The 57,671-nt window shown below is 39.7% G+C and carries 45 protein-coding genes (2 of these 45 cut by a window edge); 18 read left to right on the top strand and 27 right to left on the bottom strand.

What is annotated here, in order from left to right; all coding sequences use genetic code 11:
- The 3 genes in view from menD to MWU82_RS16080 are tightly spaced (at most 56 nt apart) and all read right to left on the bottom strand, a layout consistent with a single transcriptional unit that may run on beyond the window.
- Positions 1–1,179, bottom strand: partial view of a 2-succinyl-5-enolpyruvyl-6-hydroxy-3-cyclohexene-1-carboxylic-acid synthase gene (menD, locus tag MWU82_RS16090; RefSeq protein ID WP_247097159.1) — the 5' portion only. It extends 576 nt beyond the left edge of the window; 1,179 of the gene's 1,755 nt are visible here — the first part of the coding sequence; the start codon lies at positions 1,177–1,179; its stop codon lies beyond the left edge, outside the window.
- Positions 1,180–1,235: 56 nt separating this feature from the next.
- On the bottom strand, positions 1,236–2,345 hold the full coding sequence (locus MWU82_RS16085; RefSeq protein WP_247097158.1) for a chorismate-binding protein: 1,110 nt from the start codon (positions 2,343–2,345) through the stop codon (positions 1,236–1,238).
- A gap of 1 nt (position 2,346) precedes the next feature.
- The gene (locus tag MWU82_RS16080; protein ID WP_247097157.1) at positions 2,347–2,769 is read right to left on the bottom strand and encodes a PaaI family thioesterase; all 423 of its coding nucleotides are present in this window, start codon (positions 2,767–2,769) and stop codon (positions 2,347–2,349) included.
- A 107-nt stretch (positions 2,770–2,876) separates the two neighbouring features.
- On the opposite strand from MWU82_RS16080, the gene MWU82_RS16075 reads away from it, so the two are divergent.
- Complete coding sequence (locus tag MWU82_RS16075) at positions 2,877–3,488, top strand: serine hydrolase family protein (protein WP_247097156.1); 612 nt, start codon at positions 2,877–2,879, stop codon at positions 3,486–3,488.
- A complete protein-coding gene (locus MWU82_RS16070) occupies positions 3,485–4,033 on the top strand; it encodes a GNAT family protein (protein WP_247097155.1) in 549 nt (182 codons plus the stop codon). Before MWU82_RS16075 ends, MWU82_RS16070 begins: the two co-directional genes overlap by 4 nt.
- Positions 4,034–4,094: 61 nt before the next feature.
- Here MWU82_RS16070 and MWU82_RS16065 read toward each other — a convergent pair whose 3' ends face one another.
- Positions 4,095–5,042, bottom strand: coding sequence for a hypothetical protein (locus MWU82_RS16065; protein ID WP_247097154.1), 948 nt, complete (start codon positions 5,040–5,042; stop codon positions 4,095–4,097).
- Between the two features lie 269 nt (positions 5,043–5,311).
- Positions 5,312–5,695: a DUF1801 domain-containing protein gene (locus MWU82_RS16060; protein ID WP_247097153.1), complete on the bottom strand. Its 384-nt coding sequence runs from the start codon at positions 5,693–5,695 to the stop codon at positions 5,312–5,314.
- Between the two features lie 627 nt (positions 5,696–6,322).
- On the opposite strand from MWU82_RS16060, the gene MWU82_RS16055 reads away from it, so the two are divergent.
- The 4 genes from MWU82_RS16055 to MWU82_RS16040 all read left to right on the top strand — a co-directional run bounded on the left by MWU82_RS16055 (position 6,323) and on the right by MWU82_RS16040 (position 13,206).
- Entirely contained in the window at positions 6,323–7,027 is a 705-nt protein-coding gene (locus MWU82_RS16055) for a LytTR family DNA-binding domain-containing protein (RefSeq protein WP_247097152.1), read from the top strand.
- A 194-nt stretch (positions 7,028–7,221) separates the two neighbouring features.
- A complete protein-coding gene (locus tag MWU82_RS16050) occupies positions 7,222–7,620 on the top strand; it encodes a hypothetical protein (protein ID WP_247097151.1) in 399 nt (132 codons plus the stop codon).
- A 71-nt stretch (positions 7,621–7,691) separates the two neighbouring features.
- Positions 7,692–12,029 carry a CusA/CzcA family heavy metal efflux RND transporter gene (locus MWU82_RS16045; protein WP_247097150.1) on the top strand — a complete coding sequence of 1,446 codons (4,338 nt, stop codon included), beginning with the start codon at positions 7,692–7,694 and terminating at the stop codon, positions 12,027–12,029.
- Between the two features lie 10 nt (positions 12,030–12,039).
- Positions 12,040–13,206 (top strand): efflux RND transporter periplasmic adaptor subunit, encoded by a 1,167-nt coding sequence (locus MWU82_RS16040; RefSeq protein WP_247097149.1) that lies wholly within the window; start codon positions 12,040–12,042, stop codon positions 13,204–13,206.
- 137 nt (positions 13,207–13,343) lie between these two features.
- On the opposite strand, the gene MWU82_RS16035 is transcribed toward MWU82_RS16040, so the two are convergent.
- From MWU82_RS16035 to MWU82_RS16020, 4 genes are all read right to left on the bottom strand, one after another.
- On the bottom strand, positions 13,344–14,594 hold the full coding sequence (locus tag MWU82_RS16035; protein ID WP_215948320.1) for an FAD-dependent oxidoreductase: 1,251 nt from the start codon (positions 14,592–14,594) through the stop codon (positions 13,344–13,346).
- Between the two features lie 4 nt (positions 14,595–14,598).
- Positions 14,599–15,606 carry a 4-hydroxyproline epimerase gene (locus MWU82_RS16030; protein ID WP_215948321.1) on the bottom strand — a complete coding sequence of 336 codons (1,008 nt, stop codon included), beginning with the start codon at positions 15,604–15,606 and terminating at the stop codon, positions 14,599–14,601.
- A 4-nt stretch (positions 15,607–15,610) separates the two neighbouring features.
- Positions 15,611–17,194 (bottom strand): aldehyde dehydrogenase (NADP(+)), encoded by a 1,584-nt coding sequence (locus MWU82_RS16025; RefSeq protein WP_247097148.1) that lies wholly within the window; start codon positions 17,192–17,194, stop codon positions 15,611–15,613.
- 89 nt (positions 17,195–17,283) lie between these two features.
- On the bottom strand, positions 17,284–18,204 hold the full coding sequence (locus tag MWU82_RS16020) for a dihydrodipicolinate synthase family protein (RefSeq protein ID WP_215948323.1): 921 nt from the start codon (positions 18,202–18,204) through the stop codon (positions 17,284–17,286).
- 318 nt (positions 18,205–18,522) lie between these two features.
- Here MWU82_RS16020 and MWU82_RS16015 point away from each other — a divergent pair, with 318 nt between their 5' ends.
- The 5 genes from MWU82_RS16015 to leuB all read left to right on the top strand — a co-directional run bounded on the left by MWU82_RS16015 (position 18,523) and on the right by leuB (position 25,356).
- Entirely contained in the window at positions 18,523–20,085 is a 1,563-nt protein-coding gene (locus MWU82_RS16015; protein WP_247097147.1) for a M28 family peptidase, read from the top strand.
- A gap of 324 nt (positions 20,086–20,409) precedes the next feature.
- The gene (leuC, locus tag MWU82_RS16010) at positions 20,410–21,819 is read left to right on the top strand and encodes a 3-isopropylmalate dehydratase large subunit (RefSeq protein WP_215948325.1); all 1,410 of its coding nucleotides are present in this window, start codon (positions 20,410–20,412) and stop codon (positions 21,817–21,819) included.
- Between the two features lie 176 nt (positions 21,820–21,995).
- Positions 21,996–22,592, top strand: coding sequence for a 3-isopropylmalate dehydratase small subunit (gene leuD / locus MWU82_RS16005; protein WP_215948326.1), 597 nt, complete (start codon positions 21,996–21,998; stop codon positions 22,590–22,592).
- Between the two features lie 129 nt (positions 22,593–22,721).
- Positions 22,722–24,239 carry an alpha-isopropylmalate synthase regulatory domain-containing protein gene (locus MWU82_RS16000; protein ID WP_247097146.1) on the top strand — a complete coding sequence of 506 codons (1,518 nt, stop codon included), beginning with the start codon at positions 22,722–22,724 and terminating at the stop codon, positions 24,237–24,239.
- Between the two features lie 61 nt (positions 24,240–24,300).
- On the top strand, positions 24,301–25,356 hold the full coding sequence (gene leuB, locus MWU82_RS15995; protein ID WP_072861269.1) for a 3-isopropylmalate dehydrogenase: 1,056 nt from the start codon (positions 24,301–24,303) through the stop codon (positions 25,354–25,356).
- 99 nt (positions 25,357–25,455) lie between these two features.
- Here the strand turns inward: leuB and MWU82_RS15990 are convergent, their stop codons facing one another.
- Complete coding sequence (locus MWU82_RS15990; protein WP_247097145.1) at positions 25,456–26,658, bottom strand: MFS transporter; 1,203 nt, start codon at positions 26,656–26,658, stop codon at positions 25,456–25,458.
- A gap of 409 nt (positions 26,659–27,067) precedes the next feature.
- On the opposite strand from MWU82_RS15990, the gene MWU82_RS15985 reads away from it, so the two are divergent.
- Positions 27,068–28,195 (top strand): FIST N-terminal domain-containing protein, encoded by a 1,128-nt coding sequence (locus MWU82_RS15985; RefSeq protein ID WP_215948328.1) that lies wholly within the window; start codon positions 27,068–27,070, stop codon positions 28,193–28,195.
- The gene (locus tag MWU82_RS15980; RefSeq protein WP_247097144.1) at positions 28,192–29,958 is read left to right on the top strand and encodes an ATP-binding protein; all 1,767 of its coding nucleotides are present in this window, start codon (positions 28,192–28,194) and stop codon (positions 29,956–29,958) included. Before MWU82_RS15985 ends, MWU82_RS15980 begins: the two co-directional genes overlap by 4 nt.
- 171 nt (positions 29,959–30,129) lie before the next feature.
- Here the strand turns inward: MWU82_RS15980 and MWU82_RS15975 are convergent, their stop codons facing one another.
- From MWU82_RS15975 to MWU82_RS15925, 11 genes are all read right to left on the bottom strand, one after another.
- The gene (locus MWU82_RS15975) at positions 30,130–31,716 is read right to left on the bottom strand and encodes an NADP-dependent glyceraldehyde-3-phosphate dehydrogenase (RefSeq protein WP_215948330.1); all 1,587 of its coding nucleotides are present in this window, start codon (positions 31,714–31,716) and stop codon (positions 30,130–30,132) included.
- Between the two features lie 165 nt (positions 31,717–31,881).
- Positions 31,882–33,135 carry a threonine ammonia-lyase IlvA gene (gene ilvA / locus MWU82_RS15970; protein ID WP_215948331.1) on the bottom strand — a complete coding sequence of 418 codons (1,254 nt, stop codon included), beginning with the start codon at positions 33,133–33,135 and terminating at the stop codon, positions 31,882–31,884.
- 70 nt (positions 33,136–33,205) lie between these two features.
- Positions 33,206–34,681, bottom strand: coding sequence for a ketol-acid reductoisomerase (gene ilvC / locus MWU82_RS15965; RefSeq protein ID WP_247097143.1), 1,476 nt, complete (start codon positions 34,679–34,681; stop codon positions 33,206–33,208).
- 46 nt (positions 34,682–34,727) lie between these two features.
- A complete protein-coding gene (gene ilvN, locus MWU82_RS15960) occupies positions 34,728–35,252 on the bottom strand; it encodes an acetolactate synthase small subunit (RefSeq protein WP_031444068.1) in 525 nt (174 codons plus the stop codon).
- A 62-nt stretch (positions 35,253–35,314) separates the two neighbouring features.
- The gene (ilvB, locus tag MWU82_RS15955) at positions 35,315–37,048 is read right to left on the bottom strand and encodes a biosynthetic-type acetolactate synthase large subunit (protein WP_247097142.1); all 1,734 of its coding nucleotides are present in this window, start codon (positions 37,046–37,048) and stop codon (positions 35,315–35,317) included.
- 87 nt (positions 37,049–37,135) lie between these two features.
- Positions 37,136–38,812: a dihydroxy-acid dehydratase gene (gene ilvD / locus MWU82_RS15950; RefSeq protein WP_247097141.1), complete on the bottom strand. Its 1,677-nt coding sequence runs from the start codon at positions 38,810–38,812 to the stop codon at positions 37,136–37,138.
- A gap of 426 nt (positions 38,813–39,238) precedes the next feature.
- Positions 39,239–40,078: a biotin-dependent carboxyltransferase family protein gene (locus MWU82_RS15945; RefSeq protein ID WP_247097140.1), complete on the bottom strand. Its 840-nt coding sequence runs from the start codon at positions 40,076–40,078 to the stop codon at positions 39,239–39,241.
- Complete coding sequence (pxpB, locus tag MWU82_RS15940; protein WP_247097139.1) at positions 40,071–40,808, bottom strand: 5-oxoprolinase subunit PxpB; 738 nt, start codon at positions 40,806–40,808, stop codon at positions 40,071–40,073. The genes MWU82_RS15945 and pxpB overlap by 8 nt, the downstream gene beginning before the upstream one ends.
- Entirely contained in the window at positions 40,805–41,542 is a 738-nt protein-coding gene (gene pxpA / locus MWU82_RS15935; protein ID WP_247097138.1) for a 5-oxoprolinase subunit PxpA, read from the bottom strand. The genes pxpB and pxpA overlap by 4 nt, the downstream gene beginning before the upstream one ends.
- A gap of 4 nt (positions 41,543–41,546) precedes the next feature.
- On the bottom strand, positions 41,547–42,740 hold the full coding sequence (locus tag MWU82_RS15930; RefSeq protein WP_247097137.1) for an Nramp family divalent metal transporter: 1,194 nt from the start codon (positions 42,738–42,740) through the stop codon (positions 41,547–41,549).
- A gap of 1 nt (position 42,741) precedes the next feature.
- Complete coding sequence (locus MWU82_RS15925; RefSeq protein WP_247097136.1) at positions 42,742–43,857, bottom strand: DUF2891 domain-containing protein; 1,116 nt, start codon at positions 43,855–43,857, stop codon at positions 42,742–42,744.
- 216 nt (positions 43,858–44,073) lie between these two features.
- Between MWU82_RS15925 and MWU82_RS15920 the strand changes: the two genes are divergently transcribed.
- The 3 genes from MWU82_RS15920 (at position 44,074) to MWU82_RS15910 (ending at position 46,458) form a co-directional block, all read left to right on the top strand.
- The gene (locus MWU82_RS15920) at positions 44,074–44,517 is read left to right on the top strand and encodes a hypothetical protein (RefSeq protein WP_215948339.1); all 444 of its coding nucleotides are present in this window, start codon (positions 44,074–44,076) and stop codon (positions 44,515–44,517) included.
- Between the two features lie 94 nt (positions 44,518–44,611).
- On the top strand, positions 44,612–45,151 hold the full coding sequence (locus MWU82_RS15915) for a hypothetical protein (protein ID WP_247097135.1): 540 nt from the start codon (positions 44,612–44,614) through the stop codon (positions 45,149–45,151).
- 218 nt (positions 45,152–45,369) lie between these two features.
- Entirely contained in the window at positions 45,370–46,458 is a 1,089-nt protein-coding gene (locus MWU82_RS15910) for a Gfo/Idh/MocA family oxidoreductase (protein WP_215948341.1), read from the top strand.
- 457 nt (positions 46,459–46,915) lie between these two features.
- On the opposite strand, the gene MWU82_RS15905 is transcribed toward MWU82_RS15910, so the two are convergent.
- Positions 46,916–47,743, bottom strand: a complete 828-nt coding sequence (locus tag MWU82_RS15905; RefSeq protein ID WP_247097134.1) for a sialate O-acetylesterase — start codon at positions 47,741–47,743, stop codon at positions 46,916–46,918.
- Positions 47,744–48,142: 399 nt separating this feature from the next.
- Here MWU82_RS15905 and MWU82_RS15900 point away from each other — a divergent pair, with 399 nt between their 5' ends.
- On the top strand, positions 48,143–49,453 hold the full coding sequence (locus MWU82_RS15900; protein WP_247097133.1) for a serine hydrolase domain-containing protein: 1,311 nt from the start codon (positions 48,143–48,145) through the stop codon (positions 49,451–49,453).
- A gap of 136 nt (positions 49,454–49,589) precedes the next feature.
- Here MWU82_RS15900 and MWU82_RS15895 read toward each other — a convergent pair whose 3' ends face one another.
- The 3 genes from MWU82_RS15895 to MWU82_RS15885 form a co-directional block, all read right to left on the bottom strand.
- A complete protein-coding gene (locus tag MWU82_RS15895; RefSeq protein ID WP_247097132.1) occupies positions 49,590–49,829 on the bottom strand; it encodes a hypothetical protein in 240 nt (79 codons plus the stop codon).
- 261 nt (positions 49,830–50,090) lie between these two features.
- A complete protein-coding gene (locus MWU82_RS15890; RefSeq protein ID WP_247097131.1) occupies positions 50,091–52,166 on the bottom strand; it encodes a S9 family peptidase in 2,076 nt (691 codons plus the stop codon).
- A gap of 216 nt (positions 52,167–52,382) precedes the next feature.
- Positions 52,383–53,666: an agmatine deiminase family protein gene (locus MWU82_RS15885; protein WP_247097130.1), complete on the bottom strand. Its 1,284-nt coding sequence runs from the start codon at positions 53,664–53,666 to the stop codon at positions 52,383–52,385.
- Positions 53,667–53,893: 227 nt separating this feature from the next.
- Here MWU82_RS15885 and MWU82_RS15880 point away from each other — a divergent pair, with 227 nt between their 5' ends.
- A complete protein-coding gene (locus tag MWU82_RS15880; RefSeq protein WP_215948347.1) occupies positions 53,894–55,045 on the top strand; it encodes a hypothetical protein in 1,152 nt (383 codons plus the stop codon).
- Positions 55,046–55,439: 394 nt separating this feature from the next.
- Here the strand turns inward: MWU82_RS15880 and MWU82_RS15875 are convergent, their stop codons facing one another.
- Positions 55,440–56,870 carry a M20/M25/M40 family metallo-hydrolase gene (locus tag MWU82_RS15875; protein WP_247097129.1) on the bottom strand — a complete coding sequence of 477 codons (1,431 nt, stop codon included), beginning with the start codon at positions 56,868–56,870 and terminating at the stop codon, positions 55,440–55,442.
- A 176-nt stretch (positions 56,871–57,046) separates the two neighbouring features.
- A protein-coding gene (locus MWU82_RS15870; RefSeq protein WP_247097128.1) for a YifB family Mg chelatase-like AAA ATPase crosses the window boundary here: on the bottom strand, positions 57,047–57,671 show its final stretch. The gene runs 911 nt beyond the window's last position; only the last 625 of its 1,536 coding nucleotides appear in the window; its start codon lies beyond the right edge, outside the window — the gene reads right to left on this strand; it ends in the stop codon at positions 57,047–57,049.

Genomic DNA, 57,671 nt, shown 5'->3' with positions numbered 1-57,671 from the left:
TTCCAGCAAGTACTGTTCTCTCCTTAACTTGTAATGATCTTTCCTTTTTGCCCAAAAGTCGTAATAGTCACTTTCTTGAACCGAGGTGTTTGCCAAAAGGTTCTTAAATAGTTCATTGGGACTTGTTTTAAAATGTTTTGATAGACAAAAAAAGGTATTGTACGCCTTTTTAGGATTTACATGCCAATGCATTAAGGGAGGATGATCCCTTAAAAATGCTTTTATTTTTTTGGAAACAATAAGTCCCCCAAACGTTAGGACAATTTCTGGCCGTAGCATTTTAAACAATTCTTCCTTATCAGCGGATTTCTCAATCGGAGCTATGATACTGTCTATACTGGGGAAAAAGTTGGGATGAAATAAGTTGGAGGTACATTCTGTCATTACCACGACCGTTGGATCTTTTGCAAGAATTTCCAAATACATTTGTTCTATCCCGTTAGGCGGATTTACACCCACCAACACCATTTTTCGGGAAGCATTTTGCCAGCTATGAACATATTCCTGCCATTCTTCCTGGCTATTTTCCCCTTGGTCCTTCAACAAACTAATTTGTGGCATAAGTGTGGATTCCTCCACTGTTTCATACAAAGGCTCTTCGAAAGGAATATTTATATGTACCGGAGCATTATTGGCAGAGGCTATATTTAAGGCCTTGTTAAGTATTTTGTCATTATACTTTTGAACCAGGGTTTGAGATTGGTCAACAGTATCTTCCGCCAATTGATCCGGGTCATATTTCCTAACTTTATGGGTTGAATGACCAACATCCAGCTTTAGGTTTGCAGAATGACCAATGTGCCTCTCAAACACATTTTCCTGCCTTATGGTTTGTCCGTCCCCAATATCCACTTTATAGGATGGCCTATCAGCAGATAGGACAATAAGGGGTATATCACTATAGAAAGCTTCCGCAATAGCTGGATAATAATTTAACAATGCGCTACCGGAGGTACACAAAACTACTGTAGGTTCCTTTAGTTGTTGTGCTATGCCCAAAGCAAAAAAGGCAGCGCAGCGTTCGTCCACGATACTAAAACAATTAAAATACGGATCTTCCGAAAAACTTATGGTCAAGGGCGCATTTCTAGACCCTGGAGAAATAATTATATTTCTTATGCCCCTTGCTTTGCAATGATAGACAACAGACTGTGCGGAGGGAATAGTGGAATATTTCATTATTACAAAAATACAACTCAGGTATTTCTAAAACCAATACAATGCTGCTTTTTGGTTTACTTTAAAACTATGTTTAACATGGTACTACTTTTATCCATTGTTTCTTGCCATTCCTCTTCGGGGACCGACCTACTGGTTATGCCACCACCAACATACACCCTGACCTTATTTTCCAATAGCTCCATACATCTTAAATTCACAAACAATGAGGTTTTGTTCTTTATGGTTCTATAGGCCTTATTTTCTTGATTTCTTCTGGATGACGTCCTGCTAATATCTTCCTTAAAATTTAATTCGCCCAAAAATCCGGTATAGAATTGTCTGTCATAATTCTCATTATTTAATATAAACTCCTTGGCCACCATTTTTGGTAGCCCGCAAACAGCGGGTGTTGGGTGTAGGGCACCTATAATTTCTTCAAGGCCTGAATTATTTATGTTCCCGGATACAGATGTTTTTATATGCCAAAGATTTCCCGCCCTTGTGGATAAGGCCTCAGATACCACTAGTGAAGAAACCTTGTCTTTTAGTGAATCGCGGATAAATTGAGTTACCATCCCCTGTTCTTCAAGTTCTTTTTCTTCCCAATTTGGTTCTTCCCCTACCCTATATAATTGAGTCCCTGCCAAGGACATAGTCCTAAATTTATTGTTCTGCGATTCTAGAAATATTTCGGGGGTTGCCCCCAACCATAAGCCAATTTTTGGGTGGAACCAGATATAACAAAAAGCTGTAAGGTATTGATTCAATAGGTCGTTGAACATTACAAAAGGTGTCTTGGAGGTCTCCACATCAATACTTCGGGAAAGAACTACTTTATTTATGGCGCCCGCAGCAATTTTATCTATGGCTTTTTTAATTGTTTCTAGGTAAAATTCCTTATCCGATTCTTGGTTGAATGACTCAATTGCATTACTCTCTAGATGTATTGGATTGGGCTCAAAACTTTCAACAAATACTTTCTCGTTTTTTATCAAAATTGCTGGACTATCCCCATCGAAAGGCGCAAAAACAAAGCCACTCTCGGTAAAGTCGTTCACATAATGTAATTCTTGGTCTTTTTGAAAAATCACCTTTACTTCTACCTCATTGGGTTTCCTATAGGCAACAAAGGGAAGATTTTTACGGAACTGCTCATTAATTTTATCCAAAAAACTTAAAGACATACTATTTTTTAGGTAAGGCAATGGTAGTAAGTTTGCAAATTGAAATTAGGTTCCCATCTTTATCCGTGACTTTAATATCCCAAATCTGTGTTGTACGACCTTTATGAATTACTTCAGCCCTGGCATAGACATCTCCTTCTCGAATACTCTTTACATGATTGGCAGAGATTTCCAAACCACGAACAAAAAATTCCTTTGTATCCAAAAAAATATGGGAAGCCACACTTCCTACACTTTCGGCCAATGCCACTGTTGCTCCTCCATGTAAAACCCCATCTGGTTGATGAACCTTTGAGGTAACAGGCATTTTTGCTACCAAATAATTCTCTCCCACATCAATATATTCTATATTCAAGGTTTCCATTAAGGTATCCTTGTTGGACTCATTACAAATCTTTAATATTTTCTCCTTGTATTCGTTCATGAATTATTTTTTTGTAAAATTAAGCATTAGAAATTCAACTATTGCCTTACTTTAACTGATATCTACAATTTATGGAATCACAGGAAAAACAAATATCATATCATTCAATGAACACATATAGTACCTTGAATACCTTAAACAAAAACACCAAGAATGTTTGGATAGTATTTCATGGAATTGGGTTTTTGAGCAGATATTTCATTAAAAATTTCAACGAATTACCAAAGGAAGAGAATTATATTATTGCTCCACAGGCACCGTCAAAGTATTATCTGAATAGGGATTATAGGCACGTTGGTGCCAGTTGGCTTACCAAAGAAAACACGGTTTTGGAAACGAAGAATGTTCTGAATTATATGGATAATATGTTTGCCGTTGAAAATATTCCAGGGGATTGCCAGTTAATTGTATTGGGATTTTCCCAAGGGGTTTCCATAGCCGCCCGTTGGGTGGCAAAAAGTAAAATCAATTTGGATCAATTGATATTATATGCCGGTGGTATTCCAGAAGAACTAACCCCAGACGATTTTAAATTTTTACTTGCCGGAAATGCCAAGATTAAAATGGTGTTGGGCAATAAGGATGAATTTATAACGGAAGCCCGTCTCATAAAAGAGACGAAAAAAATGGACTCACTATTTAGCGGAAAAGCTGAATTGATTAAATTTGATGGCGGACATGAAATAAGAAAGGATATTTTAATCAGTCTAATGGAATGAAAAGTTTTACCCCTATTCTGGAAAACGATTTTGTGAAATTGGCGCCACTCTCATTAAGCAACTACCATTATTTGCTGCCTATTGCCAGTCAGGAAAAACTCATTCAATTTTCCCCCTCGGATATTGAGACTCCCGAAGCTCTAAAAAAGTATGTGGAACAAGCTTTGGAGAAAGAAAGAATTTTTTTGGCCATGCCCTTCATCATCTATGATAAAAGGAGCAAAAAGTATGCGGGCAGTACCCGATATATGAACATAGACCGCAAAAATAAGGTATTGGAAATAGGTTCTACCTGGATAGGTAGGGAATTTCAAGGCACTGGTCTAAACGGGCAGGTAAAACTTCTAATGCTTAATTATGCTTTTAAGAATATGCATTTTGAAAAGGTCGAATTTAGAATTGATGAACGTAATGTCCGATCGCGCAAAGCAGTTGAAAAATTGGGGGCTAAATTGGAAGGCATTTTGCGCAAAAACGTTTACCTCCTTGATGGTTTTAAAAGGAATACCTGCTGCTATGGCATTTTAAATGAGGAATGGAGCTAATTACCGGGAAACCTTGGAAACAGGTTAAATATTTTCCTCGCACAATTGCATGGATGAAAAATTACGACTTGACTTCTTGTGCCGGTTCCTTTTCGTAATATTTTATTTTCCTTGTTTTATAGGTGTTGTCCGGGGTAATAATCTGTTTTATCCAATTGCCGGATTCATGGCTGTCATATTGATAGATATATTCTTGGACGCTTACAGACTTGCCATTGACTGTTTTTAAGGAGCTAAGCATCCCATTGGAATTGTAAGTGTAGGTGATGCTCCCAGAGGGAATAAATGTTTTTTGATCTTCGTTGTAAACAAACTTTATTTCCGATACCAATTTATTATCGCTATCATAGGTTTGTTCCAATGCCTTCTGTGGTTGCCCTTCCAAAAATTCTTTGGTGAGCACTACCTTTTGCACCGAATTGTCTTTGCCCTTTACTTTTGAAGTTCTTATGGATTTGAATATAATATCGTTCAAATAATAGGTTTCTGTAAGCTCACCTTTGTATACCTCATATTTTACAGCAGTTTCATCAATACCGCTGTCGTTGGTGCGTTTTATGGTGGAGAGTTTTCCATCATCTCCATAGCTGTACTCATACTGGTCCAGAAATTCCTTGTTGTACGAAATTATTTTTTCAGTAATTTTTTTACCTTCCGTGGTGTCCAATTCATAAAAATTGGCAATGGAGGTATTTTTTACAAATTCGCCATCCCTATAATTCTCTAACCGTTTTTCCAATAGATCCGATCCATCCAACCTATAATGGGTTATATCGTAATCCGTATCGTTGTAACGCGTAACGGCCTTTGTTAGGTAACCCTCTTCATTGAAATCATACTCTTCCTTTCCATAATCGGTAGCAACCAAACAGGATTTGACCGGACCGGTCAAATCAAAATCTTGAACCGTAAAAACCTTTATTTCTTGGGCAGAGAGATTGTTAAGGAAAGCAATGCTTAAAATAAAGAAAATACAATTGGGAAATTGAACTAAGTAGTTTTTCATCATATGCCAAAATTAGTCTTTAAAAAGTCATAATAAAAACAAAATAGAACATAACGAAACGTTCGCATAGCGTGTAATGGATTTTATTGACACTATTCAATACCTAATTTTCTGTAAAAAGATGCAGGAACTAAGGTAGTAAATAGAACATTTATGCTGAAATTAGAGTCAGTTGAAATTCTTGATTTAACTATTCTTTGATGTTTCCAAACTTTCGTTTCCGACCCCATTATATGCCGTAGACATCACATTTTTTTATCCCGCTCTTTAGTTTACCCCTTATTTTGGAAGTTTTCCAAGTTCTCTTTGGCTCTAAACTGTACGATCTTGGTAATTATGGGCCAAGGCATGGGTTGATTCAATGGAAATTGTACAGATCCCTTTCCTTGTTTATAGGGCGCCAAATCCCTTTCAAATTCCTTGTGGCCAGTTGGTGTTGCATAGAACCCAATATGATTTTTATAGGCCGCGAAATACACCAAAATACCGTAGTATTTATAAGCTGGCATCTTGTAACTTATCAACTCCTCCGCTTCCGGTGCAGCATTCTGGATGGTAGTTCGCAGTTCTTCCAAAACCTTCTGAACTTCAATAGGGAAGTTGGCGATATATTCCGTGACCTCTTGGGAGCGACTATTTGATTTTGTATCCAGCATAAAAATTTATTTAGATTTCAAATCAATATTTTAGTATCAAGTATATCATTTTCAATAAACTATGAATATAAATTAAAAGAGTTGATTACTTACAGAAATTAAAACTACTTCCACTTGGCATTCAAAACATAATACAAGTGAGTACTCTTGTGACCTAGGGGTTAAAGGTTTCCATTGTGTCTATAATTTCACAATATTTTCCTTATTTCAAATGTAAATGATATAGTTGGTAGCCTAAGGACATTTTTCAAAATACTTTTAAAAAGGCTGTTCAAGCCGTTTTTATGTAATAAGATAAACACACTAAAGCCCAACAAGGAAAAAAGGTATTGGTAGTACTGTTGCTGTTTTTTCCACACCAAAAATGGTGGTTGTAAAATTAGCCACTTTAATCATGTAATTGAGCTTGGCCCTATTTTATTGAGGTTGGCAGATTTATAATAATTTAGAATTATTTTATTATAACATACTGTATATTTGCTCCTTATAAAATGCCAAACACTAACCCTGGGCATTAAAGTTGTTGATTTTCCCATTGTAAAGAACAGGGGGGAGATTTTGACCGTTCCTGATTATTGGGTATGGGCCAGCTTTAATACTTTATGGTAGTTTGTTTAAAATCCGACCATGAAAAGCACTAAATTGAAATGCATTTTAATAGATGACTCCACTGTACAGCGGCGCGCCGTTGCCAAAATAATAAAGGAACATTCCAAACTGGATCTTATAAATGAATATGATAATGGCGTGGATGCCAAGAATGATATTGGCAGCAATGCTGTGGATTTAATATTTCTTGATATAGAAATGCCAGGTTTTAACGGGTTTGATTTTCTGGAATCCATGGAACACAAACCACAGGTGATCCTTGTCTCCGGTAACCCTGAATATGCTATGAAAGCGTTCGACTACGATGTTACGGACTATTTACAGAAACCTTTGGACAAAAAGCGTTTTGATCTTGCTATTAGAAAAGCTATACATAGATTTGATCTTCAAAATGCTGAAGAGATAGAGCCAGAGTATATTTACGTAAATAGTAATCTCAAGAAAACCAAGTTGTTTTTGAACGAGATTTTGTGGATCGAGGCTTATGGAGATTATGTAAAAGTGATCTCGTATGAGAAGAAAACTTTGATTCTCTCTACTATGAAGGCATTTGCAAAACAATTGCCAAAGGATAAATTTCTTAGAATCCATAAGTCCTATACCGTTAATCTAGAAAAAATCGAAAATTTTAACGGATCCACAGTGGAAATAAACGAACAGATTATTCCCTTGAGTAGGCATAAGAAAGAGGCTTTGATCAAAGCCTTGGTAGTTATAGAATAAATTGTGATCTACCTGAAAATAGCACTAAAATTACCTTCATATTTGATATTACGGCCTTAACAAGGTATAATTCCCTAGTTTTGTATAGGACCTGAAGAGGTATATATCTTTAGATATTATTTTTAATAAGTCTGAAGCTTAATAAAATATATATTTATTATTGAGCTGAAATATTTTTTATCTTTATCGGATAAATGAGTAAATTGTTTTCCATAACGCTTTCGCTATTATTGCTGTTCCAAAGTTTTAACTTGGATATGATAGACGTGGCCCAATTGGATGATTTTTTGATCCACGCCCAATTTCATAAGCAGAAATACGGAGATAATTTGTTTGTGTTTATTTCCAAACATTACGGAGAACTTAAAACCCAGCACGATTTGGAGCATAGGGAAGAACAGAAAGATCACGAAGAATTACCTTTCAATCATCAAACTTGTTCCCATTTCAGCGCTGCCTTCGTGTTGAGTGGAGCTGATTTTACCATTCCCAAAACACCACAACTAGCGGATACTTTGTCAAACTTTTTTTACCAAGAGTCTTACTGCCATATGGAAAATTCCGATATTTTCCAGCCTCCCAAGGTTGCATAATTCATCACTGATTTAAATCATTATTTAACAGGCCATTTAATTATAGCTTGTAATCTTTTTATCTATGAATTATGTTATCGAATATTATACTATTCAGTGTAAGGAATAAATTAATTGTTCTTTTACTCACTTTATTTATTATAGGTTTTGGATTGTATTCCTTAACGCAAATACCAATTGGTGCCGTTCCAGACGTTACCAACAATCAGGTCCAGGTTATTACCACCTCCCAAAATTTATCCACCCAAGATATGGAGCAATTTATAACCTATCCTGTGGAACTGGAAATGGCCAATTTGCCGGGGGTTATCGAAATTCGATCTGTGTCAAAATTCGGGCTTTCGGTGGTTACAATAGTCTTTGAAGACAAGATGGGAACATTTCTCCCCCGGCAGTTAATTTCTGAAAAACTAATTTCGGCATCAGAGAAGATTCCCGAGGGTTTCGGAACTCCACAAATGGGGCCGATTACCACTGGTCTGGGTGAAATTTATCAATACATTCTGGATACCAAGCCAGGTTATGAGGACAAGTATTCTGCCATGGACCTACGTACCATTCAGGATTGGGTGGTTAAGAGGCAACTTTCAGGAATCCCTGGTGTAGTGGAAGTAAATACTTGGGGTGGTTTTTTAAAGCAATATGAAGTGGCTATAAATACTCAAAAGTTGAATGCCATGAATGTTACTACCGCTGATATATTCACGGCTTTGGAGAAGAATAACAGTGTTTCCGGGGGTGGTTATATAGAAAAAGTGAATCAGGCATATTTTATAAGGGGTGAGGGTCTTATTTCTTCGATTAACGATATTGAAAATATTGTGGTTAAAACAGCCAATAATCTTCCTATTTATATAAGGGATGTGGCCAAGGTAGGTTTTGGCAGTGCAACCCGATTTGGGGCCATTACGGGCAATGGAGAAGGAGAAAAGGTTTTGGGACAGGTAATGATGCTTAAGGATGCCAATTCCAAAAAGGTTATTGATGCCGTTCATGAACGAATTGACGTTATTTCCAAATCCTTGCCCGAAGGAGTTTTTATCAATGGATTTTTGGATCGTAGCGAGCTTATTGGCAAAACAACTTTTACCGTTGCGGAAAACCTGATTCTAGGTTGCTTGATCGTTATTTTTGTAGTCGTCTTACTGCTTGGAAATCTACGATCCGGTTTGGTAGTAGCTTCGGTAATTCCTCTTTGCTTGCTATTCGCCCTCTCCCTAATGTATATTTTTGGGGTAGATGCCAACCTTATGAGCCTAGGGGCAATAGATTTTGGTATCATTATAGATGGAGCAGTTATTATTGTGGAGTTTATTGCCTTTCAAATAACTTCTAAGAAGGGAGAATTGCAATTGCTGGGGGCCGAGGCACAACAGGCCCTAAAAAATGAGATCACTTTTAATGGGGCTTCCAAAATGATGAACTCGGCCATCTTCGGGCAGCTGATCATACTCATCGTTTTTATCCCGATACTATCATTAAGTGGTGTAGAGGGCAAGATGTTTAAACCCATGGCGCTTACCTTTAGTTTTGCTTTAATTGGCGCCATGATCTTTTGTTTTACCTATGTTCCGGTGGCGGCCTCCATATTTATTAAACCCTCCACCTTGTCCCCAAAAAACATCTCGGTGCGGCTAATGGATTTTTTGAACAGATCCTATGATCCCATTATTCGTTGGGCTCTTGATAAGAAGAAATTGGTGTTAACTCTTTCTGTATTGCTATTGGGTGGTTCCATATTTCTTTTTACCACTATGGGCGGGGAGTTTGTACCCACATTGGACGAGGGGGATTTTGTAATACAGCCCGTTTTGAAGACAGGGACCTCCTTGAGCGAAACCATTGAAATTACGACCAAGATAGAACAGGTTCTTTTGGATAATTTTCCGGAGGTAAAACAGGTGGTTACTAGAATTGGAGCCGCAGAGGTTCCTACAGACCCCATGTCTATGGAAGAGAGTGATGTTATGATCATCCTCAAGTCCAAAAAGGATTGGGTTTCTGCGGAAAGCAAGGATGAACTGGCCGATAAATTCAAGGAGGCTTTGGAAGTGATTCCAGGAATGGGGGTAGAATTTACACAGCCCATAGAAATGCGCTTTAACGAGCTGATTACCGGAGTCCGTGCGGATATTGCCATTAAAGTTTTCGGGGAAGACCTGGAAATCTTGAACAATAAAGGAAATGAAATTAGAAACCTTATACAAAATGTGGAGGGTGCTGCAGACATAACGGTCGAGAAAATTGCTGGTCTTCCGCAAATGAACGTAAAATTTGATAGGGCAAAGATTGCTAGGTATGGTCTTAACATCGCGGATTTAAACAATCTTATTTCTATGGGGTTTGCCGGGACCAATCTAGGGAGTGTCTTTGAAGGGGAAAAGCGATTTGACCTTACGCTAAGGTTGGATCAAAAAAGTAGACAGGACATTTCCAATCTAAAGAATTTGTATGTGGACACCCCGAATGCTGGTAAGATTCCTTTGGGAGAGTTGGCCCAAATTTCCTATACCACTGGAGCGGCCAAAATCTCTAGGGACGATACTAAACGCAGGATCGTAGTGGGGATCAATGTTAGGAATAGGGACCTTCAATCGGTAGTGGATGACGTTCAAAAGCTGATAGAAACTAATGTAAAACTACCTACCGGCTACACCATCACTTATGGGGGGCAGTTCGAAAATTTACAAAGTGCCAAAGACCGCCTGAAAATTGCAGTGCCAGTGGCGTTGGTCCTTATTTTGATACTGCTCTATTTTGCATTTGGTTCCATAAGGGAGGCATTGATTATTTATTCGGCCATTCCTTTGGCGGCCGTTGGCGGAATACTTCTGTTGTTTGTCAGGGACATGCCATTTAGTATCTCTGCCGGAGTGGGTTTTATAGCCCTTTTCGGGATTGCCGTGCTTAATGGAATTGTTTTGATAGAACATTTTAAAGAATTAAAACATGAAGGTATGGAAGATTCGGACGAACTTATTATACAAGGATCAAAAGATCGGTTGAGGGCAGTATTGCTAACCGCATCCGCTGCCGCACTGGGATTCCTTCCTATGGCTATTTCCACTAACGTGGGCGCAGAGGTACAGAGACCACTTGCTACAGTGGTTATTGGAGGGCTTATTACCGCCACCATATTAACGTTGGTGGTATTGCCCATACTCTACTCTATTTTTCATTTGAAAGCAAGAAAAGAGACGGTCAACTCTAAGAGCAGTGTCAAGGTCCTAAGTTTGGCAATACTATTCTTCGTTGGTGTGAGTGGTGTTGAGGCACAGGAAGTGGGACTCAATTTTGATGAAATACATGCTTTGGCCTTAAGTAACAATTCCGGCCTAAGGGCATCAAAACTTAAGGTGGATGAATCCAAAGCACTTATAGGCAGTGCCTTCAATTTTGATAAGACAGACCTGTACTATCATTACGATCAAAATAACATCGCCTTCAACAATAAGCCCTTGGAGGTATTTGGCATACAACAGAACTTCCTTTTTCCAACCGTTTATTTTGCGGAAAAAGGGGTGAATAAGGCCAATTATCTTATTGAAACAAGTGGTTATGAGCGGAAAAAGAGAATCCTTGAACAGGAATTGGCTTCCAATTATCACGGATTGCAATACGCAAGGCAAAAGGAAAAGACCTATAGTGAACTAAACGCTTTGTATGAACGCTTTTCCTATTCCGCCCAACGCAGGTTTGAACTTGGAGAAAGTAATTATTTGGAAAAAATAACGGCTCAGGCCAAACAAAGGGAGCTACAGACACTTTACAAAAAAGCGGTTGAAGATGCCAACTTGGCGTATCAAGAACTCATTAAAACGGTGCAGCCAGATTCTACTCTTTTGGTTAGGACGATGCCTATGGAAAAACTTCAGATAACGGATGTGAATATTGAAAACAATGCGGGGATGTCGTTTTTTGAAAATAGAACAAAAATGTTCGAAGCCAAAAGTACTCTTGAGCAACAACATTTATTGCCGGATCTGAACTTCAATTATTTCCAAGGAACCAATTCCACTTTGGGAGAGAACCTTTATGGTTTTCAAGTGGGGATTAAGATTCCGTTATTTTTTAGTGGTAATGCCTCCAAAATTAAGGCAGCCAAAATAGCCAAGGAGGTTTCCCGGGCAGAAGCAGAGGATTATACGGTTCAGTTAAGGACTAAATACGAATCACTAAAGGGGCAATTAAAAAAGTATCAAGAGGTGCTTGCCTATTACGAGACGGAAGGTCAGGGTCTTGCTGATGAAATTATAAAAACCGCGACCCTCAGCTATCAGAGTGGGGAAATAGACTTTTTTCAATATATACAGAGCATGGAAAATGGGTATGATATTACCCTTACATATCTGGAGAATCTAAATGCCTATAATCAAACGGTCATTGCTATCAATTATTTAAACTTATAAAATAAATACTATGTCACGATTACTATATATAATTCCTGTAACAATTCTTTTTCTTCAAATGTCGGCTTGCGGGGATTCAAGCGAAAAAAATAACGGTACTGGCAATAGTGCGGAAAGTGAACTATCGGCCAATAAAATAAACATTTCTAAAGCCCAATTTAAAGGAGAGAACATGGAATTGGGTCGCCTTAGTCAACAAAACTTTCCTGTGGAGGTAGAGGTTACGGGAACCATAGACGTACCTCCCCAAAACAAAGCGATAGTAAGTGCCTTTGTTGGGGGCTATATAAAGAGAACACCTCTTTTGGTTGGAAATAAAGTAAGGAAAGGCCAGCCCCTACTTACATTGGAAAATCCCGAATTTGTTCAAATGCAACAGGATTATCAGGAAAGCTTTGAACAGCTTAGTTTTCTTAAATCAGAATTTGAACGTCAAAAAAGTCTTGTTGCCGAGCAGATAACTTCACAAAAGAATTTCTTGAAGGCAGAGAGCGAATACAAACGCAATCTTGCTAGATACAACGGATTACGACAAAAATTAAAAATGTTAAATATATCTCCCGAAAATGTTGAAAAGGGAATTTTGGCATCAGAGGCAACCATTTTTGCCCCAATAGATGGCAGTATAACCAAAGTGAATGTTAGTAAGGGTATGTATGTTTCCCCTGCCGATGAAATTATGGAAATAGTAAACACAGACCATATCCACTTGGAATTGTCCGTCTTTGAAAAGGATATTATGAATGTCAAAAAAGATCAAAAAATACGTTTTAAGATTTCGGAGGCTTCAGAGGAATATTATGACGCCGAGGTATATTTGGTGGGGACCTCCATTGATGCGGACAGTAGAACGGTAAAAGTACACGGGCACTTGCACGATGATGAAAACCACAATTTTGCCGTTGGTATGTTTGTGGAAGCAGCTATTATTACCTCTAATCAGAGCATTAATGCGTTGCCCAATGAGAGTTTTATTGTTCAGGATAATAACCAATTTGTTTTATCCTTGGTCTCGGAAGGGAATGAAGGATATGTTTTTGAGAACAAAGCTGTTGGTATAGGGGATAGCTATAATGGATATACCGCCATTACGGAAATGGGCGACTTAAAGGATAGCGATCAGGTTATTGTTAAAGGAGGATTTAATTTGCTGGGTGAGACTGGTGAAAGTGATTAGTATATAATAGTCAACCTTTTGAAAGTTGAAGTTTTATATCTCAATTAGCTATCTAAAACTTTAAAATACAAACCATGAAAACGAGCATGTTTATGTCCGTTTTCATGGTTTGGATTTTTTTTTTTTGGCTCTCATGACTAGAAGCGTCTATTTGGGGAAAATCCGTTTATATCCATAGAGGTTTTCTTGTCCGATATTATTTCGGAAACCAATTTTCCGGTCACAGGGCCAAGACTCCAACCCATCATGGCGTGCCCAGTTGCTACCGTTAAATTTTTAAGGGCGCTACTTTTACCAATATAGGGCAAGCCATCCGGTGAAACGGGGCGCAGACCACTTTTGGCATCGGCTTTTTCTGATTCATTTATTTTTATTTCCGGATAGAATTCAGTGGCAGCTCTTGCTATGGCTTCAACCCGTTGTTTTCTAATAATATCGTTGATTCCCGAAAATTCCATGGTGCCTGCAAAACGAGTATATTCTGTCATTGGTGTTACCGCTACCTTGGCTTCCATTAAAATGGCCGGAATGGTAATCCCGGTGGGTCTAGGTACATTTATCCGATACCCTTTGCCCGCCTGTATGGGAAGTTTTATTTTCATTTTCTTGGACAAGCTATCGCTCCAAGAGCCTGCTGCCAAAACAACCTCTTCAGGGGAATATTCCTTCTTATTGCTAGTTACCTTGGTTATACGGCCATTTTCTGTAGATAAATCAATAACCTCTTCATTGGTCTTAATAACTACCCCGTTCTTCTTTAGGTAATCCAGCATTTTCTTCATGAACTCTGTCGGAGTGGTGTGTCCATCACACTCATAATGAACGGCCCCTTTGACGTCCATAGTAACGTTTGGTTGAAGTAAATCCAGTTCTTTTTTGTTCAATGAGCTAACCTCCAAGCCTAAGAACGAAGCCTTTTGAGCTACTTGCATTTCATGTTCACCTTCCTTTTCTGTTTTATATAACATTAAAAGACCTTTTCGTTCCAGTTGAAAATCACCTAGATCCCCAGTATTCTTTATAGAGGTAAAAAGTTCCCTACTAATTATATTTATTTCCTTGATCAAGGGTATTGCCAAGGCTACTTTTTCTTTAGTAGAGGATTTGTGGAAATACCATGACCATTTAAAAAAATCCGTATCCCAGCGGGGCTGCATATAAAATGGACTGGACGAATTGAACATCCATTTAATTCCTTTAGATATCATTCCAGGAGAGGCCAAGGGAATAATATGGCTTGGGGTAATATACCCAGCGTTGACAAAAGAGGCACCGGAAGTAATATCCGATCTGTCCAGTATGGTAACCTTATGACCCTCTTTTTGTAAAAAGTAGGCAGAACAGAGTCCAACAATTCCCCCACCTATGATCAATACATCTTTTTCCATTCTATTAAATTACTTGAAAACCGTGGGCATAGGGATCGTCATCATCGATAATAATATTGTTGTAGCCATAAACCTGTGCCCATCCTTTTATACTTGGGACGATGGCCTTTATTCCGGCCAAAGAAGTTTCTTCCTCCACTTTCCCAACAAATTGGGACCCAATAAAACTTTCATGGATAAACTCATCCCCCACTTTTAGCTTTCCTTTGGCATGCCATTGTGCCATTCGGGCAGAAGTGCCTGTGCCACAGGGAGACCTGTCTATTGCCTTATCCCCATAGAAAACAGCATTTCTTGCCGTGGCCTCCGGTGATATGGTGTTGCCAGTCCATTCTATATGGCTGACACTATTGATAGTCGGGTTCTCTGGGTGGATAAACTTGTTGGGATATTTAAGATTTATTTTCTCCCTTATCTCTTGACTGTATTGGACCAACTTGCCTGCGGAGTAATCCTGAATGCCTTTAAAATTCTTTTGGGGGTCAATAATAGCATAATAGTTGCCCCCGTAAGAGACGTCAAAAACAAGTTCCCCTAAATCTGAACAATTAACAGTAAGTTCGGATGCAGCCAGGTACGATTTAACATTCGTTAATTTTACCCAATCTACCTTTTTGCCGGTTTGTTGATATTGAATATTCACCAGGCCCGCAGGAGTTTCCATTCTTATTTTTCCGGGTTCCTTTGGAGAAAGTAGCCCTTCCTCTATCCCTATGGTAATTGCCCCTATGGTACCATGTCCGCACATGGGGAGACAGCCACTGGTTTCTATAAACAGTATACCAAAATCGTTGGCCGGATCTGAAGGCGGGTAAAAAATACTTCCGCTCATCATGTCATGGCCACGAGGTTCGAACATTAGTCCTTTTCGGATCCAATCGAATTCCTTTAAAAAATGCTGGCGTTTTTCGCTCATGTCCACGCCAAATAGATTAGGCCCTCCTCCGGCAACAACTCTAACAGGATTCCCGCATGTATGGGCATCCACACAAAAAAAAGTTTTTCTACCCATTTTGCTAGAGCTGCTGTTTGGTATGTTCACCGTTCACTAGTCTCATGATATCCAAAGGATTGTTGTTCTTTAAGGCATCCGGTAATAATTCTTCCGGCCAACTTTGGAAAGACACTGGTCTTACCCATCGTCTTATGGCCGAAGTTCCTACGGAGGTAAACCTACTATCTGTAGTAGACGGAAATGGCCCTCCATGCATCATGGATGGACAAACTTCCACTCCTGTGGGCACTCCATTGAAGATGATACGCCCTACCCTATTTACCAAAGCATTTACTACCTCTGGACTAGTTTTGATCTCGGTTTCCGTCCCTAAAATAGTTCCGGTCAACTGTCCTTCCAAATGTTGGATTACAGTAACTAATTCCGCTTTGTCCTGGCATTGTACAACAATTGAAAACGGACCAAAAACCTCCTTGTGTAACACGGGATTGTCCAAAAAGTCCTTCGCAGCAACGGTCAATATTTTTTGTTCGGCAAAATTAGGTGCCACTTCACCTTTAAAAGCAGCTACTTCGGCTGTTTTGGGCTGGGAGGATAATTCTTTTTTCCCTTTTTCGTAACCTTCGTATATGTTGGGATGCAACATGCAAGTAGGCTCTAATTTTTCTATTTCATTGCCCAAGTTGGTTATAAAACCCTCCAAGGCCTGTCCTTTTATACCTATAATAAGTCCTGGATTAGTGCAAAATTGCCCCGCTCCCAGTACAATGGAACCCGCGTATTGAGCGGCCCATTCGGACCCCTTTTGCTCCAAGGCAGAGGGTAGGACCACTACAGGATTAATACTGCCCATCTCGGCAAAAACCGGGATTGGCTCTTTTCTTTGTGAGGCCAATTTAAATAAGGCCATTCCTCCATTGGTACTGCCTGTAAAACCTACGCCTTTTACTTTTGGGTGCATGGTCAATAATTGCCCTACCTCCGAATCACTACTATTTAAATTGGAGAAAACGCCGTCTGGCATGCCTGTCTTTTTAGCGGCTTTGGCAATAGCTGAGGATACCAGTTCTCCAGTACCGGCATGCATTGGGTGACTTTTTACAATTACTGGGCAGCCTGCAGCCAAAGCACTGGCCGTATCTCCCCCGGCGGTAGAAAACGCCAATGGGAAATTGCTGGCGCCAAATACGGCAATGGGACCGATGGGAAGCAACATTTTTCTAATGTCTACTTTTGGCAATGGTTCCCTATTAGGCTGCGCAGTATCTATAGTGGCCTCTACCCAGGAGCCCTCTTCCAGTAAGGTGGCGAAGGCCCGTAGTTGTCCCATAGTTCTTCCCCGCTCTCCTTTTGCCCGGCCTTCAGGTAATCCCGATTCCTGGACGTAAACCGAAATCAATTCATCGCCCAAGGCTTCAATTTCGCTGGCAATGGCCTTTAAAAATTCGGCTTTTTTGGCGTCTGGAAACTTGCTATAGGTTTCAAATGCTATTGCTGCCTTATCTACTGCGGCATTTACCTCTTCTTGGGATGCCTCATGGAAAACCCATTCCGTAGGTTTATTTAATTTTGGGTTGAAAGTTGAATATGTTCTACTGTTCTTGGCCGATGTATCTACTCCAATATAGTTTTTCCCTGTAATCATTATGAATTTGTTATAATTATATGCTCAAATGAGCTTGAATTTCCTTGACTAAAGTAACACTTTAGAAGGTTATTTATGTTATAATTAGGTTAAACCAACTCTGGTTTATACTCAGGAAGGGTTGGTCTTGTCTTCATCCCTTCTTCAATAATTTGCAAGACCCTTTTTCTTTCCTCTCCCTGTAAAGGTAGTCTGGGCGCCCTAACTTGCTCCGTTCCAATGCCGGTAGCTACTTCGGCCAATTTTATATTTTGTACCAACTGGGGGTTGATGTCCAGTTCCAATAAAGGTAAAAACCATCTGTAAATAGCTAAGGCTTCCTGAATTCTCCCAGCTTTTGCCAGGCTATATATGGCTACGGTTTCTGCAGGAAAGGCACAGACCAGGCCAGCTACCCAGCCGTCCGCTCCCATAAGAACGCTTTCCAATCCTAAAGTGTCTACGCCTGTCAACACCTTTAGGCGGTCACCAAACCTATTTTTAATGCGTGTGATGTTGGAGATGTCCCGGGTAGATTCCTTTACGGCTTGTATGTTGGGCATGGTCAATAATTCTTCGAACATATCCAATGTTACCTCTATACCATAATCTACAGGATTGTTGTATATCATTATAGGTAAATCCGTGCTCTTGGCTACTTCCTTAAAATAGGTTACCGTTTCAAAATCATTTGCCTTATAACGCATAGGAGGAAGCATCATTAATCCACTGGCCCCATATTTTTTAGCTTTATAAGCCGCTTCAATGGCACCCTTTGTGGTCTGTTCAGCTATGTTTATGATAACAGGAATCTTACCGTCAACAATTCTCACAGTCTCCTGAATCAATATCTTCTTCTCATCATCTGTTAGAGTACTGGCTTCTCCAAGGGTACCTCCTAGGATGATAGCGCTGACCCCAGCTTCCAGCTGTGCCTGAATGTTGGTTTCGAACATCTCTAGGTCCAAGGTATCCTCTTTTGTGAATTTGGTGGTAACTGCGGGCATTACGCCTTCCCATTTTATTTGCATAACAAAGATTTTTATAATGAATTACAAATTTAATACAACCGTAAACCTTAAAATAGAGAAATATTAGCCGAATTTGAGAGAATATTAACTTATTGGGCTTTCAAATGGGAAAAACAGGTTAAAAAACGATGTGAGTATTATATCAATCCAAACAATTGTAATTTTAAGATATCTTGAACATAGTCCTAACTTTTAGGTGTTTATACCACTTATGGAATATCAACAATAATAGTCTAAGCAGTTTTATAAAAATACTAAGATTCTTTCTTAAAGATTTCCCTATTTTTGGAAAATTCTGAATTAATTAAAAATAGCTGAATGAAAAAGATACTGTTTGTTGCGTTAGGACTTTCCTTGGCCTGCAACTCATCGCAAAAAACCATTTCCCAACAAATTGAACCAGTAAAAACTAGTGTAAACCCCTTGGTTTATGCCCAATCCATTACGGAGGCCGAATTAAAGGAACACCTCTATACTTATGCCTCGGATGAATTTGAAGGTAGGGATACTGGGGAACCCGGACAAAAATTGGCAGTGGAATATCTTAAAGCAGAATATGTAGAACTTGGCATTCCTGCTGCCCAATCTGATGGGAATTATTTTCAAAATGTTCCGTTGGTCATAAGTAAATTACCTAAGGGATCTGTTTCCATAAATGGAAAGGAATACCAAAATGGAGAAGGGTTGTTGACATTTACAGCTGCCGCGGGTAGTTATGATAATATAGTATATGTAAACTATGGTATAGAAGAAGAGAATTATTCGGATTATGCCGGTGTGGATGTAAAAGGTAAAATAGTTTTGATGAAGGCAGGGGAACCTATGAACGCTGACGGAACCTATAAGCTATCCGGCTCCAATGAGGCATCTGTTTGGAGCAATATGTCGGAATCTATTGGAAAAAGAATGGAATTGGCCTCGAGCAAAGGTGCTATTGGTGTAATGTATTTTGATGAGGGCAACTACGGTCGCTTTAAAAATAGGTTTAATTTTATGCAAAGCAAGGATAGTGGAAGTATGGGGTTAAAGGATGAAGTCCAAAATGATTTTTACAGCTTTTTTATAGATGCCCTTGTAGCAAATGCCATTCTTCCTAATATTAAATCCGTAAATACTACTAAAAACGTTTCCACTAAATTGGTCCTTAATATTGAAAGTGATAGTAAAGACGTGGAATCTGAGAATGTAGTCGCCGTAATAAAAGGTTCGGAAAAGCCTGATGAGTATGTTATAATTTCAGCTCATCTTGATCATGTTGGGGTAAACACCGAGGGTGAGATTTTTAATGGCGCTGACGACGATGGTTCTGGAACCGTTGGTCTTTTGGAGATTGCTGAGGCATTTAAAAAAGCAGCGGATGAAGGCAATGGGCCAAAACGATCTGTAGTTTTTCTTCATGTAACGGGGGAGGAAAAAGGTCTTTTGGGATCAAAATATTACGCCGATCACGACCCAATTTTTCCTTTGTCCCAAACGGTGGCCGATTTAAATATTGATATGATCGGGAGAATAGACCCGAACCGCACTGGGAATAGGAATTATATTTATTTAATTGGTTCCGATAAGTTAAGTACAGAACTCCATGAGCTATCGGAAGAGGTCAACAAAAAATATATGAATATTGAATTGGATTACACCTTTAACGATGAAAATGATCCCAACCGTTTCTACTACAGAAGTGATCATTACAATTTTGCAAAAAATAATATTCCTATCATATTCTATTTTAATGGAACCCATGCCGACTATCACCAGCCTGGGGATACACCGGACAAAATAAATTATGATCTATTGGAAAATAGAACCAGACTGGTTTTTCTTACCGCTTGGGAGATAGCCAATAGGGATGCCCGTCTAAAGGTGGATAAGGCAGCTAAGTAATTAATAAAAAGTAAAGCTTTCAAAATGGGTGGATGAATTGGATTTGTCCACCTTTTTTGTTCTAAACATTTGGGAACTTGTGTGCCCCTTGCCCAACTCCAAATTGTTGTCCCCACAAATGGGATGGTCGGCTAAATGCCATATCAAAAAAAGAACAGGTTATATTCTAAACATTCGGCAACTTTTATGTTGAACATCGTAATTATTCCTATATTAATTTCAATGATTTACAAGATAGTCTTAATTTTGCATGCTAGTAAAAAAGTAGGTAATGTGCCTCTTTAAGAATATTAAATCTAAGATCATAAATCATAACCCTATAAAATGAAGAAAACGTTATTTGATAAAGTATGGGATTCCCATGTTGTTCATAAGATTGAAAATGGGCCTGATGTCCTGTTCATAGACCGTCACATGGTTCATGAAGTGACTAGTCCGGTAGCATTTCTAGGTCTAAAAAGTAGGGGTATTCCAGTAATGTACCCAGGGCGTACTTTTGCTACTGCAGATCATAACACTCCTACCATTAACCAGCATTTGCCAGTTGAGGATCCACTTTCGGCCAATCAGCTTAAAGCGTTGGAGGAAAATTCCAAAGCTCACGGTATTTCCTATTGGGGACTTGGACATGAAAAAAATGGAATTGTGCACGTGGTAGGTCCGGAATACGGAATTACCCAACCTGGCGCTACCATTGTATGTGGTGATTCGCATACCTCTACCCATGGCGCATTTGGAGCTATTGCATTTGGTATTGGAACTTCAGAGGTGGAAATGGTATTGGCTACCCAATGTATTATGCAGCAGAAGGCCAAATCTATGCGTATCAATGTAAATGGAAAACTTAGTAAGGGCGTTACACCAAAAGATGTGGCCCTATATATAATTTCCAAATTAACGACCTCCGGTGCAACAGGGTACTTTGTGGAGTATGCCGGTGATGTTTTTAGGAACATGACCATGGAGGGTAGAATGACCGTTTGTAACCTGAGTATTGAAATGGGTGCCCGTGGAGGGATGATTGCCCCGGACGAAAAAACTTTTGAATATATCAAAGGTCGGGAATTTACTCCTGTTGGTGCCGATTGGGACAAGGCCATGGAATATTGGGAAACTCTTAAAACGGATGAGGGTGCCACTTTTGACAAAGAAATTACCTTTGATGCTGCCGATATAGAACCTATGATTACTTACGGAACCAATCCAGGGATGGGTATCGGAATTTCCAATGGTATTCCAACGGCTGAATCTGTGGAGGGTGGTGTTGCCACATATAAAAAATCACTTCAATATATGGCCTTCCATGAGGGCGATAATATGATTGGAAAACCAATCGATTTTGTGTTTTTGGGAAGTTGTACCAATGGCCGTATTGAAGACTTTAGAGCTTTCGCCTCTATTGTAAAAGGCAGAAAAAAAGCAGATAATGTAACCGCTTGGTTGGTGCCTGGATCGCATAAAGTGGAATCCGCAATTAAGGAGGAAGGAATTTTGGACATCTTGCACGATGCTGGTTTTGAATTGCGCGAGCCTGGATGCTCTGCATGTTTGGCAATGAACGATGATAAGGTTCCTGCCGGGAAATATGCCGTTAGTACCTCGAATAGAAATTTTGAAGGTAGACAAGGCCCTGGGTCCAGAACACTTTTGGCAAGTCCGTTGGTGGCAGCTGCAGCAGCCGTAACTGGAAAGGTAACCGATCCTAGAGGATTGATGCAGGAGGAATTGGTTTAAAACGTCAAAGGGCTTTTGGCAAAATCTAAAATACTCCTTACATATTTCAGCGTCTTGTAACGGTATTTTCAGGAAATAGCTTCCGGAGGATTTTATTGAAGTCAAAATAATTTTGTGATAAAATAAAGTTTAATTTTCGTTTAGCGCTGGGCGCTGAGCACATAAGTTTAAATAACATGGCATACGATAAATTTAATATACTTAAAACAACAGGAGTTCCGCTTCCCATTGAAAATGTGGATACGGATCAAATAATCCCGGCCCGTTTTCTTAAGGCGACCGAGCGTAAAGGTTTTGGCGACAATTTGTTCAGGGATTGGCGCTACAATCCGGACAATAGTCCAAAAGAGGATTTTGTTTTAAACAATCCTACCTTCAGTGGTAAAATATTGGTGGGTGGAAAAAACTTTGGATCCGGTTCTTCTAGGGAACATGCTGCTTGGGCAGTGTACGATTACGGATTTAGGTGTGTGGTATCCAGTTTTTTTGCAGATATTTTTAAGAATAACTGTTTAAATATTGGTGTATTGCCAGTTCAGGTGAGCGCTCCGTTTTTGGAAAAAATATTTGAGGCAATCTATGCGGATCCAAAAACAGAATTGGTAGTAAATTTACCCGAACAGACCATTACGTTGACCACTACTGGCGAATCCGAAAGTTTTGATATCAACAATTACAAAAAAGATAATATGCTTAACGGCTTCGACGATATTGATTATCTTTTGAATATAAAGGAGAATATTAGGGAATTTGCCGAAGATACTCCATTGTAAAATATGGCGTTGCATTAAATGTACCTTAATCTTGAGTGGAGGTTTTTTTTCATCTTAATGGGCTGCAAGGACATTTTACTGCTTTTTAAGTTATTGGACAATAGAGATACGGTTACTAGTTCTGCATAAATGAAACGAAGAATAATTGAAATAATGGACACCACCCTTCGGGATGGGGAACAGACCTCAGGGGTGTCCTTTTCGGCATCCGAAAAACTTACCTTGGCTAAGTTATTGTTGGATGAGTTGAATGTGGATAGAATTGAAGTAGCTTCCGCCCGGGTATCGGAAGGAGAACTTTCTGCGGTACAACAGATTACCGAATGGGCCAATACTAAAGGGTATATAAACCGTGTTGAAGTTCTGACTTTTGTGGATGGGGGTGTTTCTATCGATTGGATGAAAAAATCCGGTGCCAAGGTCCAGAATCTTTTAACTAAAGGTTCTATGAACCACCTAACACACCAACTTAAAAAAACACCGCAACAACATTTTAGCGAAATTGAAAAGACCATTGCAGAAGCGGCCAAGGAAGGCATTTCTACCAATGTATATTTGGAGGACTGGAGCAATGGAATGCGAAATTCAAAGGAATATGTGTTCCAATTTATAGATTTCCTGTCCACACAACCTATTAAAAGGGTATTGTTGCCGGATACTTTGGGAATCCTGACCTATACCGAAACAAACAAATTTATATCTGAAATAGTTCAGCGTTATCCCAAGATGCATTTCGATTTTCATGGACATAACGATTATGATTTAAGTGTTTCCAATATAATGGAGGCGATAAAAGCAGGTTGCCATGGCCTTCATTTAACCGTAAACGGTATGGGTGAAAGAGCAGGTAACGCCCCAATGGCAAGTGCCATTGCGGTAATCAATGATTTTATGCCCGAAATAGAGGTAACCGTGAACGAATCTTCCCTTTATAAGGTGAGCAAGTTGGTATCTGCCTTTACCGGGTTTGGAATTCCTGCCAACAAGCCAATCGTTGGTGATAATGTTTTTACCCAAACTGCTGGAATCCATGCAGATGGGGACAGTAAAAAGAATTTGTACTTTAACGACTTAATGCCAGAGAGATTTGGTAGAAAACGTAAATATGCCTTAGGTAAAACTTCGGGAAAGGCCAATATTCAAAAGAACTTACAGGAGCTGGGACTAACCCTCAATGATGATGAATTAAAAAAGGTTACGGCCCGTATTATTGAATTGGGAGATAAAAAGGAAAAGGTAACCAAGGAGGACCTGCCCTATATTATCTCCGATGTTTTGGATAGTGATACCTATCAGCAAAAAGTTTTTGTTAAATCGTACGTACTCACCCATTCCAAAGGCTTAAAGCCCTCCACTACCCTAGCCCTCGAAATTAATGGTGAACTTATAGAGGAACACGCTCAGGGCGATGGTCAATATGATGCCTTTATGAATGCCTTGAGAAAAGTATATAAATCCAAAAAATTGGAATTGCCCACTTTGGTGGATTATGCGGTTCGAATTCCACCAGGCAGTAACTCTGATGCACTCTGTGAAACCATTATTACCTGGAAAAGAGGTGATAAGGAATTTATATCCAGGGGGTTGGACTCCGATCAAACTGTCTCGGCCATAAAAGCGACCGAGAAAATGTTAAATATTATTTAGGAAAAACACAAACAATTATAACCATGCCAGGCGCAAAACGTATGGCAAAAAGCAAGAATAAATGAAATTAAATATTGCCCTTTTAGCAGGAGATGGAATAGGTCCTGAAGTAATTGATCAAGCGGTAAAAGTATCCAATGCCATAGCCAAGAAATACAATCATGAGATAAGCTGGACACCTGCCCTTACCGGTGCAGCGGCAATTGATGCTGTTGGAGAGCCTTATCCAGATGAAACCCATGCCGTTTGTGAAGCTGCGGATGCCGTTTTATTTGGCGCTATTGGGCACCCAAGATTCGACAATGATCCATCTGCTAAGGTACGTCCAGAGCAAGGATTGTTGAAAATGAGACAAAAATTGGGCTTGTTTGCCAACGTTAGGCCTACTTTTACTTTTCCGTCACTTATAGATAAGTCCCCTTTAAAACGTGAGCGAATCGAGGGAACGGATTTAATTATTCTAAGGGAATTAACGGGCGGAGTATATTTTGGGGAACGAGGAAGAAAGGATAATGGGAATACCGCCTTTGATACTATGACCTATACCCGTGCGGAAATTCAGCGTTTGGCCAAAAAAGGGTTTGAAATGGCCATGACCAGATCTAAAAAGCTTTGTTGTGTAGATAAGGCCAACGTTTTGGAATCTTCCAGATTGTGGAGAGAGACGGTACAGGCAATGGAAAAGGATTACCCAGAAGTAACTGTTTCCTATGAATTTGTGGATGCTGTGGCCATGAGATTGGTGCAATGGCCAAAAGGGTATGATGTAATAATAACTGAAAATCTTTTTGGAGATATTTTAACGGATGAGGCTTCGGTAATTTCAGGGTCTATGGGATTAATGCCATCGGCTTCCGTAGGAACCAAAACAAGATTGTATGAACCAATTCACGGGTCATACCCACAAGCGGCAGGTAAGGATATAGCAAATCCATTGGCTACGGTGCTATCGGCTGCCATGATGTTCGAAGATTTTGACTTGAAGGAAGAGGCACAGGCCATTCGGGATGTTGTAAACAAATCCCTGGCTGAAGGTGTGGTTTCGGAAGATTTGGCAGAAGGCGGAAAAGCCTATAAGACCAGTGAAATTGGAGATTGGTTGGCTAAAAATATCTAGAATACTTGTCATTCCTGTGTTGACAGGAATCTATAAAAAGAGGGCGTCTAAATCTTATTAGACGCCCTCTTTTATGTTTTTACGGATTATATCCGAACCTTAAGAATTGAATGCCATTTTTCTTTTGGTACTGACCGCTCTACTTTTAGAAAACACTATTATCAATACAGCTATAGCTATACCGGTTCCTGCCATTGAGGCCCCTACCAAGCTTGCCGATGTAAAACCGTACCCTAAGGCTATGGGCAATCCGGCAAAAAATGCTCCTGAGGCATTGCCCATGTTAAAGGCACTCTGATTCATGGAAGACCCCAACATTTCAGATCCCTTGGATGCCTTTATAATGGCCAATTGAATTGGTGTGCCTACCATAAAGGAAACGATCCCTATAATGAAGGTTAAAATTAATATTGCTACTGGATTTGCGGCAACCAAGAAGTTGATTAACAGTACCATTACCATTAAGGATAAACTGATGATTACAGCCTTCAATGGACTAAATATCTCTGCCATTTTAGCACCAATAAAATTACCGAACACCATTCCTAAACCTGCCAAGATCATGGCATAGCTCACCATACTTTCGGAATGTCCCGATACATTTGTTAACAACGGGGCAATGTAGCTATACCAGGCAAAAAATCCCCCTGTCCCGATTGTGGTGAGTAAGATGAGCAGCCAAATTTCCACTCTCTTAAAAACCTTCAAATCTTTGATAAATCCCTCGGAAGAGGATTTTTCCATTTTTGGCATCCAAAAGTAGATGCTGAGCAATGCTATAACACCCACAATACCCACTAATAGAAAAGAAAGGTTCCAATTATAATAATGGCCTAGATAAGTGCCTATGGGTACTCCTATTACATTGGCTATGGTTAAGCCGGCAAACATGGTAGCAATGGCCTGGGCCGCTTTTCCTTCTTTTGCCAACTTTCCTGCCACTACGGCACCAATTCCAAAAAATGCTCCATGTGGCAATCCAGATAGGAATCTAGCAATCATTAATGTAACATAGTTTGTAGAAAATGCTGAAAGGGTGTTGAAAAGCGTAAACCATACCATTAAATATAGTAACACTTTATGCGCTGGCCACTTTCCGCTCAAAGCCGTTAAAGTGGGGGCGCCAACTACCACTCCCAAGGCATAGGCCGATATAAAATGACCCGCCTGAGGTATACTTATTTGAAGAGAATTGGCCACGTCCGGAAGAATACCCATTATTACAAACTCGGTCATTCCTATACCAAAGCCTCCTACCCCTAGGGCAAGCAGTGCTTTTTTGTTCGATTTGTCCATACTCATAATATTATTATTTAAGACATTAATACAGGTACAATATTACTACAAGGTATTTTCGTACAGCTATGGATAATTATCCTATTTATATGCATTTATATCCTGCAAAAAAGCGGCAAAAGTAATACTCTTTACTGATATAGTGCGTGTTTATAGTAGTTTTTGCGTTTTATTGGGAAATATTTAATATTCAATGGGTCGACTTATTTAGGGCTTCTTTGATCTAAATGCTTTCCTAATCACGGCCAAAAGGCCTCATTGCCATTTAAGAAAGGGTAGAGAAGTTATGCTTTAGAATTTAAAAAGTTTTTGACCAGGTGGTATGCCCCATTAAATTTTGAAATCTATACGATTTATGAATATTAAGCGTTGATACCATGTACAAGAAGGTTTTTTCTTACAAAAATTTATCATCATGAAAATATTTCAGCATAAAATACTTCATCTCGAAGACCTTGATCATTTGGATTTGGATTTTGTTCCTGATGTATTTTTTCTCTTCGCATCACCCACCTTTATAGGTACTGAAGAATTTGTAAACCAATTGGCACTTAAATTTGAAAATACTAAACTAATAGGATGTTCCACTGCCGGAGAAATCTTGGGAAATGAAGTGTTGGATTCTACGATAGCCTTGACGGCCGTTAAGTTTGAAAAGACTAAACTTAGAATTGAGGAAGTTGATCTAATTTCCTGTAACCTGGATAGTTTTGAAGCAGGGAAAGCTATTAGTAGCAAATTAAAAGGGCCAGATTTGAGGCATATTTTTGTGCTCAGTGATGGACTTATTGTAAATGGGGCCGAATTGGTAAAGGGGTTGCATGCCGATTTGGATAAGTCGGTAAGTATCACCGGCGGTTTGGCTGGGGATTGTTCAAACTTCGAAAATACCTTTGTTATTTCCGGGAACCAAGTGGCTTCCAAAAAGATTGTTGCCCTAGGTTTATATGGCCCGGAACTGAGCATAGGATTTGCATCCAAGGGAGGCTGGGACAGTTTTGGTATTGAAAGACTGGTAACGAAATCTATCAACAATGTACTTTATGAATTGGATGGGCAACCGGCACTGGAGCTATATAAATCATTTTTGGGAGACATGGCAAAGGATTTGCCCGGATCGGGTCTGTTGTTTCCTTTGAGCATGAGGGATGAGGATAATCAAATACCAGTTGTAAGGACCATATTGTCCATTGATGAAAAAAATGGAAGTCTCACTTTTGCGGGAAACATTCCCCAAGGATCCTATGTAAGATTGATGAAGGCGAATATTGATAGAATAATAGGAGGAGCTGAACAATCGGCAATAACTGCCAAGAATAGTACAGAAGATCAACATCAATTGGCTTTCTTGATAAGCTGTGTAGGGCGAAGATTGGTTATGAAACAGTTGGTGGAGGAAGAAGTAGAAGCCGTTAATGAAGTATTTGGCAATGATATCTATACCACTGGATTCTATTCGTACGGGGAAATTGCTCCCTTTGATAAGTTTTCGCCTTGTACACTGCACAATCAAACAATGACGATAACAACATTTTCTGAATGAGCAATAATTACCATAGGTTACTCAAAAGACAGTTGAAAAAGATAGATTTGGAGGATGGTACTCTAGATCTTATCGCCCCCTTATTGCGTCAAGTGGACGAAGCATATAAGGCTTATGATTGTGATTTGGAACAGGTAGAGAATGTTTTGGAGAAAAGTTCCCAAGAATTGTTCCAGACCAACCAGCAGTTAAAAAACAGTGTGGAATCTATTTCAGGACAATTGTCCAAAGTAGCCGGAAACATTAAGGATGTTATTTTTGAAATGGATCTAAATGGCAATTGGTCCTATCTGAATCCTGCCTGGAGAAAGTTGACAGGTTATAAGGTTAAAGATTGTTTAGGGAAACCTTACTACCAATTTTTAAAGGATGACCAGGGAAACGATTTCAAAAATTTTATAGACCTTAAGACACCTAACTTTAAAACTATAAGCAAATCGTTTAAGTCCCAAATTATCACCGGGGAATATAAATGGTTGGATTTTTCCTTGAAGGTCATTATGTCCGAAGACGGAAATATTGAAGGGTATATTGGCGCTATTGTGGATATAAGCAAAATAAAAGAAACGGAATTGGCCCTAATTGAGGCCAAGGAGAAGGAATCTATGGCCAATAAGGCCAAAGACGAGTTTTTGACCACTATGTCCCATGAGATAAGAACGCCGTTGAATGCGGTCATAGGTATAAGCCACTTGCTGCTATTGGAAAATCCTAAAATGGAGCAGATGGAAAACCTAAGTACCCTAAAGCATTCCTCGGAGCATCTTTTGTGTTTGGTAAATGATATTTTGGATTTCAATAAAATTGCCTCTGGCCTTTTGGAACTGGAGGAAAGGGATTTTAGTTTAAATCAAGTCCTCAATGGTTTACAAAGTATTTTCCACAATACGGCAAAAGAGAAGGACTTGAGGCTTCTTGTCAAGACGGACACAGCGCTCCCCAAAACATTTATTGGGGACAGTACCAGATTATCCCAAATCCTGACCAACCTGGTCAGCAATGCCATTAAGTTTACAGAGGAAGGCAAGGTTACTGTGGATATTGAAGCTGTGGAGATAGCTAACGATTACTGCGTTTTGGAATTTATAATATCCGATACGGGAATTGGTATTCCTGAAGATAAACGGGATAAAATATTTCTTTCATTCGCCCAGGCCAATTCTGATACCACAAGAAAGTACGGAGGTACAGGTTTGGGTCTGGCCATCTGTAAGCGATTATTGGAAATTATGGATAGCGAGCTAAAATTGGAGAGCCAAGTGGGCAAAGGATCCACCTTTAGTTTTAAGCTGAAGCTACAAAAGAGCAGCAAGACCGATTATCAGGAGGATGTCGATGCCTTTGATGCCAAGTCAATTCATGAACAGGATAATCTAAAAGGGGCTAGAATTCTTGTGGCCGAGGACAATAAAGTGAATATTATGGTCATCGAAAAGTTTCTCTCCAAATGGCAGGTAGATTTTGATATAGCAGAAAATGGACTAATAGCCCTTAATAAGGCCATGGAAAGTACCTATGATATGATATTGATGGACCTTCAAATGCCGGTAATGAACGGTTTTGAAGCAAGCAAGGCCATTAGGGATTCCAATAACCCCCTCAATAAGGTCATGCCCATCTACGCGCTATCTGCTTCCACGGGAATGGATATTAAGAACCAGTTAGGGGAATACGGAATAGATGGTCTTATATGCAAACCTTTTAATCCAACGGAATTATTCAAAACATTGACGTCTATCCTTCAGCAAAAGTATATTCAGTAATTAAGATAATCTAAAGGCTAGGTGTTTATCGTTTTAAAACAGAATCACTTATCTTCTAAAATCAAAACATCTGTAAAGAAATAAAAAAATTAAAGCCCACTAGATAGATATCAAGTTGGGCTTTAATCTTTTGAAATTCACAAGATCCAGAAAATCTAAATTAAATATCGGTTATAGAATATAGTCGGTACTAATAAAATTGGACAGTTTGGATTCCAACAACTGTTCTACGGTTTCATTATTAAGTTCGTTGTCCTTAAAGGCCACAAAGGTCCTTATAGAGAAGGAACGTAATGCATCATAGACACTTAGGGTAGCTTGGGCAGAATCCTTTCGCCCTGTAAATGGATAAACATCCGGGCCACGTTGACATGAGCTATTAAGGTTTACCCTACATACCAAGTTCACCAAGGTATCTATTAACGGAGCTATGGCGTATACATCCTTTCCGAACAAACTTACCTGTTGTCCATAATTGGATTCGGCCATATCGTCCAAAGGTTCTTCAATATCCTTAAAGGTCACGATTGGAATTACCGGACCAAATTGCTCTTCCTGATAGACCCGCATTTCTTTGTTAACGGGATATAGTACCGCTGGCCAAATATAATTGTCGGAATGTGTGCCCCCTTTTTTATTCAAAATCTTGGCACCTTTTTCTCTGGCGTCATCTATTAACTCCTGTATATAGGCTGGCTTACCAGGTTCGGGCAGAGGGGTTAACTTAACGCCTTCTTCCCAAGGGTTTCCAAATTTTAGGGCATCGACCCTCTCGGAAAATCGTTTGTTAAATTCCTCGGCAATATCCTCGTGGACATAGATTATTTTTAGCGCGGTACAACGTTGTCCGTTAAAGGACAAGGTACCGGCAATACACTCGTCTATGGTTAAATCCAAATCTGCGTCAGGTAATATTATAGCTGGATTTTTAGCTTCCAGTCCGAGCACCAAACGCAGTCTATTGCTTTTTGGATGTTGGTTCTGCAGGGCATTTGCCGATTTACTATTACCTATCAAAGCCAAAACATCAACTTTCCCTGTCTTCATTATTGGCGCTGCTACTGCCCTACCCCTACCAAATACAATATTCACTACCCCTTTTGGGAAACTGGATTGAAAAGCCTCCAACAGTGGTGTAATCAATAAAACACCGTGTTTCGCAGGCTTAAAAATGGTCGTATTCCCCATGATTATGGCAGGAATAAGCAAGGCGAAAGTTTCGTTTAATGGATAGTTGTACGGGCCCAAACATAGTACCACCCCAAGTGGACCCCTTCTAATATGTGCATAAACACCATCGTTTTTTTCAAATTTGGCATTATCACGGTCAAGTTGCTTGTAATCCTCAATGGTATCATTAATATACTCCACCGTTCTGTCGAACTCCTTTTGGGAGTCCGGAAGCGATTTTCCAATTTCCCACATCAGAAGTTTCACAATCTCATCCCTCTTGGCCTGCATTTTCTTTACAAAAATCTCCATGCAGTCTATGCGTTCCTTGACCCTCATGGTAGGCCAGATGCCCTTACCTTTGTTATAGGCCTGCAGGGCGGCATCAAGAGCTTCCATGGCTTCCTTTTCCTCCATGTCCGGAATACTGCCCAATAATGTTGGTGCGTATTTTTCTGTGCTGGATATGGTGGAGTACACCTCGGAGGTTTTTCCCTCCCAAGCCCTTAATTCACCATTGATAAGATAAGTTCTTTGATGAATAACCTCGTTTATAATGTATTCTGAAGGTATGCCCGATTTGCCCATAAGTGATTTTGTATTGAAAAATGAAACTATTGAAATTAAACTATCAGACCACTAAATTAATAAAACGATAATTTTAATTCCCTATAAATCTGATAGAATATTTGAAGGAAAGTCACGAAAAGGATTTCGCATTTTGCAATATCATAAAAATTACCACAAATGTTATTAAATTAAATACTGAAACAAATCCGGCTTATCGTTAATGTAGTCGCCAAAAAAATTGTTCTCCTTCATCCGTTTTACAAGCGGAGCCAAATCTTCTGGATGTTTTAATTCTATTCCCACTACGGCCGGAGCATTCTCCCGACTCGATTTTTTTGAATATTCAAAATGGGTAATATCATCGGTTGGACCCAAAATATCAACAACGAATTCCTTCAAGGCACCTGGTCTCTGAGGAAAGCGAATAATAAAATAGTGTTTTAATTTGCCGTAAAGCAAGGCGCGTTCTTTTATCTCGGCCGTACGCGTAATATCGTTGTTACTTCCACTGACTATGCAGACCACATTTTTACCTTTTATTTCTTCCTTATAGTCGTCCAGTACTGTAATTGTAAGGGCTCCGGCCGGTTCCACAACAATGGCGTCCCTATTGTAAAGATCTAATATGGTCTGGCAAACCTTGCCTTCCGGAACGGTTACCATATCATAAAGACATTCCCTACAAATATCAAAAGTAATATCGCCAACTCGTTTTACTGCGGCACCATCAATAAATTTGTCGATATGTTCCAATTCCGTGTTAATACCCTTTTCCATAGAGTTCTTCATAGATGGGGCTCCTTCCGGCTCCACACCTATAATTTTTGTATGGGGCGACAAAGTCTGGAATACGGCGCAAAGACCAGATGCCAAACCACCACCTCCTACAGCTACAAAGACATAATCTATAGGTTTTTTTGTCTGTTCCAATATTTCCAAACCAACCGTAGCCTGACCTTCAATAATTTTTGGGTCATCAAAAGGATGGATATAAGTCTTTTTTTCAGCGGCACAGAATTTTTTAGCCGCATCTGAGGAATCATCAAAGGTATCTCCCTCCAGTACCACGGTTACCCAATCCCCTCCAAATAATTTTGTTTGTTCAACCTTTTGTTTCGGGGTCACGGAAGGCATATAAATGGTGCCTTTTATTCCTAAGTGATTACAGGCAAAGGCAACACCTTGGGCATGGTTTCCTGCGCTGGCGCATACCACTCCGTTGACTGTTTCTTTTTTGCTAAGGGAGCTAATCTTATTGAAGGCACCTCTTATTTTATAGCTTCTTACCCTGTGTAAATCTTCCCTTTTTAAAAGAATATTGGCATCATAGGCCTTGGAATATCTGATGCTCTGCATCAAGGGGGTAATATCCGCTACTTGCCTAATGGTTTCGGCAGCCTTCCGGATGTCCTCTATTTTGGGAAAATATGGTTTCATTAATAGGTATATAAACAAAGACCTGCCCAGTTAATTAAACTCGGCAGGCCTTATAATTAGTTAATTGTGATTATACTATAGGTTTCATGGCCGTCATGGATGCACGCAACCTTGCTCCTACTATCTCTACAGGGTGCTCGCGTAAAGCTTTGTTGACAGCAATTAGTTTTGCATTGTCCACACTTAGATGTTTTTGATCGGCAAAATGTTTACCAATGACATCTGTATCTATGGTTTTCATGAAATCGGCCAATAGAGGCTTACAGGCATGATCGAACAAATAACAACCGTATTCGGCCGTATCCGATATAACCCTGTTCATTTCAAACAATTTTTTTCTAGCAATGGTGTTGGCGATCAACGGAGTTTCATGAAGTGACTCATAGTAAGCAGATTCGGCAATAATTCCAGATTCGGTCATGGACTCAAAAGCCAATTCCACACCCGCTCTTACCATAGCTACCATTAGTACTCCGTGGTCATAAAATTCCTGTTCAACTATTTTAACAGATCCTGCAGGAGTTTTTTCGAAAGCGGTCTCTCCGGTTGCTGCTCTCCAGGTCAATAGGTTTTTATCGTCATTGGCCCAATCTTCCATCATGGTTTTTGAAAAATGGCCGCTCATAATATCGTCCATATGCTTATGGAAAAGTGGGCGCATTATATCTTTTAATTCTTCAGATAGTTCAAAAGCCTTGATCTTTGCAGGATTGGACAAACGATCCATCATATGGGTAATACCTCCGTATTTAAGACCTTCTGTAATGGTCTCCCATCCGTACTGAATTAACTTGGAAGCATATCCTGCGTCAATTCCTTTTTCAATCATTTTATCAAAACAAAGTATAGAACCTGTTTGCAACAAGCCACAAAGTATGGTCTGTTCACCCATTAAATCAGATTTTACTTCGGCAACAAAAGAAGACTCCAAAACACCGGCCTTATGTCCGCCAGTGGCAACTGCATAGGCTTTTGCCTGGGCCAAACCTTTATCTTGAGGGTCATTGTTGGGGTGTACTGCAATTAGGGTAGGTACACCAAAACCTCTTTTATATTCTTCACGGACTTCAGATCCTGGACATTTTGGCGCCACCATAATAACGGTTAGGTCCTCACGGATCTGCATTCCTTCCTCCACAATATTAAAACCGTGTGAGTAGGATAATGTAGCACCTTTTTTCATTAGGGGCATAACCGCAGAAACCACACTGGTGTGTTGTTTGTCCGGGGTCAAGTTAATAACTACATCCGCCGTTGGAATAAGTTCTTCGTAGGTCCCAACATTGAAGCCATTTTCACTTGCGTTTATAAAAGACTGTCTTTTTTCTTTTATAGCTGCACCCCTTAGAGTGTATGAAATATCCAATCCCGAATCGCGCATGTTAAGACCTTGGTTAAGACCTTGTGCACCACAGCCTACGATTACAATCTTTTTTCCTTTTAAAGCGGATACACCATCAGAAAATTCTGTAGATTCCATGAACCTGCATTTCCCTAATTGAGTAAGTTGTTCCCTTAATGATAGTGTATTAAAGTAATTTGCCATTTTTTAAACTCGATTTTATGTCCCGATTAGCTTCGGGGTTGATTATTTATTGATTAAACTCTTTTAATAATGATGAAATTTTCATTTCCGATTTTGTAACCGCAATCCTTCCCGAACGCACAAATTGCATTATGCCATATGGTTTCAATTGTTGGTACATGTCATCAATTTCATTTCGTCTTCCAGTCTTTGCCAAAACAAAGAAATCACGGGATACCGTAACAATTTGGGAATTACTATCCTTTATGATATTTTGGATATTTCGCTCATCGAACAACAAGGTGGAAGCCACTTTAAATAATGCAGATTCCTGATATATGGTTTCTTCATCGGTATGATAGAACGCTTTGATTACCTCAATTTGCTTTTCCACCTGACCAACAATATTACGTACCCAATCTTCTGTAGTGTAAACCACAATAGTGAATTTTGACACGTGGTCTATTTCCGATTTTGAAACATTTAAACTCTCAATGTTTATGTGACGTTTTAAAAATATCCCTGATATTCTGTTCAGTAGTCCTACGCTGTTCTCGGAGTATACTGAAATTGTAAACCATTTTTTTTCCATCTCCTTATCCCAATCCTCTATCAAAAATATGAAGTTATGGGTAATTTTAATTAATAATTATTTTATTTCAAACGTATATCCGATACCGATGCCCCAGAAGGAATCATAGGGAAAACATTATCCTCTTTTTCTACTTTAACTTCCAAAAAGTAAGCATCCTTGGAGGCTAACATTTTTTTAATGGTATCCTTTAAATCCTTTCTCTCGCTTATGCGCTTGGATTCTATATGGTAACCTTCCGCAATTTTTACAAAGTCCGGGTTTACCATTACGGTTGAGGCGTATCTACTTTCAAAGAAAAGCTCCTGCCATTGGCGTACCATTCCCAAATGATCATTATTGAGTACCACGATCTTAACTGGGGTTTTGTTCTGGAAGATAGTTCCCAATTCTTGAATGGTCATTTGATATCCCCCATCGCCAATAATGGCAACTACTTCCCTATCCATGGCTCCCATTTTGGCTCCAATAGCGGCGGGTAAAGCAAAGCCCATAGTTCCCAATCCACCAGAGGTAACATTACTTTTGGTCTGTTTGAATTTGGCATATCTGCAGGCAATCATTTGATGTTGCCCAACGTCCGACACTATAATGGCTTTATGGCCACTGGCTATATTGATCTCCTCAATAACTTCTGCCATGGTAAGTCTGTCCTTGGTAGGATAAACATCATTTTTAATGATCTGGTCAAACTCTATCTTATATTTTTTCTTAAACTCATTATGCCAAGATTCATGGGTGTTGGTCTTGATCATTGGAAGTAACAGGTCCAAGGTAACCTTGGAATCGCCCAATACCGCAACATCGGCCTTAACGTTTTTATTTATTTCCGCAGGATCTATATCGAAATGGATAATTTTTGCCTGTTTGGCATAGGTGTCCAAACTTCCGGTTACCCTATCGTCAAAGCGCATACCAATTGCAATGAGCACATCGCATTCATTGGTCAATAAATTAGGTCCGTAATTACCGTGCATCCCAACCATTCCAACATTTAAAGGGTGGTCCGTATCCATGGCCGAAAGCCCAAGTATGGTCCAGGCAGCAGGAATACCAGCCTTCTCAACCAAGGTTTTTAGTTGTTCCTCGGCTTCTCCTAAAATTACCCCTTGTCCAAAAACTATGAAAGGCTTTTTGGCAGCATTGATTAAATTTGCCGCTTCCTCAATGGCTTTTATATCTGGTTTGGGATAAGGGTTGTAACTGCGAACCCCTTTACAATGCTCGTATGAAAAGTCGAACTCATCAATTTGTGCATTTTTGGTAATATCCACCAATACAGGTCCTGGCCTACCGGATTTGGCAATATAGAACGCCTTGGCCAAGACTTCAGGAATTTCGGAAGCTTTGGTTACTTGACAGTTCCATTTGGTTACAGGAGTGGAAATTCCAATTATATCGGTTTCCTGAAAAGCGTCAGACCCCAACAAATGTCTAGCTACCTGGCCCGTGATGCAGACCATGGGTGTTGAATCTATCTGGGCGTCGGCAATACCGGTAATTAAATTGGTAGCCCCTGGACCTGATGTGGCTACTGCCACACCTACTTTTCCTGTTACTCTAGCATAGCCTTGAGCAGCATGGGTAGCACCTTGCTCATGTCTTGTTAGAATGTGGGTTAGTTTATCCTGAAATTTGTACAATTCGTCATACAGAGGCATAATGGCCCCGCCAGGATATCCGTAAATCAAGTCTACACCCTCAGCCAATAGGCAATGGATAATAGCCTCCGCACCACTTATTCTCTTCGTGCTCTGCTTTGTTGATGCTGTTTTTTCCTTTTTCAATGTTTCCATAATTGTAGACCTAATCGGTTAACATACTTGGTATAAAACCCTTTAATTTTTCTTGGGCAGATGCTTTATTTTCTATACCCTTTAATATTATATTTCGTCGGTTACACAACCTTGGGAGGCCGAGGATACCGTTTTTGCATATTTGTACAAACTTCCTTTTTTAACCTTTAGGGGCGGTTGTACCCAGTTTGCCCTTCGCGTTTTGATCTCTTCATCCGATAGGGCCACAGAAATACTATTTTTTTCTGCGTCAATGGTGATGACATCCCCATCTTTCAAGAGGGCTATAGTTCCACCATCCTGAGCTTCGGGGCATACGTGACCAACAACAAAACCGTGTGTACCTCCAGAAAAGCGACCATCGGTAATCAAGGCCACATCCTTTCCTAGTCCGGCACCCATAATGGCAGCGGTAGGCTTCAGCATCTCCGGCATACCTGGACCACCTTTTGGACCTTCGTACCTAATAACGACAACATCTCCTTTTTTCACCAATCCTTTGCCTATACCGGCATTGGCCAAAAACTCATCATTAAAAACTTTGGCAGGACCGGTAAAGTGCAATCCTTCTTTTCCGGTAATTTTGGCTACGGCACCATCTACCGCAAGATTTCCGTATAAAATTCTCAAGTGTCCGGATTCCTTGATCGGAGCGCTCAAAGGCATAATAATTTGCTGCCCTTCTTTTAAACTTGGAACCTCTGCAAGGTTCTCGGCAACAGTTTTACCAGTTATTGTTAAACAATCTCCGTGCAGCATCCCGTTTTCCAACATAAACTTCATCACTGCCGGTGTACCACCTGCACGATGAAGATCCTCCATCAAATATTTACCGCTTGGTTTTAAATCCGCTAAAAATGGAGTAGTATCACTAATTCTTTGAAAATCGTCCAAAGTAAAATCAACATCTGCTGCTTTCGCTATGGCTAAAAAGTGTAGGACAGCGTTGGTAGATCCTCCTAAGAGCGTTAGCAAGCGAACGGCATTTTCAAAAGATTTTTTTGTAATGATGTCGCTGGGCTTAATATCGTTTTCCAATAGATGTCTCAATGCAAAACCAGCGCTAATGGCATCTTGTTTCTTTTCCTTGCCAATAGCAGGGTTGGAAGAATTGTAAGGTAGGGCCATGCCCAAAGCTTCAATGGCCGAGGCCATGGTATTTGCGGTGTACATACCACCACAGGCACCTGCTCCCGGACATGCATTTTGAATTACTCCTTTGTAATCCTCCTCGTTCATGGTTCCGGCTACCTTTTCGCCCCATGCCTCAAAGGCAGAGACAATATCCAATTTCTTGTCCTTGAAACAACCAGAGGCAATAGTACCACCATAAACCAAAACAGATGGTCTGTTTAATCTGATCATGGCCATAAGGGCACCGGGCATATTTTTGTCGCAACCAACAACAGTTACCAGTCCGTCATAGTTCATAGCTTGTACCACAGTTTCCATAGAATCTGCAATAATATCCCTAGAAGGCAATGAGTATCTCATACCATAGGTACCCATTGAAATACCATCACTAACACCTATAGTATTGAACACAAGTCCGACCAAGCCTCCTTTTTCGGTCCCAAGTTTTACTTCTTGTGCCAGATCATTTAAGTGCATGTTACAAGGATTGCCCTCATAACCCGTACTACCTATTCCGATCAAAGGTTTTTTTAGATCCTCTTCCTCAAGTCCTATGGCGTATAACATAGCCTGTGCGGCAGGTTGTGTGGGGTCTTGGGTAACGTTTTTGCTAAATTTATTTAATTCCATTAATTTGTATACTTTGTATTTTAATACTATTCTATATAAACTACGACTATCAAAGATAAAAGTTTAAAACCCCTTAGATTTTTAACATAAAAATTTGATTTAAATTCAATAATAACGATTTAATTTTAAATACCTAATAATCAGATACTTGAATACATAAACCATATCATATTCAGTAGGTTTTTATTCTTTGATAAACCTTTTGATGGCGACATAAAAAAGAACATAATTCCAAATTTTAGTTCGGCAAAACCTAAAAAAAAGCCTGTATCAAATATGTTTGATACAGGCTTTTTAAATAAATAGAAATCCGTATCATCCCAATTACGGGACAATAATGACCAATTTGATTATGCTTCTATTTATTATCATAAGCGTAAAATTAGGCATTAAAATTTAATTGACAAAGAAATAAATTTCCATCGCCTATTTTAGCTTAAAACTAATATGATCTCCAGATCTTTTTTGCGCCAAAATGGACATAGCCATGTCCGACAACTGTAGAATTCTGGGATAACCTCCAGTGGTCTGACCATCTTTCATTAAAATGATCAATTTTCCAGCAGGAGTCAGTTGTATAGTTCCTGGCAGGGTTGCAGAGGTTAACATAGATAACTTATTGCCCTCAATTACTTCATTAAGCTGATATGCCATTCGGTTATTCTCGTTTGCCACCGAAAATTCCCGGTAGAATAATTGTGACAATTGATTATCTGTCAATAGTTTATATTCAGGACCCTTAAAAACTTCCAATTTGATTTTGTCCAAAACGGAGTCTACTTTAAGTTTTGAAATTTTGGGATTGAACTGTTTACACTTGTTATACGGAAGACTGGACATTTTCTTAATGGAATCCCTCTCGGTAATTGGCTTAAAAAAGGATCTACTTCCCAATACCGATGCGGTGTTGAATCCGTCCTTAATTCCCAAATACGCCCTAAATCCTTTTAATAATTTGCCGTAGGATAATATATCACCGCCATTAACTTTATAGACTTTGTAATTCTCTATGTTTATATCGTTCAGGGTAACCGACATTTCCGCTCCTCCCAAAACAATATAGGTATCCTGTTCAAATTCCAATGTTGGTCCCGTCATGGTTATTTCCAGGACAGCGCAGTTTTCATCGTTTTCCAACAAAGTATTTATCTTCGAGACAGAGAATGAGTCCATTACTCCTGAAACTGGAACACCTTTATCCCTGTACCCAAATCTACCGGTATCCTGCACTGTAGTGAAAAAGCCCGATTTTATAATGTTAAGCATCCAGCACTTTTTTTTCTAAGTTATAAATCCCTACTTCACCTTCAATTTTGTGCAATTGGTATTCTGCCATTGAAATAGGGTAAAATTGTATTTTATCCCCCACTTTAACAAAACATGGGTTTTCCTTTTTTACATCGAACATGGGAACCGGACATTTTCCAATTATATTCCATCCTCCAGGTGAATCCTGGGGGTAAATTCCCGTTTGTTTCCCCGCTAGACCAACAGAGCCTTTAAGGACCTTAGGCCTGGGGGTAGATTTACGTGGAACCTCCAAAGCCTCCGGCACGCCTCCTAAATACATAAACCCAGGTAAAAAACCAATTCCATAGACCGTATAAATACTTTGGGAGTGCAATTCAATTATACGTTCTACCGACAGGCCCAATTGTCCGGAAATCTCCTCGAGATCCAACCCGAATTCCAAATCATAACTTACCGGTAATCGCCAGAGGTATCTGGTAGCAGGTTCTATCTTTCCTTTTATGGCATACCATTCCTTTATTTTCGGTTTAAAATAATCGAAATCGAGGACGGTGTTCTTGCATATCAAAGTAAGTGAATTATAAGCAGGAACAAACTCCCACTCTTTTTCATCTAGGTGATTTTTTTTCAAGTATTGAATGAATTGAAGAATCTCGTCCAATATGGACTCTTCCACCCTATTGGGCCACTCCACCAATATGGCATGGACACCAAATTGTCTTACAGATATTTTGAAACTACTCACTTTTTTATTAAGATTTGGTTCTTTGGTAAATGTTTGGAAAGATACATTAATATTTGAAATGTTGAAGGAGAATCCCCGTGAATACAGTAGGTGTCCGCCTTGATTTTTACCGCCTTCCCGGAAAGGGTCAAAACCGCACCTTTTGTAACCATATAGAGTAAATGGTCTTTAACGGCTTTGGGATCCTGTATTAGGGCCATAGGTTCTTTTCTGGACACAAGGGAGAGGTCTTCATTATAATTGCGATCGGCAAACGCCTCATATTTTATTTGGAATCCCAAACGCAGCGCTTCTTCAGCAATTTTTGAATCGTAGGGAACATACAAAAAAACCTCATTTTTATATTTTTCAACACTATCCAAAAATACCAATGCCAATTCCCTGTCCCTGGCCACATCATTGTACAGGGCACCATGGGGTTTTATGTGGTTCAGCGCAAGACCCAAAGATTTGAGGACAGTGTTTAAATCATCGATCTGGGCAAGGATACTTTTTTTCAATTCTTCTTTAGCCATTTTAATGCTGGTCCTTCCAAAATTCTCCCTATCTGGATATGATGGATGTGCCCCTATCAACACCTTGTGTTCTTTGGCCAAGAAGGCTACCTTCATCATAGTAGCAGTATCCCCGGCATGGCCGCCACAGGCAATATTACAGGAGGTGATTAAGGGCAATAGCTGTGCTTCGTTGCCTATACCCTCCCCTATGTCACAATTAATATCAATATTGATCATGTCCTTAAAATAGCCCAAAAACGGTTAATATGCTTTTTGTCCCCAATATAATGGACAAAATAATAATGATAATCCCCAATATATTTTGAAATTGGGTATTTTGATATTCCAGCATTACTGTTTTGCGATTAACGATCCACAGTAGAAAAATAGCGATAATTGGTAATAGCATCCCGTTGGTTACCTGGGCAAATTTGATAATCTCCAGAGGTTTTATTCCTATGGACATAAATAGGACACCTATCAATAAAATGATCATCCAGACCAACTTGAAACGTAGGTTGTCCATGGTCGTATTCCATCCAAAACAGCTATTGGCTACAAAGGCAGCAGCTAAGGGCGCGGTAATGGCAGAGGTTACCCCGGCCGCAAAAAGTCCCATTCCCATAAAATATTTGGCACTTTCCCCATATAGTGGTTCCAATCCTTTGGTCATATCCATAATATTGGTTATTTCGTTGGAAGGAATAGCAGTTGCGGTAACCACTATTGCCATAGATACCATACCTCCCAGAACAATGGACACGATGGTATCCCTACGCGCCTCCTTTAAATTTTCTTTGGATTTCCATTTTTCGCTTACCAATGAGGTATGTAAGAATAAATTATAGGGTACAACCGTGGTGCCTACCAAGGCAATAATGGTCAAAATACCTCCATTTGGAATTTTGGGGATAAAAAGACCTTTTATTATGGCCGAAATATCCGGTTTTGTAATTATGGCCGTCAATAGGAAGGATATGCTCATGACCACTACCAAGGAAACCAGTACCTTTTCCAAAACCTGATAATTACCAAAAAACAAAAGTATAAATGCAAATATTCCAACTGCCCAAGGATAAAAACTAAGATATTCCTGCCCAAAAATAGCCTCCAAGCCCAAGGAAGCACCACCAATATTACCGCCTTCATAAGCTGCATTCCCAATAACTATTGCCGATAGAATAAGACCCAGTACCAAAATTTTTAACCAGCGGACACCTATTTCTTCTTTTATAACATGGGCCAACCCCTTTTGGGTAACAATTCCCAATCTAGCTGCCATTTCCTGTAATACTACGGTGGCCAATACGGATAGCAACAGGGCCCAAAGAAGTGAATATCCATATTGTACCCCGGCAATGGTGCATACGGTAACGGTACCAGGGCCTATAAAGGCTGCCGCTACCAAAACTCCTGGCCCCATTTTAAATTTCATTCTATTGAGCTGTATTTAAGGCATATAATGCAAAACTTCCCAACCAATGGGTACCACTGTAATTATCGTCTACAATACTGGGAAGTGAGTAATTAATATGCTCGGTGGCTATTAGTTTTAAATGGGAGTATTGGGGAAGTGTTTCCGCAATACCGTACAAACACCAGGCCCTACTAAAATTGAGGCCATCCAAATGCACCAATTTTCCATCTGTTCTGTCCGACACTTTACCGGGTTCCAGACTAAATTGAGGATCTGCCAATTGGGGCAAGAATTTATCCAGCCATTTTTTAAACTTTTCCTGACTATAGATTTTTCTCACCAGATTGGCTTCTTCCAGGCATGGCGATAGAAAATCGAATCCGCTAGGTTCCCAGTTCAGGGGACAATCTGCATCGTTTTCATAGAACCGGGCAACACTGGAGGTAATGGCGTTTTTTAAGGCATCGTCCTCAAGGACAACGGCATAATCCCAAGCCAAGGAAAGTCCAAAGGCGGTGTTGGAATGTTCACCCACCCTAATGGGGTAATTTAATTTCGGTAAAAATTCTATGTAGGCAGCCACTATATAATTTGTCAACGGCTGTAAATTAACCTCTAGGTCACGGGCCAAAGGGTCCTGCCATGTATGAAGTTCTTCGGCCAATTTCAGGATCCAGGCCCACCCATATGTCCGTTCATATGACTTATTTCCTATCATGTTAAAATAATCCACCTCTTCCAATATATTTTCCTTGGAAATATTTTCCACCAATTTATTCCGAATTGTGGAAGCCTGATTTAAACTAGGGAACTGTTTAAGCAGGGAAACCATGGACCAGTGACCGTGAACAGAGGAATGCCAGTCGTAACAACCATAAAATGCTGGGTGCAATTGTTTAGGACCTCCCAAATGGGTTGAATCCTGAAGTGACTGATTTAATTTGTTGGGATATTCCGTTTGTAGGCATTCCAATGGCAGACGTACCAGCCGATTGGCTTCGTTAAAAGTCAGTTCCGGCAGTGCCAAGGCCGTAGCAGCTTTAGGCATTGTATTTTGTTGGTCCCTACAGCTTAAAAGAATGATAAAAAAGATAAAAGTCGTGACTATTGTTTTAAGCATTGTTCTACAGTCCATTATTTAGGTTTGAAATAGTGAATATGTAAATATATAGGGATATTCCAAAATGCGGAAGAATATTTATTTTTTAAAGGCCATGTGGTTTGAAAAGTAGGTCGTTCATCTAAAAAGTTGCAGTTCGTCTAAAAGATGGCCTTTTTGGATAACCCTCATATAATAATCCAAAAATATTACGGTTATAATAATCCCAAATTAAATTTTTAACCTACTTGAATGACATGTTTAGATTGTAACAAAGAGCTTGATTATCTCGACCACAAAAGTTCTATGGATCTCCTAGGATTAGAGCTATGTGCGAAGCACAAAGGCAGAATGGAAAAGCTGATCAAACTTAAAAGAACCCCCAAGGAAGCCATACAATTGTATTATGGTTTAAAAAGTGCAGGTGTAAATCCAATGCTGGAATGGTGGGATGGAAAAAAATCAGTGGATATTGCTATATCGAGGGTAAAACTTAATATAGAAATAGACACGGAATACCATTCCATAACCCATGAACAAGCCATAAACGATTTGGAAGAAGCTATGCATTCTTTTAGAAATGGATTTACCACCATTCGTATCCCCCATGTACTTATTAAATATTATTTAAAGGAAACCGTAGATAATATTTTAGGAATTATGGAAGGACTAAAGGCCAATATCAAGGTACTATAGCTAGTGATGCCATAGGGAAATGTCTTTTCAAGTAAGGACAAAAGCAATTCAGCAAAACCAAAACTGAATTGCCATGAATCTTAAAAACAATTTTATGGAAACAGAAAAGAAGATTTTGAGAACACCTTTAAGAATAGCCATTTCCCTACTTATTGTAGGCTTTCTTTGTAAAATTCTACATTTTACAACCGTAGCAAATCCCATAATATTAATTTCCCTTATTTCTATTGGCGTATTGTACGCCTGGCGATTTTGGAAAAAAACAAAAAAGGGATTTCTGCAATACAATAAATTAATATTGGTTACTTCTTGGTCCCTAAATGGAATTTTCAAAATTCTGGATATATCCCACAATGATTTTTTTCAAGTAATAGGAAGCTTGGCCTTTATTATTTGGATCATCATGGAAGGCACAACATACCTCATTGATGACAAGGACGACAATAGAAGTGATATTGCATATTTCATGTGGAACACCATGATGATCATTGGTATATTGGCCATAATCATTGGTAGCCTGACCAAAATATTGGAATGGGAATATGCTACCCCTACCCTTGTTACGGGATTTATTCTTGTTGCCGCATACGTTTTAAAGGACCTATTGGTCCAGAGTCTTCAGAAAAAGGAATAGAGGTATTGTCACCTTTCAGTCTATAGGCCTTTTTTTACTTAATTGGAGAATCAATGGGAAGTAGTTTTATACGGTCCAATGATTTGGGAATTAAAATACTTTAGAAAGGGAATGTGCAATCGCTGTAATCCCGTAGCGCTTTTTCGGCTTTTAAGGCTTCCTATATTTTCATGGAAATATCAAATTTTTGTAGTATTTTTTACTCTCAAACTAAAACCATGGAAAAACACAGGCGAATTTTTATTCAAAAGGCTGGATTAATTGCAGCAGCAAGCGCATTTACACCCCAAATATTACTATCCTCCACCAGGGCACAAAAGAAAAAATTAGGGGTAGCCCTTGTTGGATTAGGGTATTATAGCACCGATCTTCTTGCCCCTGCCCTACAATTGACCAACAACTGTGAATTAAGGGGCATTGTCACCGGTAGTCCCGAAAAGATTCCTGTATGGAAAGAAAAATATGGTATAAAGGACAAGAACGTATACAATTACAATAATTTTGATACCATTGCCAATAACCCGGATATAGATGTTGTATATGTGGTTCTACCGCCTTCCATGCATGCGGAGTATACCATAAGGGCGGCCAAGGCCGGTAAGCATGTGTGGTGCGAAAAGCCAATGGCACCCTCTGTTGCCGATTGTGAGGCAATGATCAAGGCCTGCAAGGACAATAAAGTAAAACTGGCTATTGGATACCGCTGTCAACACGACCCTAATATTCAGGCCTATATGAAAGTGGGCAAGGAAAGGCCATTTGGGAAAGTACGGATGGTGACTTCTGCAGCGGGATATTTTGACGGCCGGACCAACCATTGGAAGCAAAATAAAAAATTAGGAGGTGGAGCAATGGGTGATATGGGCGTGTATGCGCTACAAGGTGCGCGATTGGCCACTGGGGAAGAACCCATTTCGGTATTGGCGCAGGCCTCCACAACCCGACCTGAAATTTATCACGAAGTGGAGGAAACCATGATGTTTCAATTGGAATTTCCCAGCGGAGCCAGAGCATCCTGCCAGACCAGTTTTGGTATCAATATGAACCACCTTCAGGTAAACTACGAAAAAGGTTGGTTAAAAATGGAACCGCACTCCTCCTATAACGGTAATAACGGAAGTATGTCCGATGGGACCATCATTAAATTTTCCATCCCTAGCCAGCAGGCCAAGCAAATGGATGAGGACGCTATGGCTATTATGGATAAAACCGACTTAATTGTCCCTGGGGAAGAAGGACTGAGGGATATTCGTGTTGTTGAGGCCATCTACAAATCGGCCGCACAGAATTGTGTGGTAAAATTGTAGGTTTGGCAAGGTTTTATACTGAGAATTTATCGGTAAACCGTTATCTTTCTTTGTTTTATGGTTTTGTAGGATTTTACTTTCATAGATGATTTTGACCCTTCATCCGAATTAGGTTCAAGTTGTCGAAATTTTGTTCCATACATGGAGACGAAAATCCTTTTCCTTTGATTTTGGGGTTTTATATATAAACCCAATCTTATGAAGGAAAATACTACATTAAACGAATTTTTATTTTATCTCTTTTGCGCCTTTTGCTTTGCTTGGGCCATTTATGTGCTGACCTCTTAATTTAGGTTGCACATATTAGCGATTAAAATGTTGGCTAGCCATGGGTAAGTGACCCATGTTGGTTCCCGGTTAGGCTATGCGTAATTAGAACTATTGCAGTGTAAATTAAATTATACATAGTTTACCCGTATAATATGGTAATCATATCAACGCATATATCAAAATATGGCTAATGTTGTAGTTTGATAAATTCATTGGCATATCTTTCGCCCATGAGCCGCTGCGCTTCGGAATTGAAGTGCACCTTATCCCCTTTGTCCTTTAGGTCCTGGGTATTGATCACCCCTGAATATGGATCAGTGGATACATAGTATTTTATGTGGTCATTAATCTTTGACCACAATGGATTGGTCGAATAACTGCCCAGTTGTCCTATTACAACGGGTGTCTCTTGGTTCCCAATAATTTTTCTGAATTGATAGAACAACTCCGATAATTTGATTTGGTATAATGGAGCCTCCTTGGTTTTGGCATCACTTTCACCCTGATGCCAAAGAATCCCTTTTACCGTCCCAAAACGCATACCCAATTCTGCTTTTTGTTTGAAATTGGTGAATAGTTTAACCTCCCTATGGATGGAATCGTTTAACCACTGTGAAATTGAGCTTCCCCCTACCGCTGTGGGAATTAAAAGAACCGAAATACTGTCCGGGATATGCTTAATGAGGGACTTGCCGAATGAAAGGCCGCTGTCCAATCCTGCCATTGATGGTTCATAAAAATGTAACGGCTCTTTGGCAAAGATGATATTGCCCTGTTTGTTTAGGGTATATACTCTTTTGTTGGGAACGGTATCCTGAGGCTCCACTAGCCCTCTACCCGCCATATTGGATTGCCCCGCTAAAATAAAAACCCATAAATTCTCTTTATTGGGAACATTTTCTACCGGCAGCTCAACTTTTGGGAAAAATTGTGTCCTTTCGTCCTTGTTCTGTCCATTGCACCAAAATATTACTGAAAATGTAAGTAAGGTTATTAGAACTATTTTTTTAGTCATATCGGATCTAATGATATTAGGTTGCACTAAAGTTTAGAAATTATTTAAACCACCTACAATATATTAATTTATTTAACGTGAGTTTGATGGATTTTTAATTGTTAATGGGTTGTTTATGATAATGTTGTCTGGTCTATCGCAGCGGAGACCTCAATTTAAATGTGTAAACGTCCGAAACCTCTCGAATGAACCTGGCTGCCGGCTAGGTTTACCTTGGAACATGGACAGTAAACCTATGCGTTAGTACAATAGTACAGTGCTTTTTAAGATATGACGGGCAACCAGTTAGATTTAAGTGTTAAAAATTAAGGACATAAGTAAGAAACTGTGTATTTCATCCGTTATTTAAGTATATCATCCTATATTTATCAAAAATTACATTAATAAAACGCACCCCTTATGAAGAGAAGCAAAACCTTAATCGGGATTTCGCTTTTAATCCTTACGCTAGTAACCCTTGTTTTAAACGCTTTTAATTCGCCCCCCGATCCAGGACCCAAGGTAGCTGTTACAAGTATTGAACATTTAAAGGACGCCTTGAATGCCAAAGAGGAGATGCTTTATAAAAGGCATCAAGATGAATTGAAAGTGGCCATCAATGCCTATTTTGATAAGGCTATCGCTGCAGGAGATATTGTAGGTGCAGGAGTGAGTATTGTAAAGGATGATTCTATTATAATTTCGGATGGCTATGGCAAACGAAACATCAATCGCAACGAGCGTGTAGATGGAGGGACTATTTTTAGACTAGGATCCCTTTCCAAAGGATTTGCAGGGGTATTGGCTGCCGAATTAAAGGATGAAGGCAAATTACATTGGGAGGACAGGGTAAGCGACTTTATACCGGAATTTAAATTTGGCGACAAGGACAATACCAATAAAATCACTTTAGCCAATATTTTATCACACACTGCAGGCACCCCTTATCATAGTTATACCAATCTCGTGGAGGCCGGACTGCCACTACAGGATATTGCCCAACGTTTTAAGGAAATTACCCCGATCAGCGAGCCCGGATCAATGTATAGTTATCAGAATGCCATGTTTGCGCTATGTGGGGAAATGATACATAAAGCAACCGGACAGGATATAAGTGAGGTGTTGGCCAATACTTTTTTTAATCCATTGGGTATGTGTTCTACCACCATGGATTATGAAACCTTGGCGCACATGGAAAATGTGGCCATGCCACACTCCAAAAGAAGAAACGGCTGGAGAACATTGCCCCTTTCAAACAATTATTACAACGCCATTGCAGCGGGAGGTATTAGTGCCAGCTCTGTTGATATGGCCAAATGGATGCGATTTTTACTCGGGCATAACCCGGAATTAATGAGCAAATCTGCTCTTGCAGAAACTTTTTCCCCCTTTATAGAAATTAAAGGGGAAAGCAAGTATTACCAACATTGGCCAGGACATAAAACATCTTATTATGGTTATGGATGGAGAATACATAAATTCATGGAGAAGGACTCGGACCAAGAAAAAACTATATGGCATCATGGAGGAAGTGTCAACAACTACAGAAATGAAATAGCTATTTATCCGGAAGCCGATCTGGGTATCTGTGTGCTATTGAGCAACAACAGTAGAATCGCCAAAACCGTAATCCCGGATCTATATGCCATAGTGAAGGGAATATATGGAGAAACTACTCCTTATAATCAACTGAATACGGGTAATGATCTGGTCCAGTTACATTTGGAATAAACATTTGTTAGTTGAATGTTCAAAGTCAAAAGTTCAAAGTTGTACGTCCCTGATTTAGGTTGACCACTTTCCCTGCCGGCCCTTCTCTTGTTGACGCTCGCGCTAACGGGTGTATCTAGACCAAAACCCCATACAACTAATTATTAAAGGTTTTAATTCTGTCATTCGTTTTTAAGATATAATCATTAAACGTTTTAGATGGGTCAAAATTGGAGTTCGAGAGTTTTTTATTGAACCTCAACCATTCAACTAATTCTTTATTTAAGTTTCTGTCAGAATCTGTTTTAGTTATAATGTCAATTACCAAAAGTGCATTTAATACTTCATCAACATTTTCTTTTGTAACTGGGAAGGGAATCAAAAATAATTTTTCCATAACAATAGATTTTAATTATTATTAAGTGTAATTAATATAATGATTTTTAATTAAATAATTTTACTGAAAAATCATATTATCGATTAATACCCCCTGAAAACCCTTGCTGGACAAGCCTGCCTCGCCCTCAGGCAGGCGTCACGCTCGTACTTTTGTCTCGCAGGCAGCCAGGCCTTTGTTACCAGATACGGCAATATAATTGCACCCATAATGTCCATGGTCATTGGGACAAAATGTTACAATTTAGTTAATGTTTTTAGTCTATTGTTTTCCTTCAGGAGTCTTTAAACTGTTCAAGTTGCCTGAGTCAATTATTTGAATACTACTGCCCTCAAAATCGTCGCCAATATCCTGGTATCTACCACCAATGTGCTGGGCAAGGAATGCTTCAGAAACCGCAAAGAACGAAAGATTATTTTCTGGTCTTGCAAAGCCATGTCCCTCATCAGGATAAAGTACGTAGGTTACGGGAATTTGTTTCTCGTTCATAGCCTTTACAATCTGATCGGCCTCAGCCTGTTTAACACGTGGGTCATTCGCCCCCTGTCCTATGAGCAAAGGTTTTATGATACTGTCTACGCGGTTCAAGGGTGAGCGTTCTTCAAGTAAAGCGAGGCCTTCCTCGGTATCCGGATCTCCAATGTGCTGAACAAAGACATCCCGGAACGATTTCCAATATGGTGGAATTGTATTGAGAAGGGTAGTAAGATTGGATGGGCCAACGATGTCCACACCGCAAGCGAAGACATCTGGAGTATAGGTAAGGCCTACCAAGGTGGCATAACCACCATAACTTCCACCCATAATGGCTACATTTTCCTTGTCGGCAATCTTTTCTTCCACCATCCAGTCCACGGCATCTATTAGGTCATCATGCATCTTACCGGCCCATTCCTTGGCAGCAATATTGATAAATTTCTTCCCAAAGCCAATAGATCCCCTAAAATTGGTGCTCAGTACTACATACCCCCTATTGGCCAACCATTGGTGTAAACCGTTGAATCCAAAATTATCTCTACCCCAAGGTCCGCCGTGGACCAATAATACGGTTGGAGCTGGTTTGGAGGTTCTACCATTAACATCCAATTCTTGGGGTATGGTAAGGTAGGAAACCAATTTATAACCATCCCTGCTCTCAATCTCAACGGGGTACATATTCGCCAATGGCACATCATCAAATTCAGGTTTGGATGCAACTAGGAATTCGGCTTTTTTCGCCTTTAGGTCATACTTATAATATTTTAAATATTCCTGTGGCGAATCATAGGATAAAATCCAAGTGTTATTATCCGTAGATCTAAAATGTACAGTTAATTCTCCCTCTTTATGTGTACTAAGATAATCCAGGTTCCCCTTTGCTTCTTCGGTCAATGGAACCCATTCCTTGCGTAGATAATTGGTGGCATAGGCCTCAACTTCATAGGTGGTAGGATGCACCAAAATATCGGCAATGTCAGATTTTTCGTTTTCAGCTATTACTTTCTTTTCATCGGTTTCCAGATTTAAGGTGTACAGGGCAGCTTTGTCCCTGTCCCTGCTGTCTATCATATAAGCGTTCTGGTTGTTTTTGTCAAATCCAAAGAAGCCAAACGAAAGCATATCCTCTTGTGGAACCCTAAAATATTCCTCCCACTTACCATTATTGTATTTGTAAACAATTTGGCCCCCAGCTGGATTAGTTCTTGTGGCCAGACGGATATTGTATAGGTTATCGGGCAAAATCTGTAAAAAAGATTCATCTTTCAATACTAGCTTCATTTTGTGGGTATTCAAATCTACTTTGTAGACATCCATATTGGAAGGGTCCGAATTATTTATCTGGATGAGTATCTCATCTGGATTCTCCCTGGATACGCTCAGAATATCTGCTCTTGGCCGCACGATCTGCCCTGTATTGGGGTCTATAATCGGTTTCCCGTCAGTTCCTATAATCTCCTCCTGTGGGGTAAGGTCAGTATCCGTTTTGCTTTCCACGTCCAGTAAGTGAACATGCCAGTTTTCATCACCACCCTTATCTTGCGCGTATAGTATATTTCCTGACTTGTAACTCCATTGATAGGCCTGTATACCGCGCAAGGTATCGTTGGTAATTGGCTGGGCGTTCTCCGGATTTTCTATAGGGGCCACCCATATATTCATGACGTTGTTGACCGGGGCTCTATAACTAAAATATTTACCGTCAGGGCTAATCCTTACCTGTATTTTGTCAGGGTTCCCAAAAAATAGTTCACGGTCTACCAGATCTGGGACTGTGACTTCTGTTGTTTCTCTTTCTTTCTCGGCACATCCTAAGATTAAAAAGCAAATTAAAATGAATAAAGAGGTAGTTGTTTTCATATAGTCAATGGTTTAAATTGTAGTAAAAGGTAAGTAATTAATTGCTGATTTACAGTATGTTAGAGGTGTTTTTTGATAACAATTCTTCTTTTTTTGATATAAGTAACTTTGGGCACGAGCTTGCCTAATAGTGGGCAGATGTGCCATATAAGCCAACGGACTAGTCAAGGAAATAATAGTGTAGTATTTACAGGGAAGTCCCCTGTAATTACACCTCTAATTGGAAGAAAATAACGGCTGGTGCATACTGATGCAATGGATGCCACCACCTCCTAAATTGACCGCAAGGGCATCGATCATGACTATTTTTCGATCTGGAAAAACGGATTGCAAAATTTGAACAGCCTCGTCATCCTTTAGTTTCAACTCGTTAGACATGCCTTCCCTCCAACAACGCTGTCCAATGACCACCTTATTGGTTATAATGAAATTAAGGTAGCTGAGTGCCGCCATGACTTTTATGGGCTCTCCATTCGGAAAGGTACTTCCGTTGGTATAGTCCAGTGTTTTAATGTACTCGTAAACATAATCCCCTGGATTCATACTTGAAAAAATTGTTCCGGGTAGTGGCATTCTGATAATAGTAAATGGCTTGCCATTCTGGTCTGTTGCTTCAGACAATATTCGGTAATTTTCCTCCATGCGTTTGTGGTTTTCAAAGGCAATTGGATCTTCGAGATCTACACTATCCATCTTAGCGAAAAGGATCGTGGAATCATTTACAAAGCGGGCAAATTCGTCAACATGACCATTGGTAGTAACTACCGTATAGGCTTTGTCACCGTCTACGGTGGTTATGGGGCCACGGAAAGTATGATCGTCTTCCACCAAACCCTGTTTTAACCAGATAATCTTTTTAACCCCCAAGAGCCTTTTGTATTCCTTCTCCATATCCGCTTTGGTCATGTCTGGATTTCTGTCCATTTCTACTGCTTCCGTGGTAATTAGGGTACCTTTGCCATTCACTTCCCTATTTCCCCCTTCACTGATCATTCTACTTGAAATTACGGGTAGCTGAAAATGTTTGGCAACCCTTTCATCATACAATTCCTCGGTTTTTGTATCTATGTCCAAAGTGTCGGAATAGCCCCAAGCATTAAAGTTGAAGTCGGCAATGGCCCAAGTGTTTTGATTGGTTTCAACAAATATGGGTCCCATGTCCCGTGCCCAGATCTCCACGGAGGGGAGTTGCAGAAGTTTAAGTTTTGGCAATTCCCCAAAATACTTTTTTAGGGATTCCTCGGCTTGCGTTAAAAGTTCTTTGTCCTTGCAAGTTATTACTATACCTATATTTCCCATTAAGGCTTCAACAATGGCAAGCGTTACTTGTTCAACGGACTCCCCTTCCTTATGATCGGTTGATGGCCAAATTAGCCAAATCGCCTCTTGGGATTCGAACTCGGCAGGTTGATTTACAGCAATTATTGGGTCGGATTTCTTGGGAGAGGAACACGAAAGAATCAGCATTGAAAATAAAATGCTATTTAAAATTAACTTCATACCACCGCATTTTATGGGTTTATACACTTAAATAAATATAGGCACAACCATCATGATCCTATTTCTATTTTAAAGCATTTTGAAATTGTTCCATTAAGGCCGTAAAGAAATAGTCAGGATTTGAAAAGCTCCCCTTTGCCGCAAGCGGGACAAAGTTTTTAACACCCCCTAAATATATAAGTAAAATTGATTATTTTTAATTAACGGACCTATAAAAGTTTCTTATTATGAAAACCAACTGTTTGTTACTGTGGCTATTAGCATTAAGTTTTTTGGGTTGTAAGCACAATGAGGCCAAAGACATTGAGAGTACTACCGAGTCTTATAATTCCAATACTACTGACAATACTGATAATTCGGATAATTCTGAAAGTAGGCCGGTAGTAAAAAACAAAGAAGTTAAGTCCAACGGATATTGGGAAAAATTGGAAATGAAAAAGAATATTGACGGAAATGGAATGGTTTCTTCAATACTCCCCATGCCAACTTCGTGGAATTTAGGAGCGGATGGCATTACAGGACCCCGTGGTTTAAAAATAACGTATTTTCCGCTTCAAAATTTTATGGCAAATTTTGACCCAAATCTGCAATATGCCTACTCTCAAAGTGGACAACGAATGCGACAGATGCCAGGAATTGAGCAATTGGTGCAGCAGGACTTTATACCTTGGGGAAATAGTAATGGATTGCAATATGTAAAGTATTATGAAATCCCTGAAATAACCAAAATGGATAAATGGTACTGGGATCAATTATTTAAGGCCATGCCCAGCCGTTCGGACGTCGCAGTTTATGGTATTGATTGGAAATTGCAGAATGGTAATTCCTATTTTACCATAGTACATTTAAACGTAAGCACTTCCCAATCCATGCAAAATTGGTTCTATATAGCAGCGGGATTGGAGGCGGAGCCTTCCTATTTTGAAACAGCAAAAAAGCAATATATATTTAGTCTGGCCAATACCCGCTATAACTTGGAGCCCATCATGGCTTACAATAAGGAGGAAGCGCAACGGGTGGGGGCAAATTGGGCGGCATTTAACGCGAGAATGGCCCAAAATCAACGGTCTTTTGAAGAAAGTCAGCGGCAATTTGTGAATAAAAGTAATGCCATCAATGATGCCATAATGAGTGGTTGGAAAGCCAGTAATGCCGCAAGTGACAAAAATCAGGAGCAGTTTATTGATGCTATGTACGAACGTATCAATGTTGCGGATGTTTCTACTGGTAAGACCTATAAGGTAGACGAAGGTGCCAATCAGTATTGGATGAACAATAATGGCGAATATATTGGCACCCAACTTCAAGGTTATGATCCCAATTTTGATGATAACATGAACGAGTTAAAATGGCAGGAATTAAAAAGGATAGAACAATAGCATATATTATACTTAAGATATAAAAAAATCTGGTCTCTCGCTCGGCGCGAGGTTATTAACCTACGGATAGGTAGGTACCTGCATACAATAAAAAACACTTCGACCTCCCCACTAATGCTAACCTGCTTTTTTACTGTCGGATTGACCAAGAAAAGGCTCGATGTGCAGAACAATTTGAACTGGGTATTGGAAGAGATTAAAAGAATGATTTTGCATATTAAACCCACCCCTAGCCTCCCGCCAAAAAGGCGGGACAGGCTCACCCAAGAGGGGAAAAATTAGTACCCTGCTGGTGCTAGCGTTGCGCCTGCCTGACGGCGGGGCAGGCTCGGGTACCAAAAATGCCTCTCTACGCAAAGTCTCCCGACTTTGCTTTACAAAAAATAAGAAACTTTTAATCTTCTCTAGGCAAACGGGAATCCAGTTCCGCAATTTGATAAACCAGCGCTGCAATAACGGTGGCATTGATCATCATATCGCGTTCCGGTACATATTCCAAAGCATCTAAATTGGTGTGATGTGTTACTGTACTATAGTTTAGCTTGTCCTGAATTATCTGAAATCCAGGAATCTTGTAATAATCAAAAACATCATGATCGGTAAAATTGGTGTTTTGAATGGTTAGATTGTTCACATCCAAATACTCATAAGGAGCCAACATTTCTTCAAAAATGGGTTTTACCGCTTCGTTACCCTGTAAATAGATACCTCGCATTTGTCCGGCACCATTATCCATATTTATATAGGCCGAAATTTTTTCAACCTCTTTTTTTCTATTCTTTTCCTTTACTTTTCCAAAGTGATTTTGTGCGTAGGCCATAGATCCTAAATATCCTTGCTCCTCACCTCCCCAAAGTGCTAATCTAATAGTTCGTTTTGGTTTTAATCCGGTTGCTTTTATTATTCGCATCACTTCCATCATGACTGCCGACCCGGCTCCATTATCCGTTGCTCCAGATGCTGGGTGCCAAGAATCAAAATGTGCCCCTATCATAACCACTTCGTCTTTCAATTTTGGATCTGAACCGCTAATCTCCGCTATAATGTTTACATTATTTTCAGATTTTAAATAAAGCTCGGAATCTAAATGGAATTTAATTTTCGGATTGATTTCCCTATCTATTAAGCGTTTTAATTTTCCGAAACTTTCAGGTGAAATAGCGAAATATGGAACCGATTTTACATGACCTTCTTTATAATTATAAGTACCACTTGGATGAACAATACCTGGATAAAAAGGCGTAGTTCTTAAAATACTTAAGGCTCCTTCTGCTTTTAAAAAAGCAAAAAAAGCATCGTCCTTTCTCATGAAACTGTTGAATATTACTTCTAAATCTTCAATTAAATTCAAATCACCGGCAGTTGGCCCTAAAGGGTTACTCGGGGCAGGGACAATTGATTTTTCAGCTTCTTCAATTTGGTCTTCAGTAAATCTTGTTGAAAGTGCATCGAATAACATATTTTGTTCTGGAGCAGAACCTATGAGTATGGTCTTTCCTTTTAATTTTCCGCTCCATTGGTTTTTTACATTTTCTAAATCGGTATGACTTTCTATCCAAATTAAATCGCCTATTTGGACACCATTGGAGCTTTCTGTCCAGGCATAGGGATAGGCCTGTATTTTCATATAGGCAGGTGCTGTCATTTCTACATTAAAGGATTTTACTTCCCAACCCATACAATCATTACAATAATTTTCGAAATAAACCTTGTCTGCTCCCCAATTTTCCATGGTCTTCTTTGCCCATTCTGCTGCTGTATAATATTGATTTGTTCCTGTTAGCCGAGGGCCGTAAACATCTGAAAGGTCGCCGATTAGGCTCATAACTCGGGATTTCTGAAAACCTTCTGTATTAATTTTGGCAAGTGCTATTGATTTTGTTTGACTTAATGCCGTGAATCCTACTAATAAGAAAGCTGTGATTAGAATTTTAGAATGAATTTTCATAATGCGAATAGTGGTTATCTGTTATGGTGTAATTAGTTAAAAATATGTCTGGCTTACCCCAACCATCCCTCACGGTCTAGGCTGCGGTACTGGATGGCTTCGCCAATGTGATTTCCACTTACATCCGTGGCATTTTCCAGATCGGCGATAGTTCTTGCTACTTTCAGAATTCTGTCATAGGCCCTGGCCGATAGGTTTAATCGCTCCATGGCATTTTTTAATAGCTCCTTGGAAGGGTCGTCCATTTTGCAATATTTCCGTATTTGTTTGGTATTCATCTGGGCATTATAGTGCACGTTCTCCATATCCGCAAAGCGTTGGGTCTGAATTTCCCTGGCGGCAGTAACCCGCTTCCGTATTTCAACACTGCCCTCCCCTTTGCGTTCCTCTGACAGCTTTTCAAATGGTACAGGCGTTACTTCTATGTGAATATCGATTCGGTCCAGCAAAGGCCCTGAAATCTTGCTCAAATAACGTTGCATCTCAGCAGGAGAAGAGGTCACAGGGGCATCGGGATCATTAAAATAGCCGCCCGGACTTGGATTCATACTGGCCACCAACATAAAACTACTAGGATAGGTTACGGTAAATCGTGCTCTGGAGATGGTCACTTCCCGGTCTTCCAAGGGCTGGCGCATTACTTCCAGTACGCCCCTTTTAAACTCGGGCAGTTCATCC

It is taken from the genome of Arenibacter sp. S6351L, assembly GCF_023016025.1.
Taxonomy (GTDB): domain Bacteria; phylum Bacteroidota; class Bacteroidia; order Flavobacteriales; family Flavobacteriaceae; genus Arenibacter; species Arenibacter algicola_B.
The sequence above is the reverse complement of the archived record's forward strand: the minus strand, read 5'-3'. Positions and strand labels throughout refer to the sequence as shown.

Coding starts and splice junctions, on each gene's coding strand:
- MWU82_RS15910 (WP_215948341.1), top strand. CDS start 45,370: ATGGAAAAACACAGGCGAATTTTTATTCAAAAGGCTGGATTAATTGCA.
- MWU82_RS16045 (WP_247097150.1), top strand. CDS start 7,692: ATGTTATCGAATATTATACTATTCAGTGTAAGGAATAAATTAATTGTT.
- ilvN (WP_031444068.1), bottom strand. CDS start 35,252: ATGGAAAAAAAATGGTTTACAATTTCAGTATACTCCGAGAACAGCGTA.
- MWU82_RS16035 (WP_215948320.1), bottom strand. CDS start 14,594: ATGGAAAAAGATGTATTGATCATAGGTGGGGGAATTGTTGGACTCTGT.
- leuC (WP_215948325.1), top strand. CDS start 20,410: ATGAAGAAAACGTTATTTGATAAAGTATGGGATTCCCATGTTGTTCAT.
- MWU82_RS16015 (WP_247097147.1), top strand. CDS start 18,523: ATGAAAAAGATACTGTTTGTTGCGTTAGGACTTTCCTTGGCCTGCAAC.
- MWU82_RS16080 (WP_247097157.1), bottom strand. CDS start 2,769: ATGAACGAATACAAGGAGAAAATATTAAAGATTTGTAATGAGTCCAAC.
- ilvA (WP_215948331.1), bottom strand. CDS start 33,135: ATGAAACCATATTTTCCCAAAATAGAGGACATCCGGAAGGCTGCCGAA.
- MWU82_RS16050 (WP_247097151.1), top strand. CDS start 7,222: ATGAGTAAATTGTTTTCCATAACGCTTTCGCTATTATTGCTGTTCCAA.
- MWU82_RS16085 (WP_247097158.1), bottom strand. CDS start 2,345: ATGTCTTTAAGTTTTTTGGATAAAATTAATGAGCAGTTCCGTAAAAAT.
- MWU82_RS15875 (WP_247097129.1), bottom strand. CDS start 56,870: ATGAGCCTAATCGGCGACCTTTCAGATGTTTACGGCCCTCGGCTAACA.
- MWU82_RS16070 (WP_247097155.1), top strand. CDS start 3,485: ATGAAAAGTTTTACCCCTATTCTGGAAAACGATTTTGTGAAATTGGCG.
- MWU82_RS15985 (WP_215948328.1), top strand. CDS start 27,068: ATGAAAATATTTCAGCATAAAATACTTCATCTCGAAGACCTTGATCAT.
- MWU82_RS16000 (WP_247097146.1), top strand. CDS start 22,722: ATGAAACGAAGAATAATTGAAATAATGGACACCACCCTTCGGGATGGG.
- leuD (WP_215948326.1), top strand. CDS start 21,996: ATGGCATACGATAAATTTAATATACTTAAAACAACAGGAGTTCCGCTT.
- MWU82_RS15900 (WP_247097133.1), top strand. CDS start 48,143: ATGAAGAGAAGCAAAACCTTAATCGGGATTTCGCTTTTAATCCTTACG.
- MWU82_RS15920 (WP_215948339.1), top strand. CDS start 44,074: ATGACATGTTTAGATTGTAACAAAGAGCTTGATTATCTCGACCACAAA.
- MWU82_RS16075 (WP_247097156.1), top strand. CDS start 2,877: ATGAACACATATAGTACCTTGAATACCTTAAACAAAAACACCAAGAAT.
- ilvC (WP_247097143.1), bottom strand. CDS start 34,681: ATGGCAAATTACTTTAATACACTATCATTAAGGGAACAACTTACTCAA.
- MWU82_RS15890 (WP_247097131.1), bottom strand. CDS start 52,166: ATGAAAACAACTACCTCTTTATTCATTTTAATTTGCTTTTTAATCTTA.
- MWU82_RS15885 (WP_247097130.1), bottom strand. CDS start 53,666: ATGAAGTTAATTTTAAATAGCATTTTATTTTCAATGCTGATTCTTTCG.
- MWU82_RS16040 (WP_247097149.1), top strand. CDS start 12,040: ATGTCACGATTACTATATATAATTCCTGTAACAATTCTTTTTCTTCAA.
- MWU82_RS15880 (WP_215948347.1), top strand. CDS start 53,894: ATGAAAACCAACTGTTTGTTACTGTGGCTATTAGCATTAAGTTTTTTG.
- leuB (WP_072861269.1), top strand. CDS start 24,301: ATGAAATTAAATATTGCCCTTTTAGCAGGAGATGGAATAGGTCCTGAA.
- MWU82_RS16020 (WP_215948323.1), bottom strand. CDS start 18,204: ATGCAAATAAAATGGGAAGGCGTAATGCCCGCAGTTACCACCAAATTC.
- pxpA (WP_247097138.1), bottom strand. CDS start 41,542: ATGATCAATATTGATATTAATTGTGACATAGGGGAGGGTATAGGCAAC.
- MWU82_RS15905 (WP_247097134.1), bottom strand. CDS start 47,743: ATGACTAAAAAAATAGTTCTAATAACCTTACTTACATTTTCAGTAATA.
- MWU82_RS16025 (WP_247097148.1), bottom strand. CDS start 17,194: ATGATTACAGGGAAAAACTATATTGGAGTAGATACATCGGCCAAGAAC.
- MWU82_RS16030 (WP_215948321.1), bottom strand. CDS start 15,606: ATGGGTAGAAAAACTTTTTTTTGTGTGGATGCCCATACATGCGGGAAT.
- MWU82_RS15980 (WP_247097144.1), top strand. CDS start 28,192: ATGAGCAATAATTACCATAGGTTACTCAAAAGACAGTTGAAAAAGATA.
- MWU82_RS15925 (WP_247097136.1), bottom strand. CDS start 43,857: ATGGACTGTAGAACAATGCTTAAAACAATAGTCACGACTTTTATCTTT.
- MWU82_RS15945 (WP_247097140.1), bottom strand. CDS start 40,078: ATGCTTAACATTATAAAATCGGGCTTTTTCACTACAGTGCAGGATACC.
- MWU82_RS15975 (WP_215948330.1), bottom strand. CDS start 31,716: ATGGGCAAATCGGGCATACCTTCAGAATACATTATAAACGAGGTTATT.
- MWU82_RS15915 (WP_247097135.1), top strand. CDS start 44,612: ATGGAAACAGAAAAGAAGATTTTGAGAACACCTTTAAGAATAGCCATT.
- MWU82_RS15930 (WP_247097137.1), bottom strand. CDS start 42,740: ATGAAATTTAAAATGGGGCCAGGAGTTTTGGTAGCGGCAGCCTTTATA.
- MWU82_RS16065 (WP_247097154.1), bottom strand. CDS start 5,042: ATGATGAAAAACTACTTAGTTCAATTTCCCAATTGTATTTTCTTTATT.
- MWU82_RS16055 (WP_247097152.1), top strand. CDS start 6,323: ATGAAAAGCACTAAATTGAAATGCATTTTAATAGATGACTCCACTGTA.
- MWU82_RS15990 (WP_247097145.1), bottom strand. CDS start 26,658: ATGAGTATGGACAAATCGAACAAAAAAGCACTGCTTGCCCTAGGGGTA.
- ilvB (WP_247097142.1), bottom strand. CDS start 37,048: ATGGAAACATTGAAAAAGGAAAAAACAGCATCAACAAAGCAGAGCACG.
- ilvD (WP_247097141.1), bottom strand. CDS start 38,812: ATGGAATTAAATAAATTTAGCAAAAACGTTACCCAAGACCCCACACAA.
- MWU82_RS15895 (WP_247097132.1), bottom strand. CDS start 49,829: ATGGAAAAATTATTTTTGATTCCCTTCCCAGTTACAAAAGAAAATGTT.
- MWU82_RS16060 (WP_247097153.1), bottom strand. CDS start 5,695: ATGCTGGATACAAAATCAAATAGTCGCTCCCAAGAGGTCACGGAATAT.